Genomic DNA, 57,671 nt, shown 5'->3' on the forward strand with positions numbered 1-57,671 from the left:
GCGCCGATGAACAGGCCGATGAACACCTCGGCGTGGTGGATGCCCAGCGTGCCGAGCGCGTCCAGGGCCTCGGCCTCGTGGCCGTCCGGGTCGTGCTCGACGTTGAGGAAGCCGTTCCAGCTGACCAGTACGGCCGCCAGACCGACGAAGGAGTGCAGCAGCGCGATCAGTTCGGGCATGCCGGTCATCTCGACACCGCGGGCTCGCTGCAGACCGATCAGGGCGCCGGTCAGCATCGCGACGGCCATCAGACCGAGGCCGGCGGTGCTGACGTCGCCGTCCACCGCGAGCACGACCGTGGCGACGAGCGCGACGCCCATGCCGAGCATGCCGAACGCGTTGCCGAGCCGTGCCGACTCGTGCTTGGAGAGTCCTGCCAGCGCCAGGATGAACAGCAGCGCGGCAACAAGGTAGGCCGCCTGTGCGGCGAGGGTCGCAGACATGTCAGCTCCGGTTGAACATGGCGAGCATGCGACGCGTCACCGCGAAGCCGCCGAAGACATTGATACTGGCCAGAAGGATCGCCACCGACGACAGCACCGTGACCGCCGTACTCGCGTGGCCGATCTGCAGGAGCGCGCCGACGACGATGATCCCGGAGATCGCGTTCGTCACCGACATCAGCGGCGTGTGCAGGGCGTGGTGCACGTGCCCGATCACGTAGTAGCCGATCACGATCGCGAGGACGAAGACCGTCACGTGGGGCAGCAGCGCCGCGGGGGCGAACCCCGCGACGAGGAACAGCGCCAGCGCACCCAGGGCGACCCCGCCGAACTTCCCCCGCGCCGTCATCGGCGTCTTCTTCGGCGCGGGCGGCGTCGCGGCCGCCGCGGGCGCGGGGGCCGGGGCCGCGGAGACCTGGACCGGCGGAGGCGGCCACGCCGACTCGCCCGCGCGGACGACGGTGATCGAGCGCTGCACCGGGTCGTCCCAGTCGAGGACCAGGCGGCCGTCCTTCTCCGGCGTCATCAGCTTGAGGAGGTTCACCAGGTTCGTGCCGTAGAGCTGCGAGGCCTGCGCCGGCAGCCGGCCCGCCAGGTCCGTGTAGCCGATGATCGTCACGCCGTTCTCCGTGACGACCTTCTCGCCCTTGACGGTGCCGACGACGTTGCCGCCGTTGGCGGCCGCCATGTCGACGATCACCGAACCCGGCTTCATGCTCGCCACCATCTCGGCGGTGATCAGCGTCGGCGCCGGGCGCCCCGGGATGAGCGCGGTGGTGATGACGATGTCGGCCTCGCGGCACTGCGCGGCGTAGAGCTCGACCTCGCGCGCCTTGTAGTCGTCGCCCATCTCCTTCGCGTAGCCCGTCGCCGAGACCTCGACCTCGGGAGACTCGATCGACAGGTACTCGCCGCCCAGCGACCGGACCTGGTCGGCGACCTCCGGACGCGGGTCGGTCGCCCGCACGACCGCACCGAGGGACCCGGCCGTACCGATCGCCGCGAGGCCCGCGACACCGGCGCCCGCGACGAGGACCTTCGCCGGCGGCACCTTGCCCGCCGCCGTCACCTGGCCGGTGAAGAAGCGCCCGAACTCGTGCGCGGCCTCCACCACCGCCCGGTAGCCGGCGATGTTCGCCATCGACGACAGGACGTCCATCGACTGCGCCCGGCTGATGCGCGGCACGGCGTCCATCGACAGCGCGGTGAACGGCCGACGGCCCAGGTCCTCGACCATCGCGGGGTCGAAGGCCGGCGCGAACAGGGCGATCACCGTCGCCTCCGGCCGTACCCGGTCCAGCTGCGACGGGGTGGGGGCGTTGACCGCGAGCACCACGTCGGCGGCCGTAGCGTCGCCGACGGTGGCGCCGGCGGCCTCGTAGGCGCTGTCGGTGAAGCCCGCCGCGGCACCCGCGCCCGGGTCGACGACGACCTCGTACCCCAGTTTGCGGATCTGTTGGATCGTGGCCGGCGTGGCGGACACACGACTCTCACCCGCCCGCACTTCCTTGAGGACTCCGACGATCACGAGTGTTCTCCGTTTCGCTGCTGTGGCTGTCAACGGCGTGTTCTCAACAAGATCAGAAAAGCGCGCCCCTGATCCGGAGCACGCCGCTCAGCTTGGCGGCCGAGAGCTCAGCTTGAACAGCACCCACCGGTGAGGCACACGCAACACTCGACAAACCCGGACCCCGGTGCGTGGGTCCCACATGCCCCCAAAACGGTCGAGGCGCCGTTGGGGAAGCCCTCGTGGGGCGAGCCCCCCGTGCCCGCAGCGCGCCCGCACACCGATCATGCCCAGGTCCAGCCGCTCCTGAGAGAGGACATGAGGGACGGCGAACGACACGGCCGCCACGAGGCATCCAGCCCCCGAAGCGTTCGGAGTCGCGTCCCGGACGGCGTCGGTGGAGGGGCGGGCGTCGTCCGTCGAACGCAGCCCTTCCGCGCGCGCGAGGTTGCCGCCAAGGCGTAGCGGACGATGCCCCGACCGGTGATCTGGGTGCAGAGCGCGGGCGGGACGGCGCGGGGCCGCGACCGGCCCCCTGCTCCGGTCGCGGCTCCGCGGGGGTGAAGGTCGGGTCATCGAGAGATCAACAGCATCCAGTGGCGGCGACCGGTTCACCCGCCTCGTCGTCGACGGTGGCCCCCGTGCCTTCGCAGCAGGTACTGCCCTGTTGCCTGGCCAGGGTGCCGGTGTCGGCCTTGACCACGTACACCTCCCACGGTTCGCGGCCGGGGCCGTGGACCCACACCTTGTCCTGGAGGGCGTGACAACAGGTGGTGTCGCTCTCCTCCGTCGTCGGCAGACCGGCCTCAGTCAGGCGGGCGGTGGCGGCGTGGACCGCCTCGGTGGTGTCGACCTCCACGCCGAGGTGGTCCATGCGGGTGTCCTCGTTCGCGGCGCCTTCGACGAGGACGAGCTTGAGCGGCGGTTCCGCGACGGTGAAGTTGGCGTAGCCCTCACGGAGCTTGGCCGGCTCGGCGCCGAAGAGTTTCGTGTAGAAGGCGACGGACGCCGCCAGGTCGGGAACGCGCAGGGCGAGCTGTACGCGGGACATCGTGTCCTCCAGCCGCGGGTGGGTGGATGAGGCAGGGTCAGCAGCCGCCGGAGGCGGCCGGAACGCCGACGCCGACCTGGAGGGCGACCGGGGTCGCGCAGCAGCCGCCGCCTCCGGTCTCGGTGTCGGCGGACTGGTCGAAGAGGCCGGCGCCGCCGCACACCCCGGTCTCGGGGAGTACGAGCTCGACGCGCTCGGCGGACTCACGGTCACCGGCAAGGGCGGCGACCACGGAGCGAACCTGCTCGTAGCCGGTGAGGGCGAGGAAGGACGGCGCGCGGCCGTAGGACTTCATCCCCACCAGGTACACGCCCTCCTCCGGGTGCGACAGCTCCTTCACCCCGTGCGGGTAGACGGTTCCGCAGGAGTGCTGGTTCGGGTCGATGAGCGGAGCGAGTTCGACGGGGGCCTGGAGGCGGTCGTCGAGACCCAGGCGCAGTTCGTCGAGGAAGGTCAGGTCGGGGCGGAAGCCGGTCAGGACGATGATCTCGTCGACCGGGTCGAGCCGGTGGCCGTCCTCGGCGACCAGGATCAGGCGCTCGCCGTCGCGCTCGATCGCGTCCGTGCGGAAGCCGGTGACGGGCTTCGCGTACCCCTCGTCGACCGCGGCCTTCGCCGCGAGGCCGAGGGCGCCACGGGCGGGGAGCTGGTCGGCGCTGCCCCCACCGAACGTGTCGCCGGAGATGGCGCGCCGCAGGATCCAGGTCACACGGGTGTCCGCGCCGTCCTGGGACTTCGCGAGAGCGGCGAGCGAGGCGAGCGCGGTGAAGGCGGAGGCTCCGGAGCCGATGACGGCAGTGCGCTTGCCGGCATATCGGGCCCGCACGGCGGGGTCCTTGAGGTCGGGAACGCGGTAGGAGATCCTGTCGGCCGCCGCGCCCTCGCCGAGGGCCGGGAGGCCGTCGCCGCCGACCGGGCTCGGGGTGGACCACGTACCTGAGGCGTCGATGACGGCCCGGGCGAGGACACGCTCCTCGCGTCCGTCGCCGTAGCGGACGTGCACGGTGAAGGGCTGCTGCGCGCGGTCGGCGTCGACGACGCGGTCGCGTCCGGTGCGGGAGACGCCGGTGACCCGGGCGTCGAGCCGGATCCTGTCGCCGAGGACGTCCGCGAGCGGCTGAAGGTAGTCGGCCGCCCAGTCTCCGCCGGTCGGATACGTGTCCCCATCGGGCTTCACCCAGCCGGTCGCGGCCAGGAGCTTCTCGGCAACCGGGTCGGTGACCTCGCCCCACGCCGAGAAGAGCCGCACGTGGGACCACTCCCGTACAGCCGCTCCCGCCTGGGTGCCGGCCTCCAGGACCAGGGGCTCCAGCCCCCGGTCGACGAGGTGCGCGGCAGCGGCCAGACCGGCAGGTCCGGCTCCGATGACCGCGACGGGCAGCTGGTCGGTGACGTTCACGACTCTTCCCCTTTGATTCGACGTTTGTCGATCTCGTGTGCCTTCAGTATGGCACTTGATTAGACAAGCGTCAACATAGACATTTATCTAATCAAGGCGGGTATCACCCCCGGACCGGGCCTGCGCTCGCACGTCGGGTCCGCCGACCGCCCTCCCCGGCGACCGGACTCCTGGTTCGACATGTGTCAACATAGATACATGTCGAATGCGAAGTCGCTGCCGGTGCTGGAGCCCGAGATGGCGCCCTGCTGCCCGCCTCTGAACGAGCGGCCGCTGACCGCCGAGGAGGCCGAGCGGACCGCTCCCCTGTTCAAGGCGCTGGGCGATCCGGTCCGGCTGCGGCTCTTCTCCTCCGTCGCCTCGCACGAGGGCGGGGAGGCATGCGTCTGCGACATCTCCGACGTCGGCGTCTCCCAGCCCACGGTGTCCCACCACCTGAAGAAGCTGAAGGAAGCCGGGCTGCTCTCCTCGGAAAGGCGCGGCACCTGGGTCTACTACCGCGTCGAGCCCACTGTCCTCGCGGCCATGGGAGCCCTCCTCACCAAGGCAGCCTCGGCCTGACCTCGTTTCGCGGTCGCCGTGGTGCCGCGGGCGCCGTCACGTGACGTCGCTCGTGGGCGAACCGCGCGTCGCGCGGCCGACGCGCTGGGCACGTCGTGATCTTCCCCGAGTTCGACCGCCCGGGAGATTCGCTTGTCCGTTCACGCGCGGGGCCGTGCCACCGACCCCGTTCTCATGGAGCGATCCATTAGGCCGGCATCGGCGAGGGCAACGCCTTCTTCGAGACCGTCGCCTCCGCCTGCGGGGCGGCAGTTGGACGCGCCCAAGCACGCAGGCACGTTACGGCCGAACCGCGCCGCAGCCCGAGTCAGGGGCGGCGGCGCCGAACGTCGGGAGGGCCGGGTCGCCAGAGAGTGATCCTCCTTGCCGGCCTTCTCGGTGCCGGCGAGAAACGCGCCCCGCGAGGCCAGGACGCCCGGCGCAGGACGGTAGTGCACCCAGGTGTCGCGAGCGACACCGTCAGGTCACAGACACAGAGCTCTCCGGCCGGTGCCCGGTCGATGAGGTGGATGGTCCGCAGACGAGTCTGGTCAGCCATCGCCTTCAACTGGGCGGTAAGCGCCTTGACTTCGTCGCGGTCGATCAGCCGCGCCAGGCAGAGCAGGGCACACAGCGCTCCTCGTTCACGTCCTCGATCGGTATGCCCGCCGACGGAGTTGCCAGGCGGACACCATACGAGCAGACAAGATCGCACGGTGAATCCGGGTATCGGCATCCGGCAGGCGAGGGATGAAGGCGGGGCTCTCCGGCGGCTTCCGTGCCCTGGGTGGGGATGTGTCCGCGAGGCCCCCTGAGTCCGAGCGGGGCGAGGTGGGCGAGAGCGGGGCGGAAGCCGGTGCACCAGATGATCCCGTCGGCGTCGGCCCGCGTACCGTCGGCCCATTCGACGCCGGTCCTCGTCAGCCGCGTGAACATCGGCTGTGCCTTTGCGCTCCGGAGTTCCCGCCTCCGACGACGATGATCCGCATGCCGGCGAACTCACCCGGCGTGCGGTACTCGACGGTGTGGAGCTGCCGCCCCCGAAAGGCGTCGCGTCCCGGGACGGAGGGAAGGAACGGCCGTGACCACGTTCCGGTGGCGCTGACGACGGCGCGGGCGCGCCCCGTACCGGAGTCGGTCTCGACGTGAAGGCGCTCGCCGTCGCGGCGGACCGCCTGAACGCGAACGGGCCGGTGGACCGGAAGCTCGTACCGCTGCTCGTAGTCGGCCAGGTACTCGACGACGTGGGCTGTGTCGGGGTAGGTCTCCCCCTGTTGCGGCGGCATGGGGCGACCGGGCAGGGACGAGTACGCGGCCGGCGAGAAGAGGTGCAGCGAGTCCCACGTGGGCTGCCGGGCACCGCCCGGGGTGGGCTGAGCGTCCAGGACAGCTAAGTCGAGGCCGCCGAAGCGCCGCAGGTGATAACCGGCGGCAAGTCCCGCCTGACCGCCACCGATGACGACGACGTCAAGTGCCTTGCTCATCTCCTCGACTTCCCTTCATCCGGCCGCGCCTCGCCCGGTCGGAGGGGTGAGCCGCACAGTAGCGATACGGCGGGGCTACCGCTGGGCGTGGGCGAACTTCTTCCGCCAGGCCAGCGACACGTACACGAGCGCGACCAGGACCGGGACCTCGATGAGGGGGCCGACGACTCCGGAGAGGGCCTGTCCGCTGGTGACGCCGAAGGTGGCGATGGCGACGGCGATGGCGAGTTCGAAGTTGTTGCCGGCGGCGGTGAAGGCGAGCGTTGCGGTGCGGTCGTAGTTCAGGCCGATGGCCTTGCCGAGGGCGAAGGTGCCGAACCACATGACCGCGAAGTAGACGAGGAGCGGCAGCGCGATTCTCGCGACGTCCGACGGCTGGGAGGTGATGGTCTTCCCCTGGAGGGCGAAGAGGATGACGATCGTGAAGAGCAGTCCGTAGAGCGCCCACGGTCCGGTCTTCGGCAGGAACTTCGCCTCGTACGACTCCCTGCCCATCCGCTGTTCACCGATCCGGCGGGTGAGGAATCCGGCCACCAGCGGAACGCCGAGGAAGATGACGACGTTCAGGGCGATCTCCCCCATCGAGACGTCGAGCCTCTTGCCCTCGCCGAGGCCCAGCCAGCCGGGCAGCAGGTCGAGGTAGAACCAGCCCAGGACCCCGAAGGCGACGACCTGGAAGACCGAGTTCAGCGCGACGAGGACGGCGGCCGCCTCGCGGTCGCCACAGGCCAGGTCGTTCCAGATGATCACCATGGCGATGCAGCGCGCCAGGCCCACGACGATCAGGCCGGTGCGGTACTCCGGAAGGTCCGGCAGGAAGATCCAGGCGAGGGCGAACATGAGCGCCGGACCGAGGATCCAGTTGATGACGAGCGACGAGACCATGAGCTTCCGGTCGCCGGTGACGGCGTCGAGCCTGTCGTACCGGACCTTGGCGAGGACCGGGTACATCATGATCAGCAGGCCGACGGCGATGGGCAGCGAGATGCCACCGATCTCGACCTTGGCCAGCGTGTCGTTCAGGCCGGGGATCAGCCGCCCGAGCCCGAGGCCGAGGCCCATGGCAAGGAGGATCCAGACGGCGAGGAAGCGGTCGAGCGTCGACAGCCTCGCGACGACCGAGGAGTCCGCCGCCGGCGCGGGCGCTTGGGTGGGGGTCACGGGCAGGCCCTCTTGTTCTCGGCAGCTGAACGGGCGGACTCGGCCAGGTCGGCGAACTGGGCCGCGAGCTGGGCGATGACGTCCGGCTTCAAGCGGTAGTACGTGAAGCGACCGCATGGCTCGGTCTCCACCACACCGGCCTCGCGCAGCACGCGGAGGTGGTTGGAGAGGTTGGTCTGCTTGGCGCCCGTCTCCTCGACGAGGTGGGTGGTGCAGAGGGTTTCGCGGGCGAGCAGGGTCACGACCTGGAGCCTGAGGGGATCGGCCAGAACCCGGATCAGATCAGTGTCGACTGACGTCATCATGGACTGATATTTTCACATCACTCGCCGCTGATACCAGCCGGGTCTGACCTCTTGCCCGCAAGGAAGAACCGATGACCACCGCTCCGCTCGCCTCCGTGCTCTTCGTCTGCGTCCACAACGCCGGTCGCTCCCAGATGGCCGCCGGATTCCTCCGCCGGCTGGCAGGCGACCGCGTCGAGGTCCGCTCCGCGGGTTCGGTTCCGGGCGACCAGGTCAACCCGGCGGCGGCCGAGGCGATGAGGGAGGTCGGGGTGGACATCTCTGACCAGAGGCCGAAGGTGCTGACCACCGAGGCCGTCCAGGCGTCGGACTACGTCATCACCATGGGCTGCGGCGACGCCTGTCCGGTCTTCCCCGGCAAGAACTACCTGGACTGGGCCCTGGAGGACCCGGCCGGCCAGGGCGTCGAGGCCGTCCGGCCGATCCGTGACGAGATCAAGGTCCTGGTCGAGGGCCTCATCGCCGAGATCGACGCGAAGCGGGCGGCGCGACTCCCTTGACCGAACCGAATGCGGGGACCGGGGCGTCGTCCCGAGGCCATCGTCACAGGCTCCGGCCCCGCCGAATGCACCGCCGCCCCCCGCACCGCCCGCGCCCAGCTCAAGCCGCTGCCCTTCAGCAGCTCGATGTTCGCCGGCGGCTCTGCGGGCGGCGATCGGGCACGAAACCGCCGAGCCTCAGCGGCGCCCCGGGGGTGAGCGCGTTCGCGTGTCGTCGGCTGGAGGACTCGTGTCGTCATCCGCGGCCAGCCGGGGGAAGAGGTGCTCCAGAAGGGCGTCCGTGGCGAAGAGGAACGCCACCATGAGGGCGGGCACGAGCAGAGCGAGCAGGACCACGGGACCTCCCTGGGGCGGCCGGCCTGTGGGGCCGATGGTGCTGTTTCTCAGGATGGGACCGAATGGCGTAGTGCGCATGTCGCCGCGTCCCGTCGGCACGGTTTCCCGCCCCGTACTGCGCAGGTGGGTAGGCTCGCAGGCGGCGCCAGCCACGCCGCGCCTCAGTGCGGGCGGACGGTGTGCCCCGAGCCCCGAGCCGACGGGGAGCCTGCCCTGCCCGCCGCGTGCCCGGGCCGCCAGCGCGATGTCACCGGCCGACCCGGCCGGTACCGCACCAGGCTGACCACCATTCGGCGTCCGTGAAGGCAAGGGGCATGCGTCGCCTTACAACCAGCGCGTACGCCCGCCGAACGAGTGAAAATCGGCGGTGCATCGGATCGGGTGGGACAGGTCGATCACGGTCGGGGGACGCTGGTGCGCATCCGCCCCGCCCGATGCCCCGCTGCCGGCTGCAACGGGGTTCGGGAGGGTCGGAAAAGCTCCCCTTTTTCTGCCACTCCCGCAGAAGCGGCCGATTCCCGGGACGCTGCACGCCGTGCCGCCGAACCCGGCCATCGACTTCGCCTCTCTGGGGCTGGAGCCGGCCACCGAGCGACGGTCGCTGCACGCGAGCGGCCGGGGCGTCATCAAGAAGGACGCCACCCCGTCGGCGGCTTCGACGTGCGCCCAGGGCGAGTTGCAGCGAATACCGCGTTCCAACTGTTCACCGCGGGGAGCAACGTAGAGTCACGATCATGGAGACATTGACCGGAACCCCACCGATCAGGCACCGGCGAACCCCCACGCCGCCGATGACATGCCGGCCACTCAGCCGGTCGGCTGGTGCGGTCTGACCCAGGCCGCCGTCACCGGGTATCTGCGTGGGGCCATGGCCAGTTCGACGTCACGCAGCCGCAGTACCGGATACTCAACCGCGTGAACGGCGGCCCTGCGGCGCCGAGTCGCGAGGAGGTCGTCGCGCAGCTGACACACCTTGCCGACGGACCGCACGAAATCGCCAGGGGCATCGACCAGTTGCTCCATCGCGAATGGCTCCGACTCGATGACGGGCAGCGACTGCACCTGACAGATGCAGGGGACATCGCCAGAGCGAGGATCCGTGAGCTGGCTACTGAGATACGCGCCGCGGTCCACCGGGGTATCAGCGACGCAGCATAGGTGGCCGCGCTCAAGGTGCTGCGCGAGATGGCGGCCAACGTGGAGGGCGACGATATTCCGTCCTGATCTTGCGATCTCCTCACGGAGCCGACCAGGAACGATGCGGCCATCGCGTGATCATCGGTTGGCATACGGCCTGTATGGGCCACCGCGCGGCCACCTCCACCGCCTCCGCGAAGCCCTCCACAAGCTCCGCTCCCCCGCACCACCCGCCACCCGCCACCCGCCACCAGTGCCACGGCGAACCGGCCCCAGTCCGGGCGCGCGACCACACTGCGACCACCACGCCCCGGGACGCACCAAAGGCCGTCCTCTCGTGGATGAGAGAACGGCCTCCGACCTGTGTTTCCGCACAGTCGGGACGACAGGATTTGAACCTGCGACCCCTTGACCCCCAGTCAAGTGCGCTACCAAGCTGCGCCACGTCCCGATGCCCGTCTCCGCGGGGTTTCTCCCGCGTCGGCGTGCAGGGAAAACATTACCTCACTCCGCAGGGCGGGATGACGCACGGGCTGTCACCGCGTCGGGGTGAGGAGGTCGGCGCCGCAGGTGGCGGCCAGGGCGGTGGCCTCGGCGAGGGCGGCGGTGGAGCCGGTGGCGTGCGCGAGGTCGAGGCGGGCGCGGGCTTCCTCGTAGCGGGACGGCGACGCGGCGAGGTGCTCGACGGCCCGCTCCAGGAGGCGGCGGGACTCGGGTGGGTCGGCGAAGAGGGCCAGGCAGCGGAGGGCTTCGCCGAGGGCGGTGTGCGTGCCGAGGCGTTCCGCGTGGCCGAGGGCCTCGTGGGCGATCCGGGCCCCGCGGTCCGGGTCGGTGGGCGCGAGGGCGCGGGCGAGGTCGAGCGGCCAGGGCGCCCAGACGATGTGGTGGCGGCCCCGGACGGCCAGCGCCTCGGCGGCGCCCTCCAGGGTGGACACGGCCTCGTCGACGCGTCCTTCGGCGAGCAGTAGCCGGCCGAGGACGCTGGGGCCGTCCGGCAGGACGATGGCGCCGGGCCAGGGCGGGCCGAAGGCGTACCGGTCGGCGACCTTGCGCGCCTCGGCGGTACGGCCCCGGGCGACGAGGGTGTCGACGAGGAGGCAGGCGGTGTCCCAGTGGACGGGAAGGCCGTCGCCGACGCGGTCGGCCAGCCGGAGTCCCTCCTCCAGGTGCTGCTGGGCGCGCGGCAGGTTGCCGCGGCGGCGGTGGACCAGGCCCAGGAGGGTGTGGGCGAAGGCGAGGTGGGCGCCGCTCCAGCCGGAGATCTCGAAGGCGCGGACGGCCTCGGTGAAGAGGGCCTCGGCCCGGTCGGGACGGTCGGCGAAGGCGTACGCGATGCCGGTGAGGGCCGGGATCTCGAACCCCCAGACGGGGTCGGTCCAGCCGAGGCCGCGGGCGGGCGCGCCGTCGACGAGGGCGAGGTCGCAGAGCCGTACGACCTCGGCGGCGGGTTCGCCGCGCATCATCGCGTCGAAGCCGCGGATGGTGATGAGGGCCCGTTCGGAGTTGTCGGCTCCGGTGAAGCCCGCGGTGAGCTCGGCGAGGCGGCGGGATCGGTCCGGGCCGTCCGCCTCGGCCGCCTGGAACCCCTCGTACATGAAGTGCGCGGCCTGGAGCCGTCGTCGGCCGGTGCCGGGCGGCGTCCGGGCGTGTTCGACGGCGGCGGCGCGCGCGGCCTCCTGGAGCTGGTTGTTGTGGGCGAGGGCCTGGGCGAGCCGGTAGGTGGCGTCGATGCGCAGTTCGTCGTCGAGGCCGGGCAGGTCGAGCGCGGAGCGCAGATGGCGGACGGTGGCGGCGGGCGCGGTCAGCAGGGAGGCGCAGCCGAGTTCGTACAGGACCCTGGCGTACGTGTCGGGGCCGGGCGGTTCGGCGAGCGCCCGCTCCAGGCAGCGGCGGGCCGCGTCGGGGGCTCCGACGGCGAGGTGTTCGACGGCGGCGGCCCGCAGCCGGCTCACCACGTCCTGGTCGTCGTCCGGGTGGACTTCGAGGAGGTGGCGGGAGACGGCGGCAGGTCCGTGGCCGGCCTCGGTGAGCGCCCAGGCCGCGAGTCCGTGCAGGGCGGTCCGTACCGCCGCGGGCACGGAGCCGTACACGGCGGTCGCGATGAGGGGGTGGGTGAACTCCAGCGGGGGGACGGGCGCGAGGGCGAGACCGTTCCGGCCGGTCGGCGCAGGCGACACGATCCTGGCGGCCCGGAGGCGTTCGGTGTCCTCGGCGACCTGCTGCGCGCTCGTGCCGGTGAGGGCCGCGAGGAGTTCGGGCGTGCTGTCCGCGCCGAGGATCGCCGTCGCCCAGGCGAGGCGGGTCGGACCGGTGCCGAGCTCCTCCAGGCGGGCGACGAGTCCGCCGCCGCGGGCCGCGGCGCCGAGGTCGCGGAGGAGGCCCGCGGAGCCGGCGACGGGTTCGAGCATCCGGTCGCGGGCGTTGGCGAGCAGCTCGACCGTCTCGTACGGGTTGCCGGAGGTCACCGTCCACAGTTCCTGGCAGAACGGCTCGTCCGCGTGCTCGCCGAGCGCGTCCCGGGCGAGGGCGGCGGTGGCGCCGGAGGTGAGGGCGTTCAGGCCCAGGGTGAGGACGGCGCGGCCGGCGAGCGCGGCGAGCGTCGCGTGCGCGCCGGGTCCCTGCGGCACCCGGACGAACGGGCGGTGGGCGAGGACGACGAGGACGGGCAGCCGGCCGTCGGGACGGGTCCGGGTGAAGGCGTCGAGCCAGGCCAGGGATTCGGCGTCGGCCCAGTGGACGTCGTCCACGAGGAGGACCGGGGGCCGGTCCCGGAGCCGGTCCGCGAGACGGTCCAGGAGCCGGGCGAGGCCCAGCAGCACGCCCTGCGGGTCGGCGGGCGCGTCCGAGGACGGCGGGGCGATGCCCAGCGCCGGGGCGAGCAGGTCGAAATGGTCGTCGAAGAGGTCGCGCACCTCGTCGGCGTCGAAGCCGTCCAGGGCGGGCTGGAGGAGCTGGCGGGTGAGGTGGAAGGGGACGGAGGTGAGGGTCTCGCCGCCCCGGGCGGTCAGGACGGTGCATCGGTCCCGGGCGGTGCGGTGTATCTCGGCGAGGAGGGCGGTCTTGCCTATGCCGGGCTCGCCCCGGTAGACGAGGATGCCGCCGCGGGCGGGGCCGCCCGCCGTCGCCCCGGCGACGAGTTCGTCGACGGCGTGCGCGGCCGCGGCGAGCTCCGAGCCGCGCTCGAGGAGGCCGCCACGCTCCGCGTCGGAGGCTGCCCGCGCGAACGGCGTTGCGGGCGGCGACTGTTCGGGATCGGTCGGCACCGGTGACTCACTCCCCACACGAACTGTTGGTATGACGCGTCCGGCACCACCCGCGCGGACCGGAACAGCGCCGGACCGTCGAGCCTAGCGCTCGTGATCGTCCGTGGGGCGACAATGGACGGGTGAACCGGACAACGGGTGACCAAGACGACGAGCGTGCTGACGGGCGCGGCAGGGATCGCGACGAGGAGGGGCGTGCCCGCAACGCCCGTCCGCGCGACGGTCTCGGTCGTCCGCTGCCGTACGGGGCGGAGGGCGTGCCCCGGCAGCCCGAGGGGGTCGTCCGCGGGCCCGAGGAGACCGTGCGCGAGGCGCAGCGGCTGCTCGACGCCGGGATGCCCTTCCACGCGCACGAGGTCTTCGAGGACGCCTGGAAGTCCGGCCCGGAGGCGGAGCGGGACCTCTGGCGGGGGCTCGCGCAGCTCGCCGTCGGTCTGACGCACGCGGCCCGTGGCAACACGGCGGGCGGGGCCAGGCTGCTGCGCCGGGGCGCGGACCGCCTCGCCGGCGGGAGCCCGGTCCCCGACGCGTACGGGATCGATGTCGGCGGACTCGTCGCCTGGGCGCGGGAGTTGGCCGAGCGGACGGAGGGCGGGGCCGAGGTGGACGCCGCCGCGCAGGCGCCCCGGCTACGCCCCTAGGGGCTGTCTGACCATTGGCGTCGGATCAGGCCGGGCCGTGCGGTGCGTGCGATCGGGGCGCCCTAGTAGCGGAGCTACGTGGCGTTTCGGCGTGCCGGAGGGGCTACGGGGGGGGTGCGTGCCGGGCGGGCCGGACCCGACGGGAATCGTCAGACAGCCCCTAGGGCACGGCGCAGTACGGAGGTGTGGCCGGCCGATGGGTCCTTCGCGGCCGTCAGGAGGGTGACGGTCTCCCGGGCCGCGAGGTCCCGGAGCCGGCCGAGCGCCGCGGCGGCGTCCGGGGCGTCGAGCTCGGCCTCGTAGCGGCGGCAGAACTCCTCGTACGTGCCCTCGGGGCCGTGGTACCACTGGCGGAGTTCCGTGGAGGGGGTGAGCGCCTTGGGCCACTCGTCGATGCGGGCGTCCGTCTTCTTGAGGCCGCGCGGCCAGAGCCGGTCGACGAGGACGCGGACGCCGTCGTCGGGTGACGGCTCCTCGTAGACGCGGCGGACACGGACGGCGGGGGTGCGTGCGGCCATGCCTCCAGGGTGCGGGACGGGGGCGCGCCGGACCTCCTACGACGCGCGGAGCGGGGACGGGAGCCATGACGCGGCGCGGGGGCGGGGCTCACGAGGGGACCCTCGGAGCGGCGTGCGAGGCGGCTCAGCCCTCGACGCCCAGGGCCGGGAGGAGGACCGCGTCGACGAAGGTGCGTATGGCCGAGGCGTCCGCGAAGCGCTCCTCGAAGAGCCGCTCGACGCGGAGCATGCCCATGAAACCGGGGGCGACGAATCCGATCGCCGGGTTGTCGGCGTCGACCTCGCCGCGCTCGACCGCGCGGGCCACCACGGCGTCGATGGCCGCGACCTCGGGGGCGATGACGGTCTCCCGCAGGGCCGCGCGCAGGTCGGGGTGCTGGATGTAGGCCTGGGCGACGGCCTCCATGAGTTCGGCGTCCCGCTCGCGGCGGGAGGCGGCGACCCGGGCGGCCTCGCGCAGGTCGCCGGCGAGGGTGCCGGTGTCGATCCCCGTGAAGACGGTGCAGCGGCGCTGTGCGAGGGCGGCGGTCACGAGCTGCGCTTTGGTGCCCCACTGCCGGTAGAGCGTGGCCTTGCCGCACTTGGTGCGGGCGGCGACGCCCTCCATGGTCACCGAGTCGTAGCCGCCTTCGCGGAGGAGGCGGAGCACCGCGTCGTAGAGCTCCGTCTCACGCTCCGGCGTGATCTTGCTGCGACGGGCTGCCGCGGTCGCGGCCTGTGTGGACATCGATCCCTCCCGGACACCTCTGTCTCTGCACATACGAGAGTAGGGGGTGCACAATCGAGACGCAAACGTATCGAGACGCTTGCGTCTCGCTGAAATCGGATCTAGGCTCACTCCGTTTGCTGGCGATTTGACGGATTAGAGGGCCGCGCGATGGCTGTCGGGATACCCGGGACACGAGAACGACGTCCCGCAGGACCGGGGGCGCCCGCCACCCCCGGCCCCGCCGGACACGACGGGACCGACGCCCCGGAGGCCGGGCCCGGGTCCGGGCGGCCTCCGCTCCTGCGCGAGTTCCTCCTCGTCACCGCGCTCTTCCTCGTCTACAAGTTCGGCCGGCTCTTCGCCAACGGGCACGAGACCCGCGCCTTCCGGAACGCCGACCGCGTCTGGGACGCCGAGCGCGCGATCCACCTGCCGGGCGAGGGAACGATCCAGCACCTGCTCCTGCACGGCGAACCGCTGGTACAGGCGGCCAACACGTACTACGCGGCCGTGCACTTCCCGGCCACCCTCGCCTTCCTGGTCTGGCTGTACTGGCGCCGGCCCGCGCACTACCTGTGGTCGCGTCGGGTGCTGGCCCTCGTCACCGGCGCCGCGCTGGCGCTGCACCTGCTGATGCCGCTCGCCCCGCCCCGGATGCTCGCCGCCTCCGGGCTCGTCGACACGGCACGCGTCTACGGCCCCTCGGTCTACGGGGCGACGCCGGAGACGGACTCGATGGCCAACCAGTTCGCGGCCATGCCGTCACTCCACTTCGGCTGGGCCCTGATGGTCGCGATCGGCCTGATCGCCGCCACCCGCTCCCGGTGGCGGGTGCTCTGGCTGCTGCACCCGCTGCTCACCCTGCTCGTCATCGTCGGCACCGCCAACCACTACTGGTTCGACGCGCTCGCCGCCGCCGCCCTCCTCGGCCTCGCGCTGCTCGCCGTCCGCGCCCCCGGCCGCCGGACGGCGCCCCCACCCGTACCGCGCCCGCTCGGCGCGGCGCCCCTCACGGTCGGAGCCCTGCGATGAACCCCGCCGCCGGCACCGCGCTCGCGGTGCTCCTCTCCCTCGTCTCCGCCGCCGGGTACGCGCTCGCCGCCGTCGCCCAGGCCCGGCTCGCCGCCGCCTCCCCCGCCACCCCCGACGGGCGCGGCGCGCTGCGCGCCCTCCTCGCCCGCGGGCAGTGGTGGTGGGCGGTCGGGCTCAACGCGGCCGGAGCCCTCGCCCACGTGGCCGCCCTTCACTACGGGCCGCTGACGCTGGTGCAGCCGCTCGGCGCGCTGACGCTGGTGGCGGCGCTGCCGCTGGGGGCGTACTGCGCGCGCCGCCGGGTGACCCGTACGGAATGGCGCGGAGCGCTGTGGACCCTGGGCGGGCTGGTCGGGCTCGTGGCCGTGACCGGGCCCGCGGCCCCCGGCGAGGCGCTCAGCCTGCGCGAGTCGCTGGCCGTCGCCGCGGCGACGGCGCTCCTGATCGCGGCCCTCGCCTCGGGCCGCCGCCACGGGAACGGCGGGCGGGCCGGACGCGGACTCGGGCACGCCACGGCGTCCGGGATCGCCTCCGGCGTCGCCTCGGCGCTCACCCAGACACTGACGGCGGCCCTCGCGCTCGACCTGCCCGGCACCGAACCGACCTGGTGGCAGACCGCGCTGCTCGCGGTGCTGATATCCGGCTTCGCCACCGGCGGCCTGCTGCTGTCCCAGGCCGCCTATCGGGGCGGGCTCGCGGCGCCGCTCGCCGTCGTCAACCTCTCCAACCCGGCGGCCGCCGCGGTGATCGGCGTGGCCCTGCTCGGCGAGACGTTCCGGGCGGGCGCCTGGGGCTGGCTGGTAGCGGCCGGCGCCTCGCTGGTCGCGGCACGGGGCGTAATCCTGCTGACGAAGGGCGGGCCGGCGGCGCCGGAGGCCGTACCGGCGACAAAGGCCGCAACGGCTCCGGTGTCGGCGGTGGAGTCCGGGGCTTCGAGCTTGGTGCCGACGACGCCTCCCGCGCCGGCTGGGCAGGCGGGGGCGCTGCTCGCGGGCATACCGGCGCCTTCGCCCCGCGCGACCGATCTGGGCGCTCCGCAGGGTGAGCCGGTGCCGACGCCGGTCGCGGGGTGAGGACGAGCCTCTTAGAATTCGTCACCTTGACGACAACCCCGAGACCCCCTATCGTCAACATGACGACAAGGGGGTTTCCATGGCCGACATCACCCGGCGGGCCGGCTGGCGCCATCTGCGCTCCGCGCCCACCGCCCACATCCGCCACCAGCGCCGCGGCCGACTCGTCCACGACGGCGAAGGGCTGAGCTTCTGGTTCCGGCCGCTCACCGCCGCGCTCTCCGAGGTGCCGGTGAACGACCGCGAACTCGCGATGGCCTTCCACGCCCGCACCGCCGACTTCCAGGACGTGAGCGTGCAGTCCACCGTCACGTACCGGATCGGCGATCCGGGCGCGGCGGCCACCCGGCTGGACTTCTCCATCGACCCCGACACGGGCGCGTGGCGCGGCGCCCCGCTGGAGCAGCTCGCCACCCTCCTCACCGAGACCGCCCAGCAGCACGCCCTCGACGTACTGGCCCGCACGACGCTCGCCGCCGCGCTCGTCGACGGCGTGGCGGCGGTACGGGACCGCATCGCGGCCGGACTCGCCGCCGAGCCCCGCCTTCCGGACACCGGCATCGAGGTCGTCGCGGTCCGGGTGGTCGCGATCCGCCCCGAGCCGGAGGTCGAGCGCGCCCTGCGGACCCCCGCCCGCGAGCAGATCCAGCAGGAGGCCGACCGGGCCACGTACGAGCGGCGCGCGGTCGCCGTCGAGCGGGAACGCGCCATCGCCGAGAACGAGCTCGCCAGCAAGATCGAGCTCGCCCGGCAGGAGGAGCGGCTCGTCGAGCAGCGCGGCACCAACGCCCGCCGGGAGGCCGAGGAGAACGCTGCCGCCGACGCGGTACGGGCCGAGGCCGAGGCCGTACGGAAGGTACGGCTCGCCCGTGCCGAGGCGGAGGCGGCGCGGGAGGTCGGCGAGGCCCGCGCCGGAGCGCAGTCCGCTTGGCTGCGGGCACACGCGGAGGCCGACCCGGCGACCCTGCACGCCCTGGCCGTGACCCGCGCGGCGGAGAACCTGCCGCGCATCGAGCACCTCACGCTCTCCCCCGACGTGCTGACCGGGCTGCTCGCCAGGCTGGGCGGCGAGGGAGGGGCGCGGCCGTGAGTCTCGCGCCGCGCGCGGTGCTCGTGCACCGGACCACGGAGTACGAGGAGTTGCTCGCCCGGCACGGTACGCACGGGCAGGCCTCGTTCTTCCTCTCCGCGCGCGGCCGCTCGGTCGACGAGGTGCGCGAGCGGCACGAGCGCGCCAGGCGGGCGCTCTCCGAGGTGGCGGGAGCGGTGCCGCTGACGTGGCGCCAGACCCGGGTGGAGCGCGCCGATCTGGACCGCTTCCTGTTCGGACCCGAGGACGTCGTGGTCGTGGTCGGGCAGGACGGGCTGGTCGCCAACGCGGCGAAGTACCTCACGGGGCAGCCCGTCGTCGGCATCGACGCCGACCCCGGGCGCAACCCGGGCGTCCTGGTCCGGCACCGGCCGGACCGGGCGCGGCGGCTGCTCCCGTACGCGGCGGGGGCGGGGGCGGCGGTCGACGAGCTGACGATGGTCGAGGCGGTCACCGACGACGCGCAGCGGCTCCTCGCCCTGAACGAGATCTACGTCGGTCCCCCCGGCCACCAGACCGCTCGCTACACCCTCGGGCTCGACGGCACGGAGGCCCCGCCGGAGCCCCAGGCCTCCTCGGGCGTCCTGGTCGGCACCGGCACGGGCGCCACGGGCTGGCTCCGGTCCCTGTGGGAGCAGCGCGCCAGTACGCTCGCCCTGCCAGGACCGGCGGACGCGCGGCTCGCCTGGTTCGTCCGCGAGGCCTGGCCGTCGCCGACGACCGGCACGAGCCGGGTGGAGGGGCTCCTCGACGCGGGCGCCGCCCTGAGCCTCACGGTCGAATCGGACCGCCTGATCGCCTTCGGCGACGGCGTCGAGTCGGACGCCCTGGAACTGACCTGGGGCCAGACGGTCCATCTCACCACGTCCTCCACCCGCCTCCGCCTGGTCCACTGAGCGGGGACGAGCAGGCCGGCACCCCCGTCCACCGCGCGGCTGGAATCGTTCGGTCGGGCGGGCCCGGGGGACGCCGCGCCGTTATGCTCGGCGCGCTCTGCCCGGGCGCCTGGCGACCGGGCTCCGCCCGCCCCCGGCCGTCGAAGGGCAGCCCATGATCTCCGTCTCGTCCGCCACGCCGCAGGAGTGGGCGCTCGTGCGTTCCTGGGCCGCCGAGGAGGGCTGGAACCCCGGACTCTCCGACGTTCCCTCGTTCTTCGCCCAGGATCCCGCCGGCTTCTTCCTCGGACGGGTCGACGGGGAGCCGGTCTCCGCCATCTCGGTCGTGAACTACGACGACTCGTACGCCTTCCTCGGCTTCTACCTCGTCCGCCCCGAACTCCGCGGCCTCGGGCACGGACTGGCCACCTGGCGGGCCGCGCTCGCCCACGCGGGCGGCCGGGCCGTCGGGCTCGACGGGGTGCCGGCGCAGCAGGACAACTACCGGCGCTCCGGATTCGCCACGGCGTACCGCACCGCGCGGTACGTGGGCGAGGTCCCGGCCCCGGACCGCCCCGTCGCCGGCGTGGTGGCCGCCGAGCGGGTCGATCCGGCCGTCCTCGCCGCGTACGACGCCGTCTGCCACCACGCCGACCGGCCCCGGTTCCTGCACACCTGGCTGACCACTCCCGGCCATCGGGCGCTGGCCCGCGTCGTCGACGGGCGATTGACCGGATACGGGATGGTTCGTCCCGCGGAGGACGAGGCGCGGGTGGGGCCGCTGTTCGCGGACACCCCGGCGGACGCGGCGGCCCTGCTCGACGCACTCGCCGCCGCGGCACGGGAGTTCGGCGCGGCCCGGATCGCGGTCGACATGCCGGAGGCGAACCCGGCGGCGGCGAGGCTGGCCCAGGAGCGCGGTCTGGAGCCGACGTTCGAGACGGCCCGGATGTACACGGGCCCGGTGCGCCCGGTCGCGCGGGACCGCGTCTTCGGCGTCACCACGCTCGAACTCGGCTGAGATCTCGGCGTCACCACGCCCGAAAGCGGCTGAATCGTCGGCGTCCCAAAGGGCTCGAACCCGGCTGAATCGTCGGCGTCACCACGCTCGAAACCGGCTGAAGCACCGGCGCCCCACGCTCGAACCCGGCTGACACCACCGCCCTCCGCGCCGTCGGCCGACGGCCTCCCCGCCCGCCCCGCGCCTTCGCTTCCGGTCCCCTCGCGCCCTCCCCTCACCGGACCCCCGCCGCCCGGTGAGGGGTGACAAGGGTTTTCCCCGTATCGGGTTCATCCCCCCGTTCCCTACTGTCCTCCGCACCGGCAGATATCATCCCCCGAGCGCACCCTGACAGGTGCATGCGGAGGGTGCTGTCCGCCGGTGACGGCCTTGACCCGGGCCGTCGCGCCGGTGGCGGCGCACGGGCCCCCCAAGCCCAGGGAACGGCGGATGCGACCCCACTTCGCCCCGCGCGTCCCGCGCCGCCGCCACTGCTCCGCAGTTACGTCGTACTCGAAAGGGCCACACCTTGAACGGTTCCAGGCGGAGAGTCATATCCGTGGTCGCGAGCGCCGCGATCCTCGGCGCCGCTGCCACGACCTCCGGTGCGTTCGCCGCCGCCCCGGTCGCTGCCACCCCGAAGCCGGCCCCGGCTTCGCAGACGATGCGGGCGCTCCCCAGCGCCCCCGTCGAGAAGGTGATCGTCACCTACAAGAGCCGGGCCGCCGAGGCCGGTTCCAACACCGCCGCGAAGAGCGACACCGCCGAGAAGGCCGCGAAGACGGGCGAGAAGCTCTCCTTCGAGCGCCGCCTCGCCGGCGGTGGCGCCCTCGTCGACCTGGGCGACAGCGCGACCAAGCAGGACGTGACGGAGGTCATGGACGCTTTCCGCGCCGACCCGTCCGTCGCCTCGGTCGAGCCCGACATCCGCGCCTACGCGATGGCGGTCACCCCGAACGACACCGACTACGCCAAGCAGTGGGACCTCTTCGAGCCCACCGGCGGCATGAACGTTCCCGCAGCCTGGGACAAGACGACGGGCTCCGGCGTCACCGTCGCCGTCATCGACACCGGCTACGCCGCCCACTCGGACCTGGCGACCAACATCGTCTCCGGCTACGACTTCATCTCGACCTCCGCCGACGCGCGCGACGGCAACGGCCGCGACGCGGACCCGAAGGACGAGGGCGACTGGAACGCCACCGCCGGCGAGTGCGGCACGGGCTCCACGGCCTCCAACTCCTCCTGGCACGGCACCCACGTGGCCGGCACCATCGCCGCCGTCACGAACAACACCAAGGGCATCGCGGGCATCGCGTACAACGCGAAGATCCAGCCCGTGCGGGTGCTCGGCAAGTGCGGCGGCTCGTCCTCCGACATCGCCGACGCCATCACCTGGGCCTCCGGCGGCACCGTGCCGGGCGTCCCGGCCAACCCGAACCCCGCCAAGGTCATCAACATGAGCCTGGGCGGCGCGAGCTCCACCTGCCCGAGCGTCTACCAGACCGCGATCAACGGCGCCGTCTCGCGCGGTACCACCGTCGTCGTCGCCGCGGGCAACAGCAACGCCAACGCCTCCGGCTTCACCCCCGCGAACTGCTCCAACGTCATCACCGTGGCGTCGACCAGCCGCGAGGGCAACCGGTCGTACTACTCCAACTACGGCAACATCGTGGACGTGGCCGCCCCCGGCGGCGAGACCCGTCGCTCGACGGACACGCCCGGCACCGTCACCACCCCCGAGAACGGCATCTACTCCACGCTGAACTCGGGCGCGACGACCCAGACGACCGAGACGTACAAGCCCTACCAGGGCACCTCGATGGCCGCGCCGCACATCGCCGGCCTGGCCGCCCTGCTGAAGTCGGCCAAGAGCACCCTCACGCCGGCCGAGATCGAGTCCGCGATCAAGAACAACGCCCGTCCGCTGCCCGGCACCTGCACCGGCGGCTGCGGCACCGGCATCGCCGACTCCGCGAAGTCCGTGGACGCGGTCCTCAACACGACCCCGCCGACCGGCACCGTCTTCACCAACGCGACGGACGTGCAGATCCCGGACAACACCACCGTGTCGTCCTCGATCGCCGTCACCGGCCGCACGGGCAACGCCCCCGCCGCCCTCAAGGTCGGCGTGGACATCAAGCACACCTGGCGCGGGGACCTGGTCGTCGACCTGGTCGCCCCCGACGGCACCGTGCGCAACCTGAAGGCCTCCTCGTCCTCGGACAGCGCCGACAACGTGATCGCCACCTACACGGTCGACGCGTCGAGCGAGGTCGCCAACGGCACCTGGAAGCTCCAGGTCCGCGATGTGGCCTCGGGTGACACCGGCTACATCGACTCGTGGAGCCTCACCTTCTGACGCACCACCGCACCACCCCTGAACCACCCCCCACATCAGCATCATTGCTGGTCAGCGACGCGCCCGTGGTCTACACCACTGGCGCGTCCTGGCGTTGTGGGAGCGCGCACGCGGCAAGCCCGCTGTCCGTATGCCGGACAGAGGGCCTGGACTGTGCCGGTGGGCTCCGTATTCTCTGCGCACGGGGTTCATGGGCCGGGCCCCGCGGGGCCGGAGGTGGTGGACAGTGACGACAGCTCCACAGAGCCCTGCCCCGGTGGGCCGGGAAGAGCTTCTGACCCGGCTCGAACGCGTCCTCCACATCCGGGGCCGCGCCCTGCTCACCGGACCCGCCGGCGTCGGAAAGACCGAGGTCGCGCTCGCCGAGGCCGCCCGCGCCGAGGCGCGCGGCGAGACCGTGCTGTGGCTCGCGACCCTGCCGTCCGACCGCGAGATACCCGGTGCGGCCGCCGCCGCGCTCGTGGCCTCGGTGGCGGCGACCGTGACCTGGCCGGGGCTCGGCACCAGCCGTCCCGAACCGCCCGCCGTGCCCGCCCACGCCCTCCCCGCCGCCGCCGAGCCGTACCTGCCGGGAGCGGCGGCCGGGGCCGACCCGGGCCCGCCCGGCTACGGCGCCCCCGGCGCCCTCACCTCCGGCATCCTGACCTCCGGGGTGCTCAACTCGGGGATCTTCTCGTCCGGGGTCTTCGACCAGCTGCCGGGCCCCCAGCGCACCGCCGTCGCCATGCTCTGCCGCGAGGCGCCGATCGACGCGGGCGGCTGGGACCCGATCGCGCTGCGCCTCGGCATCGCCCGGATCCTGCGCGCCCTGACCTGCGGCGGCCCGGTCCTGCTCGTCGTCGACGGGGTCCAGCACGTCGACGCGGACAGCGCGGACCTGCTCCGCTTCGCCCTCCACCTGGCCCCGCCCGCGCTGCGGGTGGTGGCGGTGGAGACCCCCGAGCCGTACGCCGAGGCCTACGAGCCGTACCGCGAGAGCCATCGCTCCGAGGACCCGCACGCCGCGCACCTCTGGGTGCCGTCGGAGGCGGACGTGCTGCGCGTCCCGCCGCTCCAGGCCGACGAGATCGCCGAACTCCTCATCCACCACCGGCTGCCCTCGCGGATGGCCGGCCGGATCCACCGCGCGAGCGGCGGCAATCCGCGGCTCGCGCTCGCCGTGGGCCGTTCGCTCGCCGACGCGCGGACCCCGGTGCACCACGCGGAGGCGCTGACGCTCTCCGGGCGCGCCCGCGACCTCGCCCGCCAGCTCCTGAGCGCCGCGCCCCCTGCCGTACGCGAGACGCTGCTGCTCGCCGCGCTCGCGCTGCGCCCCTCGGCCACGCTGATACGCCGCGCCGGGCGGCCCACCGCGGAGGCGGACCTCGCCGCGGCCGAGCGGGCCGACCTGGTGTCGCTCTCCGAGGACGGTTCGGTGACCTTCACCGCCGGGCTGCTGCCCTCCACGCTGGTGCACGACGCCTGCTGGGCCGAGCGGAGCGCCGGGCACGCGGCCCTCGCGGAGGTCGTGGACGACCCCGTCGAGGCGGTACGCCACCGGGCGCTCGCCACCGAGCGGCCGGACGAGGAGCTCGCCGCCGAGGTCGCGGCCGCCGCCGATCTGGCCCGGCGGCGCGGGAACAGCGCGCTCGCGGCCGAACTGGCCCTGCTCGCCGCCGAGTCGACGCCCGGCCGGCACGGGACGCGGCGGATCGCGCGGCTCGTCGACGCCGCCGAGGAAGCCGCCCGCGCCGCCCGCGCCGACCTCGCCATGCGGGCCGCCACCGATCTGCTCGCCCGGGACGCGGTGCCGTCCGACCGGGTCCGGGCCCGGCTCGCCGTACTCGACACGGCGGGCCAGGGACTCACGGGGCTCGACGAGATGTACGTCCACGCCATGGAGGACTCCGAGGGGGACACCGCCCTGCGGGCCGCCGTGCAGCTGCGTCTGGCCGTCAAGTACGTTCTCGCGGACGGCGATCCGGAGCGCTCGCGGTCGGCGGCGGTCGAATCGGCCGCACTGGCGGCCTCGATGGGCGATCCCCGGCTCGCGGCGCAGGCCCTCACCGTGCAGGCGCGGATGGAGCGGGCCCTCGGCTTCCCGGACGCCGAGGCCGTGCTCGCGCAGGCCCGCGCCCTGGAACTGGCCGAGCGTCCGCTCGGGATCCGCAACGCCGCCCAGATCCTGACGATTCGTCATGCCCTCTTCGACGACCGGCTCACGGACGCCCGGGACGAGCTGAACGCGCTGCTGCCCCTGGTGCAGCGGCGCGGCTCGGTGGAGGACACCATCGAGCTGTTCTCCACGCTCGCCGCGATCGAGTCCCGCAGGGGCGCCTGCGCGGCCGCCCTCGCGCACGCCGGGCAGTCCCTCGCGCTCACCCTGGAGGCGGGCCTCTCCCCCGGCCCGGCCTGGTACACGCTGGCGCTCGCGGAGACGGCCGGCGGCAGCTTCGCGCGGGCCGCGAGCTACGCCCGCCGCAGCGTCCAGGCCTCGGAGGAGGAGGGCGACCGCGTCTTCCTCTCCCGCAGCCGGTACGCGCTCGGCCGCGTCCAGCTCATCAACGGCGAGCCCGCCGCCGCCCTGGAGACCCTGCGGCGGGTCCAGGCCGACGAGCGGGCCCAGTCGACGGTGGACCCGTCGATGCTGCGCTGGCACGAGGAGCTGGCCGAGGCGCTGCTCGCCCAGGACGCGGGCGACGAGGCCCTGGCGCTCCTCGCGGAGGTACGGCCGGTGGCGGAGCGGCTGGGCCGGTCCACGGTCCTGCTGGGCTGCGACCGGGCGTACGCCCTGTGCCTGGCGGCGGAGGGGCGGACGGACGAGGCGGCCGAGCTGCTCACCCGTACGGCCGAGAGCTTCGGCCGGTCCGGGCTGCCGCTGGAGCGGGGCCGGGCGCTGATCGCCCTGGCCCGGGTCGAGCGGCGCCGCCGGCGCCGGTCGGCGGCGCAGTCCGCCCTGCACGAGGCGGCCTCGGTGTTCGAGCGGGCCGGGGCGGCTCCGTGGCTGGCGCTGGCGAGCGAGACGCCGGCGGGCGAGGCCACCGGTCCCGGCGGGGGCGGCGAGGAGTCGGTGCCCGCGCTGTCCTCGCTGACGGAGGCGGAGCTGCGCCTGGCCCGTCTGGTGGGCCAGGGCGCGAGCAACCAGGAGGCGGCGGCGAAGCTGTACCTGAGCGTGAAGACGGTGGAGGCACGGCTGACCCGCATCTACCAGAAACTCGACGTCCGTTCCCGCGCCCAGCTGGCGACCGCACTGCGCCCGTGAACGGGAGGGGGCGACCCCGATCGCGGTACGCCGCCCCCACCCCCCGGGCGCCCCCGCACCCGCACGACCGGCCCCACCGGAACCCCCCGCCGACCCGCCCACCCCGATGCCCCACCCACGGCAGCCCCGCGCCGAGGCCCCGACGCGCGGCGCCCGAGGGACAGGCCCTAGACCTCCGTCGCCGCGCCGAACCACTCGGTCAGCCGGTCGGCGAGGTCCTCCTGGTCCTCGCCGACCCAGACGACGTGCCCGTCCGGCCGCAACAGCACGGCGGGCGCGTCCAGTTCCTCGCTGACGTCGACGACGTGGTCGACGCGGTCCGCCCAGCCCTCCACCGAGAGCCGGCCGGTCTGGTCGAGCAGCAGGCCGCGGCCGGCGTGCGTCAGCTCGTAAAGGCGTCCCCGCTTCAGCGGCAGGTCGCGCAGGCGCCTGCCGAGGAGTTCATGGCCCTCGCCGAGCTCGTAGCGGACGTCGACGGCGGTGATCATGCCGGTCACGTACCGGTTCACCTCCTCGAAGTCCATCAGCTTCGAGAACAGCTCGCGCAGCGCGGTCGCCCCGGGGCCGGTGCCGAGCAGCGTCATCTGAGCGCGGGTGTTCTCCACCACGCGGGCGCCGACGGGGTGGCGTTCGGCCTCGTAGGTGTCGAGGAGCCCTTCCGGTGCCCAGCCGCGGACGGCGGCGGCCAGCTTCCAGCCGAGGTTGAACGCGTCCTGGATGCCGAGGTTGAGGCCCTGGCCGCCGGTCGGCGGGTGGATGTGCGCCGCGTCACCGGCCAGGAACACCCGGCCGACCCGGTAGCGCTCGGCCTGCCGGGTGGCGTCGCCGAAGCGGGACAGCCAGCGCGGGGTGTGCACGCCGAAGTCGGTGCCGGCGTAGGCCCGCAGCCGGTCCTTGAACTCGTCGAGGGTCGGCGGAGTCGTGCGGTCCTCGGCGACGCCGTCGGCGGGCACCACGATGCGGAAGAGCCCGTCCCCGAGGGGGGTGGCGCCGAACCGCAGCTGGGTCTTGCGGACCTCCGCGACGACGGCGGCGATCGTCTCCGGGTCCGCGGTCACCTCCATGTCGCCGAGAAGCGTCTCGACCGTGGCGGGCTCGCCGGGGAAACCGACGCCGAGGAGCTTGCGCACGGTGCTGCGGCCGCCGTCGCAGGCGGCGAGGTAGCGCGAGCTCAGCTCGGTGCCGTCCGCCAGCTCGACGGTCACCCCGCCCTCGTCCTGGCGGAGCCCGACCACTTCGCTGCCGCGCCGGATGTCGGTGCCCAGTTCGAGCGCGCGCTCGTGGAGCAGCCGCTCGGTGACCGGCTGCGGCGTGGCGAGGCCGTAGGGGTGGGCGGTGTCGAGCCGCTCGGGCCACGGCTTCATCACGCCGCCGAAGAGGCCGCCGGCCTGGAACCTCTCGCTGACCTCGGTGAACCGCTCCAGGAGGCCCCGCTGATCCATCATCTCGACGCTGCGCGCGTGCAGGCCCTGTCCGCGGGACTCCCGGGTCGGCTCGGCCAGCCTCTCGAGGACGACCACCTCCACGTCGTGCAGCCGCAGTTCGCTCGCCAGCATCAGGCCGGTCGGTCCGCCGCCGACCACGATCACATCAGTCATTTGCACGCCCCGTTTTTCCGCGGTTCCTTGCTTCGAACGGAGATTCTGCGCGACGAGGGGGGCCTTGCCGCAAGGCCCCCTGTGCGCTATACCTTGAGCATGGCAAGGAGAGATCGATTCTCCTTGCCTTTGTCGTTGTCCGGACCGTCGCGTGGGTGTCCGGACCGTCGCGCCCTCAGATCGTGAAGGGGCGCTGGTTCAGGAAGTCCGCGGCCGGGGTGCCGGTGAGGTGGAGGTTCGGGCTCTGGGTCGGCGGGAGCCGGCGCTGGATGGCCCGGTGGAAGGCGCGGTAGCCGCCCCTGAAGGCGCCCTCGTCCCAGACCTGCAGCAGGGCCTCGGTGAAGGCGCCGTTGGTGGCGCCGTCGGCGGCGACCTGATTGTCCTGACAGGCCGAGACGAGGAGCGCGTCGGGTTCCGTCCCGTCGGCGGGGGCGTCCTTCGCCAGGTTCCGCTGGAGCTCTTCGAGCCAGGCCCGGTCGCGCTCGTACAGCTGTCGCTGCCGGGGCTCCGGCAGGTACCGGCCCCTGGTCTGCGCCTGGGCGCCGCCGGGGAGTTCGATGCTGCTGCCGCTGTGGCAGCAGTCGAAGAGGGCGACGATCCGCACGTCGTCGGCGAAGGCGCGGAAGGCCTGGTGGACCTCGTCGTCGAGGAACTGACGGTCGTAGAGGACGAGGGTCTCGTCGAGTGCGTCGGGCTCGTCGTCGGAGCCGGTGACATCGGGCACCTGGCCGCCGTGGCCCGAGTAGGTGAAGAGCAGGACGTCGCCGGGGACGAGGCGGGCGGCGGCCCCCTGGAGTTCGGCGGTGACACGGTCGACCGTGCCGTCCTCGGTGAGGAGGGTCGTGGTCTCGAATCCGGCGGTACGGGCGATCCGCGCCATGTCGTGGGCGTCGTTCTCGCAGGCGATCAAGGTGCCGGCCCAGCCCTCGTACCGGGCGGGGTCGACCTGGTTCAGTCCGACGTGCAGGGAGATTCCGGTGGCCATGGGGTGCCTCCTCGTGCGGGGCGGAGGGATGGCGGGGCGGGGCGCCGGGGCGTCTGATCGAGTGGCCTGTGGTCCGGCGCCGAGCGCGACCCTCTCCACGCGGTACTTACATCGTATGAATCCTTCCGGTCCCCCGCTCCCCTCCGATCCGCCGCCCCCTCCCGCCCCGCCCGGCGCCGCCGGGACAGATGCCCGCCGTGCCACCCTCGCCGGCCGCGCCGGCTACGACGAGACCTTCCTCGGCCCCGTCGTACCGCTCGCGCTGCCGGTCCGGGAGTCGGTGGAGACGGTGATCCTGCCGTACACCCACTTCACGGTGGTGTTCCGGCCGGACCGCCGGCTCGCGGCCTCGACCGCGGTCTGCATCGAGGGGCGGGAGCTGGTGGAGGACATGCCCCGGGACGACGTGTGGGAGTTCGATCCCCGGTTGCCGGAGGAGCAGCAGGCAGGCGACGAGATCTACCGGAACAACAGCCTCGACCGGGGGCACCTGGTGCGCCGGCTCGATCCGGTCTGGGGCCCCGCGGCCGTGGCGTCCCTGGCCAATACGGACACCTTCCACTTCACCAACGCCGCTCCCCAGGCGGACGTCTTCAACCAGGGCAAACAGCTCTGGCAGGGCCTGGAGAACTACCTGCTCGACCATGCCGCCGAGTATGACCGGAAGCTGACGGTCCTGACGGGCCCGGTGCTCCAGGACTCCGACCCGCCGTACCGGGGAGTGCAGGTGCCGCTGCGGTTCTGGAAGGTCGCCGCGTTCATGCAGGACGGGGCGCTCGCCGCCGCCGCCTACGTCCTCGACCAGAGCCCCGACCTGAGCCGGGACGCCGAGCGGGCCCTGGCCGGGGCGAAGGCCGGTGCGCCGCCGCCGCTGGGCCCGTTCCGTACGTACCAGGTGCCCGTGTCCGACGTCGCCGAACTCACCGAGCTGGAGTTCGGGCCGCTGCCGGACGTGGACGTCATGCCGGTGTCCCGCGCCCCGGAGGAGCGCTGGCGGCGCCTGGAGTCGTACGAGGACATCGTGCTGCACCCCTGAGGCCGGTGCGGAGCAGCGATTGCGACCGTTCCCGGCCGGTGGAACGATGGGAGGGATCAGCCAGTTCGCCTGGCCTCGACCGGACACGGCCGGTCACGACTGATCTCGTCAGGTCCGGCGCCGGAGCGACCGGCGCTGCGCGAAGAGCGCCGGCAGGTGCGTATGCCGCTCACCGAGACGGAGTGGGGGCTCGTCGCCAGCTGGGTGCGGGACCACCTCCTCGACACCCCCCGACCCCTGGACCGGCTGCTGCGCGCGGGCCTGCCGGCCGACTTCGTGGAGGACCTGCCGCTCACCCCCGACCCCGGGCGGAACGCCCTGCTCGTGGTCTCCGCCGCCCGCCGGGACATCGCCCACCAGCGCCGGCTGCTCTCCGTGCTCGCCGGTCTCGACGCGCTGGCCGCCATCGACGACCCGCACGCCTTCGAACAGGGCGCCGAGGCGCGGAACCTGCTGACCCGGCTGCGGGAGGACGAGCGGCTGCGCCGTTCCCCCCGGGACCCCTTCCACAGCACGCTCCTCAAGCACGGCACGGAGGTGTTCCTGGACCGGGGCGAACTGCGCGAGACGCTCCGGGGTTTCCTGGCCGACCCGGAGCAGACGGTGCTCGTCGTCGACGGGCCCCCGGACAGCGGCCGCTCCTACACGTACGAGCTGATCCGCCACCTCGGCCAGCACTGCGACTTCCGTCCGGTCCGGGTCACCCTCTCCCGCACGACCACGGCGGCCCGCCTGATGGAGCGGCTGTCGGCCTTCGTGGCGGGCCCGGAGGCCGACCGCACACCGCTGGATCCCACGCGGCTGAACGATCCACTGCCCTCCCTCGAGGACGCCGCGCACCGGATCGTCGCCCGCGCGACCGCCGCCGAGGAGCGCTTCTGGCTGGTCCTCGACGACTGCGACCGGCTCGACCCGCATTCGGACGTGTGGGACTGCATCGGCGTCCTCGCGCGGGCGATCTACGAGCACACCCCGGTCCGCGCGGAGACCGTGCCCCGCCTCGTCCTGCTCGGTTACGCGTCGACGATGCGACAGCTGCCGTACGAGATCCGGAAGAACGAGTGCCGCGACACGACCCGTCTCGCCGACGAGAGCGATCTCCGGGCGTTCTTCGGGGAGTTCTTCGAGGACACCGCCCCCGAAGGGCAGCAGGACACCGTCAGCGAGCTCACCGAGACGGCCGTGGCCGAGGTGCTCCGGGCCGTCGAGTCCGCGGACTCCCCGGCCGGCGGCGACAGTTACATGCGCCGGCTGTGCACGGCCGTGGAGGATGTCGTACGGCTCCACCGGGCGCTCCCCCCGGCGTCTCCGCCGCCGGGCGAGGCCGGCCACGTCCTGCGCGACGCCCTGCGCACCAGCCTCGCCGCACCCGCCGCCACGCCGCCCGGTCTGCGCGCGGCCTACCGCGAGGCGGCCTGTCTGCTCCAGGAGTTCGACCCGGCGCGGCTACGGCTCCCCGGTGAGGAGCAGGCCACCGGGCGAGCCGTCCTGGAGCTCGTCGACGACTGCACCGCCCTGCCGGCACCCGGCGCCACCGTGTGGACGCTCAAGCCGGAGATCCGGGACGCGGCCCTGGCGGGCCTCGCGGGCCCCGGCGCCGCCCTGCGCGTCCTCCGCGCCAATCTCGGCCTGCGCCCCGGGCGGCCCGGCCCGGAACGCACGGCGCTCGCGCTGCTGACGGGCGCGGGACTGCCGCCGGCCGGGGCAGAGCCCACGGGGTCGGGGCCGGGTCGGCCCGCCAGGGACGAGGTCGAGGTGCTCTCGGACGCGCTCCAGGCCACGCTCTGGCTGAGCCGGGTCCCGGGCGTGACCGGGCTGCCCGACGTCGACGACGTGCAGCAGCGCCTGGAGCGGGCCCGGCTGCTCCAGCCCCTGCGCCGGCTGGTCCAGGGGACCTTCCACGGCCGCACCGCCGAACTCGACGCCCTGCACGCCTATCTGGCGCTGCCCGAGGAGCCGGCGGAGCCGCCCGTCCTCCTGCACGGCGTCGGCGGCATCGGCAAGAGCACCCTGCTCGCCAAGTTCGTCGTCGACGCGCTCGCCGCCGCGGGCCCCGCCGGATTCCCCTTCGCCTACATCGACTTCGCACGCCCGACGCTCTCCATCCACGAACCCGCCACCGTGATCGCAGAGATGGCCCGGCAGTTCGGCATCCACCATCCGTCCCACCGCACCGCCTTCGAGGAGCTCGCCGACGAGTGCGAGCGGACGGCGGCGCTCCAGCGCGGCGAACGCAACGAGCTCGACGAGCTCTACCAGCTGGCCGGCACCCGGGCGACGATCGGCCGCGACTACTCGTCCGACTTCCACGCCCGGGCCAGCGCCCGCGAACAGGAGCTCGCCCACCGGGCCGCGTCCCTGGTCGCCGAGGCCGTACGGCCGGCGCCGGGGGACCCGCCGCCGCCGCTGGTCGTGATCATCGACTCGTTCGAGGAGGCCCAGTACCGGGGCTCCCCCGTCATCGCCCGCATGTGGGCGGTCTGGACGGCCCTGCGCGCGGCCTACTCACGTCTCCGCTTCATCGTCTCCGGGCGCGCGCCGATCGACCATCCCGCCCGGGTCCTGACCCTGCGCACGATGGAGCTGACCGAACTGGACCACGAGGCCTCCGTGGACCTCCTGATCTCCTCCGGGGTGGCCGACGAGCCGCTCGCCGAGGACCTCGCCGACCGGATCGGCGGCCATCCGCTGAGCCTCAAGCTCGCGGCCCGGACGGCGGTCGCCCTGGGCGCCGACTCCCCCTCGCTCGGCGAGCTGCTGCGCGGACTGCCCTCCCGGCGCCGCTACTTCGACCGGCAGGTCGACCAGATGCTCATCCAGGGCACGCTGTACGACCGACTCCTCAAACACATCGCGGAGGACGACGTCCGGGCGCTCGTCCAGGCGGGTCTGGCCCTCCGCTTCATCACCCCCGACCTGATCCGGGAGGTCCTCGCGGAGCCGGCGGGGCTGCGCGTCGACAGCCCGGGAGAGGCCCGGCGGCTCTACGGGCTGCTCACCTCCCGGGTCGACCTCATGGAGTCGGCCGGACCGGGGGCCATCCGGCACCGGACCGATCTGCGGGCGATCATGCTGCGCCTCTCGGACAGCGCGCGGACCGATCTTATGCGCGCCGTGGACCGCAGGGCCGTCGCCTACTACGCGGTCCGCGAGGGGCCGAGGGAGCGTGCCGAGGAGATCTACCACCGGCTCCGGCTCGGCGAGAACCCCCGTACCGTGGAGGCCCGTTGGGAACCGGGGGTCGCGCCCTACCTGGGCGGGGCGACGCACCTGGAGATGGCGCACCGCGCGGCCGCCTTCCTCCTCGGCCGGATCGGCGGCCACGTGCCCGACCAGATCATGACCGAGGCCGACCAGGAGGACTGGGAGCGGATCGCGGCGCGCGAGGTCGAGGACCTGCTCACCCAGGGGTACGTGGAGGCCGCGGGACAGCGACTGTCCGAGCGGCGGCCGTGGACGCCGTGCAGCAGGCTGCATGTGCTGCTCGCCGAGACCCTCGCCCGGTCCGGGCGGACGGCGGAGGCCCGCGCGGGCGCCCAGCGCGCCGTGGACGGGGCGGAGGAGGCCGGCTGCGCGGAGACCCAGCTCGCCCTGCTCCAGCTGTCGGCCCGGCTCGCCCAGGACTCGGGCGACTTCGCGGAGGCCGACCGGGACCTCCAGGAGGCGGAGGAGATCGCCGCGGGCCTCGGACTGCGGTACGAGTCGCTGGGGGTCCTGGTCGCCCGGTCGCGTCTCGCGGCGCTCGCGGACGTCGACGTCGCCCCGGCGGAGGAGCGGCTCGCCCGGACGCTGCGCGGGATGCCGGACGCGGACCTGGCACGGCAGCCGTCCCTGGCCCGTACGGCGGCGGCCACGGCCTGCCGTGCGGACCCCCGGCTCCTGGAGCACACGCTGCGGCTCGTGGGCCTCCCTGCGGACGAGGAGGCGGTGGTGACCGAGCTGGCCCGCTGGATCGACACCACCCTCGCCGAGGAGCCGGGGCTCCGCGCGCCGCTGACCCGCATCCTGGAGTCCGCCGCCGGGTCCGGGGACGAGACGGGGCCCCGTCTCCTCGGCGAGGGCCGTCCGGACCTGGAGCGGATCGAGCGGAACCTGCGGGAGGCGCGGCGGCGCGGGACCCTGGACAGCGTGGCCCGGGAGGCGCTCACGCTCCGGGACGGCAGCGGGGCACTGCTGCTCGGGGTGGCCTCCGCGATGGACGCGGGGCCGGCCGGCCACGGAACCGCCCCCGCCGGCCAGGGCCCGGAGCAGGGGCCCCGGAGCGGCCTGTGGACCCGGCCGCCGCCGAACGCCGCGGGGGCCGCGCTCCGGAAGGTGCCGTTCCTGCCGCAGGAGGAACTGGTCCGGGTCCGCAACGCCGCCATGGAGGCGGGGCTCGCCGACAGGGCCCTGCGCCCCGCCCTGCTCAAGGGCATCCCCGGCTACTTCACGGCCACCCTGGAACCCCTGGACGACCCCAGGGAGCAGACCCACGCCGACCTGAACGCGATGAACCAGGTCGAGCGCCTCCTCGACGGGCTGGTGCCGCTGGAGATCTGGCTGCACAACGCGATCGAGCAGACCCACGAGCGGGGCCCGCGCGCGGTGCTCCAGGGCGCCCTGGACGCCGTGGCCCGCGCCATCACGGGCGAGGCGGAGCTCCCGGCGGAGATGATGCCCGGGGAGATGAAGGAGGAGATCGTCCTCCAGGACGACACCGTGCCGTACGAGTTCCTGCACGGTGGCATCCGGGCCGGGGCGTCCGTGGCGCTGCTGCGGATCCCGCCGTACGAGTCGGGGGCGCCGCTGCTGCCCTCGTACCCGCACGGCGGCACCGGCTGGATGATCGCCCCCGGTCTGCTGATCACCAACCACCATGTGGTGATGGCCCGTTCGTGGGAGTCGGGCGTCCGGCCGTACGTGAGCGACGAGGACCTGCGGCTCCAGGCCCGGATGTCTCGCTCCCGCTTCGACTTCGTGGAGAACGCGGCGGCCGCGGCGGAGGCGACGGCGGGGGAGCTGGCGGCGTGGGACGCGGCGCTCGACTACGCGATCGTGCGGCTCTCCACCGAGCAGCAGGAGCGGCCGACGCTCCGTGTGTCGACCCGGCCGCTGCTCGTCCGGGAGCGGCAGCGCGTCCCGGTCAACATCATCCAGCACCCCGGCGGGCTGCCCAAGCGGGTCGCGCTGCGCAACAACCTGGTCTACCGGGCGGACGAACACGACATCCTGTACTTCACGGACACCCGCGGCGGTTCCTCCGGCTCGCCGGTCTGTCTGGACGACTGGACGGTCGTGGGGCTGCACCGGGGGACGCGGAAGGTGGACGAGGTCGAGTTCCAGGGCGTCCGGACCCGGTTCGTGAACGTGGGCACCCAGATGAGCGGCATCCTGGCCCATCTCAGGGAGTTCAGGCCGGAGTTGTACGAGGAGATCATGGCGTCCCAGTCCGGGCGGCAGGCCCGGGGGGCGGCGAACGCGAAGCCGAGGTGAGCGACCATGCCGAACGGACCACGGAGCGTGTCGCCGGTGGCGACCGGTGCCGAGCGGATCTTCGGTGATCTGCGGGAGGTCGCCGCGCGGGTGCGCGCGGAACTCGAGGCGGAGATCGCCGAGTCCGCGCTCGAGCTTCCGGCCGGCGTGGCACCCGCGGCCGAGATCTCCCGCTTCGCCCGGGAGGAGCGGGCCCGCGTCCTGGAGGCCGGGGTCAGCGGCCTGGAGAAGCTGGCCGGCCACCGCGAGGACGAGCTCGACGGGGACGAGACCTTCGGTGTGGAGGCGATCGTCCTCCTGGAGGGCCGGCCCGCGATCCTGGTCCAGCGCCAGGACTTCGCCCCGCAGCGGGACGAGTGGGCGGTCCTGGAGCCGCAGCGGCCCGCGATCCGGGAGTCCCTCGCGCGGGTCGGCCGGGTCGAGGTCACCGGGCACCCCAGCCTGGACTGGATCGGCACGGCGTTCATGGTGGGCCCGCGCACGGTGATGACGAACCGTCATGTGGCGGCGGAGTTCAGCCGTCTCGAGGGCGAGCGCTGGGCGCTGGAGTTCGGCATGTCGGCCCGGGTCGACCCGGCGGAGGAGCTGCCCGTCGAGGGCGAGCCGCCCGGGCCCTCGGTGCCGTACGAGATCACGGACGTCATCGGCATCCACCCCGACATCGACATGGCCCTGCTGAAGGTCGAGCCCGCGACGGACGACGGCCTGCCGACGCCCCTGGCGGTGGCGGCGGACGCGCCGGCGAGTCTGCCGGGCCGCCCGGTGTACGTGATCGGCTATCCGGCCTGGGACGGGCGGCGCAACGAACCCGAGTCGATGCGCCGGATCTTCATGGACGTCTACAACGTGAAGCGGCTCCAGCCGGGCGCCACCACCGAGTTCACCCCGGGCGGCCTGGTGATGAAGCACGACTGCTCGACGCTCGGCGGCAACAGCGGCTCCCCGGTGTTCGACCTCACCGACCACCGGGTCCTCGGGCTGCACTTCGGGGGGCGGTACCGCACGGGCAACTTCGCCGTCCCGCTCTGGGAGCTGGTGGACGATCCCCTGCTCGCCAAGGCGGAGGTCAACTGGGTCTGATCCGCGGTTAGTCGGCGAGGGCGATGGCGTACGCGCCGCGCGCGGTGGTTCCGTCGGGGAGCTGCCACTCGGCCGTGACGCGGCCTCGGGCCGGTCCGCCGTCCGCGCCGGGGCGCAGGACGCGCCGCACCCGGAGCGTGAGCGGTGCGGCGGCGTCGGTCTCGCGTACCACCACGTCGGTGTGGTCGGGGCCTTCCACGACCCGTACCAGCTCCGCTTCGGTGCCGGCGGGCGTGAGGGTGGCGGAGACGGTGGGGTCGGGCGTGGCGTCGACCGACTGGTCCTGCGCCTCGGCCCGTCCGGCGAGCAGGGCGTACAACTGGGCGACGAGCACCGGGTCGTGGGCGCCGTCGTAGATCCAGCGGGTGCCGAGGACGCCGTGTTCGGAGGTGCCGATGAGGGCGTGCTCGGCGCCCTTCAGGGGTGCGCCCCGGTAGGTCAGCGGGACGAGGTAGGTGACCGAGTCCGGCCCGGCGCCGTCGGTGACCGCCATGAACTCGATGCCCACCTCACCGGCGGGGTCGTCGAGCCGGAAGCCCCCGGCCTTGGCGGGGCGCGGGCCGCCGTCCCCACCGGTGTACCAGGTGCGGGTGGGAAGCCACTCGGCGAGCAGCTCCAGTTTCGTGGGCTGCATCGTGGTGTGGTGGATGACGGCCATCGTGCGCATCTCCCTGTCGACCTGGGCTCGGAGAACAGCAAGGTTACCGACGGGCTCGGCCGTCGTGCGAGGGTGTCCCCGCGGATCTAGCCTGGAGGCGGAGTGTTGTCCCCGGCCGGCAGGAGGGCCGCCGTGAGGTACTCGCACACCCGGATCCGGCGCGTCTGCACGACCTTCGCGGCCCTGGGCGTCCTCGTCGCCCCGGTGGGCGCGGGTACGGCCCTGGCGGCCGAACCGTCCGGCCCCGCCGCCCTCGCCGCGGCGGCCCCCTCCCCCTCCCCCTCGGCGGACGCGGACTTCCCGGAGCTGACCCCGGCCGTCGCCGCCCGCCTGGACCGGGCGGTCCAGGACGTGATGAGGGAGACGGGCGTCCCGGGCGTCACGGTCGGGCTCTCGGCGCCCGGCAAGGGCACGTACATCCGCTCCTTCGGCGTCGCCGACAAGGCCACGGGACAGCCCATGAACCCCGGCCTCTCCATGCGGATCGGCAGCGAGACGAAGACGTTCACCGTGACCGCCCTGCTCGAACTGGTCGACCAGGGCAAGGTGAGCATGGACGACCCGATCTCGAAGTACGTCGACGGCGTGCCGAACGGCGAGGAGATCACTCTGCGCAACCTCGCGTCCATGCGCAGCGGGCTGTTCAACTACTCGGCGGACGAAGGCTTCTACCAGGCGTTCACGTCGAATCCCGACCGTCCCTTCACCCCGCGGGAGCTGCTCGCCTACTCCTTCAAGCATCCGGTCCAGTTCCGGCCTGGCGCCGAGTTCGACTACTGCAACACGAACCTGATCCTGCTCGGACTCGTGGTGGAGAAGGTCAGCGGGACGCCGCTGAACGAGTTCCTCCAGAAGAACGTCATCGAGCCGGCGGGTCTGCGCCACACGGTCTTCCCCACGGACGCCGCGTTCCCCAGCCCGCACGCCCACGGCTACACCGAGCAGACCGCCTCGGGAAAGCCGGCGGACGCCACCGACTGGAACCCGTCCTGGGCCTGGGCCGCCGGCGCGATGATCTCCGACCTCCAGGACCTGCGCACCTGGGCCCGGGTGGTCGCGACGGGCACCCTGCTGACCCCGGAGACCCAGGCCGAGCGGCTCAGGACGTATCCGACGGGCATCCCCGGCGCCGGCTACGGCCTCGGCATCTTCGACGTCCAGGGGTGGATCGGCCACAACGGCTCCCTGCCGGGGTACGAATCGCTCACCATCTACCTGCCGGAGGGCGAGGCGACCCTGGTCGTCGTCCTCAACACGGACGTTCTGCACGACGGCAACGAACCCAGCACGCTCTTCGGCCAGGCCGTCACCCGCGTCGTGACCCCGGACCACGTCTTCGACATCCCGGTGACGCAGTCCAGGCCGAGTCCCAGCGGGAGCTGACGCGCCCGCCCGCCCGACAAGGAAGCAGCAATGACCTCTGGACCCGAGCCCATCAGCGCCGTCGCCCGCGAGGACCTCGAGCGCGAGCTCGCCGAACTGCGCACCGAGCGCGAGGCCGTCGCCGTCACCCTGCGGGGCGGCGGTGGTGACGAGGTCGGCGACCGGGCCGACCAGGCCGACGAGTTGCAGCGCGCCGACGACCTCGACCGCCTCGACTCCCGGATCGACGAGATCGAGGGGCGGCTCCAGGAAGGGGCCGCCGCGGGCGCCCCGTCCGGTGACACGGTCGGTGTGGGCAGCAGCGTGACCGTGCGGTTCTCGGACGGCGACGAGGCGAGTGTCCGGATCGGCGAGCTCGCGAACGCTCTCGACGCGAGCCTGGTCACCGCCGACAGCCCGCTCGGCCGGGCCCTGCTCGGCCATCGCGCCGGCGACACCGTCACGTACGAGACACCCGAGGGCCGGGCGACCGCGGTCGTCGTCTCGCTCGGCTGACCGGCGCCGCGCGGGAGGCGCGCGTCAGCCCGTGACGATCCCGGTGACGAGGTTGATGGTGGTGGCCAGGATGCTCGCCCCGAAGACGTACGACAGCAGACAGTGCCGCAGGACGATCGACCGGACCGTGGGGCTGGAGACGTTCGTGTCGGAGACCTGATAGGTCATGCCCAGGTTGAAGCTGAAGTAGAGGAAGTCGCTGTACTTCGGAGGGGCCGGGGAGTTGAAGTCGATCCCGCCGCCCGGTGTCAGGGCGTAGTAGAGGTACGCGTACCGGGTGGCGTACATGAGGTGGAGCGCCGCCCAGGCCATGAAGACGCCGCAGAGCGCCGTCGCGGCGGCGGCGTGACTCAGGTCGGTGCGGCCGACCAGGAGCAGGACGACGATGCCGATGAGCCCGCCCAGGGAGGTCGCGACGACGACGAACTCCTCGACGACGGGCCGGAACTCCTCGCGGCGGACGTTCCGGTGGGTCGTGGTGGCGTCCATGGGCCACAGGACGAGCCAGCCGGTGACGACGAAGAGGGTCTCGGCCCCGGCGATGCCGGCGAGGACGCCCAGCGGCGTGTGGGTCAGGGCGGCGACGACCGCGCCGACCGCCGCGCCGGCGAGCGCCGACACGGCGAGCCGGGGCACGGCGCCGGACAGCCGCCGGTCCACGGCTCAGGGTTCCAGGACGACGACGGCCTCGTCCGTGTAGGCCAGGAAGGTCAGGGTCTCCTGGAGGTACAGCGCCACGCTGCTCGCGTCGTGCGAGGTGTAGCCGATCGCCACGTCCTGTCCGATGCGCAGTTCGAAGTCGCCGCCCCGGGTGGAGAGGACGAAACCGCCGTCGAGGGCGGGCGCCCAGATCGGGGAGCCGTCGAGCATCCGGGCGAGGTGGGCCGCGACCGGGTAACCGTGGTCGGACGTCTCGCTGACCGCGAGGTACTGGTCGGCGCCGAGCAGCAGCGCGTACGGCCCGTCGACGCCGGCGAGCCGCAGGGAGGTGAGGGCCCTGCTGACCGCGTCGGGATAGTCGCGCGGTTCGGTCGGCAGCCGCAGCACCGGGTTCGAGCTCCGGCCACGCAGCCCGTCGACACCCGCCGCCCCGTACCCCTCGAAGACCATGCGGTCCTCGATGAACGCGAGGGAACGGGCCGCGTCCTTGACGGGCTGCCAGTCGGAGTCCTTCGAGCCGCGCTCGACGTCGTCCACGGCGGCCCGGTCGACGGTGAACGGAACGCGGAGTTCGACGAGGGGCCGCGCCTGGCGCAGCCGCGCCGTCACCCCGGGCGCGGGCGCCGCGAGGTCGGAGAGGTGGCCGGTGCCGACGGCGGAGAACTCCGGGCCTGCCGGATCGGGGACGTCGACGACGCGGCGGCCCGCGACGTTGCGGCGGAAGGTGCGGCGGGCCTCCTCCTCGATCTCGGCCCACGCGGCCGCCGTGATCGGGGCGAGCTCGCGGTGGAGGTTGCTGGTGGACTCGGGGCTCGTCATGGGGCTCAGGCTCCTTTCAGGCTGCCGATGCCCAGGGACTCCCCGGGAGCTGCGGCGGCCGCGGGGGCGGGGAGGTCGTCGAGCAGGTCGGCGCTCGGCACGAAGAAGAGGCCGCCGGTCACGGCCCGGGAGAAGTCGAGGATGCGGTCCGTGGTGCCCGGGGGATCCCCGAGGAACATGTTGCGGAGCATCCGCTCGGTCACGGCGGGCGTCCGCGCGTAGCCGATGAAGTAGGTGCCGAACTCGCCGGTGCCGACCTGGCCGAACGGCATGTTGGCGCGGAAGATCTGCTGCTGGACGCCGTTCTCGTCGGTGATGGTGTTCAGGGTGACGTGCGAGTCGGCGGGCTTGGCGTCGTCGGACAGTTCGATGTTGGAGCCCTTGGCGCGCCCGATGACGTGCTCCTGCTGCTCGACGGTGAGGGTGTCCCAGGCCGCCATGTCGTGCACGTACTTCTGGACGATCACATAGCTGCCGCCGCGGAAGTCCGGGTCCTCGTCGCCGATGTGGACCGCGTCGGCGGCCGTCGTCCCCTCGGGGTTCTCGCTGCCGTCGACGAAGCCGAGCAGGTCGCGGTCGTCGAAGTACGCGAAGCCGTGGACCTCGTCGACGACGGTCACCGCGGCGCCGAGGGCGGCCACGATGTGTCGGGCCAGTTCGAAGCAGAGGTCCAGGCGCCGGGCCCGCAGATGGAAGAGCAGGTCGCCGGGGGTGGCCGGCGCGCGGTGACGGGGACCTCGCAGGGCCGGGAAGGGGTGCAGCTCGCGGGGGCGGGGACCGCCGACGAGCCGGTCCCACCCCTCGGAGCCGATGCCGGCGACGCAGGTGAGGTACGAGTCGGGGGCGCGGAACGCCACCGAACGGGTCAGCCCCGTGATGTCCCGGAGCGCCTCCCGGACCGCGGTCTCGCCGCCCGGGTTGACGGTGGCCACCAGGAAGACGGCAGCCTGCGAGGGCGGGGCGACGACGGGCTGGGGTACGACCATGGCGCTCCCACGAGAGATCATCGAATGCGGATAGTAAGGGCAGAATGAGACAAAAAGGACAGCGCCAGCCTAGGTGCGCGGGATCCGGTACGCAGCCCGGCGGGGGTCCTGCTTGTGCGCGGTGGCCGGTCAGGCCACCGCGGCGCCGCTCCCCACGTCCTCGTGCTTGCGGACCGTGCAGCGCAGTGAGTCGTCCACGACGTCCGCGACGATCGTGTCGCCGGGGTCGGCCTCGCCGCCGAGCAGCAGGGAGGCGAGGCGGTTGTCGAGTTCCGTCTGGATCGTGCGGCGCAGCGGCCGGGCGCCGAACGCCGGCTGGTAGCCGTGGGCGACGAGCAGCTTCTTCGCCGCCTCGGTGACCTCCAGGGTCATGCCCTGGGCGTGCACCCGGTGCTTGCTCCGGTCGAGGAGGTGGTCGACGATCTCCGACAGGTCCCCCTCGGTGAGGCTGTGGAAGACGATGATGTCGTCGATGCGGTTGAGGAACTCAGGCAGGAAGCGCCCCCGCAGGTCCTCCATCAGCTCGTCCTTCAGCTCGGCCGCGTCGCCCTCGTGGGCGAGGATGCGGTGGGCGCCGATGTTGGACGTCATGATGACGACGCAGTGCCGGAAGTCGACCGTGCGGCCCTGCCCGTCCGTGAGGCGCCCGTCGTCGAGGATCTGGAGCAGCGTGTTGAAGACGTCCGGGTGCCCCTTCTCGATCTCGTCGAAGAGGACGACGCTGTACGGGTGGCGCCGGACCTTCTCGGTGAGCTGGCCGGCCTCCTCGTAACCGACGTATCCGGGAGGCGCGCCGACGAGCCGGGCGACGGTGTGCTTCTCCTGGAACTCGCTCATGTCGAACCGGATCATGCGGTCCTCGGAGCCGAACAGCAGCTCGGCGAGGGTCTTGGCGAGTTCGGTCTTGCCGACGCCCGTGGGTCCGAGGAAGAGGAAGGAGCCCACGGGCCGGTTCGGGTCGCCCATGCCCGCCCGGTTGCGGCGCACGGCCTCGGAGACCGCGGTGACCGCCTCGTCCTGGCCGACGATCCGGGCGTGCATCTCCTCCTCCAGCTTCAGGAGCTTCTCCTTCTCGCTGGCGGTGAGCTGTGAGACGGGGATGCCGGTACGGCGGGAGACGATGTCGGCGATGTCGGAGGCCGTGACCGAGACGACGCCCTCGCGGCGCTCCTCGATCCCGGCCAGCTCACCCTCGACCTCGGCGATCTGCCGCTTCAGCTCGGAGGCCTTCTCGAACTCCTCGCCGGCGACGGCCTGGTCCTTCTCGCGACGCAGCCTGGCGAGCTTGTCCTCGCGGCTGACGACCTCGGTGGAGCGGCCGCCGCTGCGGAGCCGTACCCTCGCACCGGCCTGGTCCATGAGGTCGATGGCCTTGTCGGGCAGGAAGCGGTCGCTGATGTAGCGGTCGGAGAGTTCCGCCGCCGCCGTGAGGGCGCCGTCGGCGAAACGGACCTGGTGGTGGGCCTCGTACGCGTCGCGGAGTCCTTCGAGGATCTGCACGGTCTCCTCGACGGTCGGTTCCGGGATCAGGACGGGTTGGAAGCGGCGCTCGAGGGCGGCGTCCTTCTCGATGTGCCTGCGGTACTCGTCGATGGTGGTCGCACCCACCACGTGCAGTTCGCCGCGCGCGAGGGCGGGTTTGAGCATGTTGCCGGCGTCCATCGAGCCCTCGCCGGTGGCGCCCGCGCCGACGACGGTGTGCAGTTCGTCGATGAAGAGGATGATGTCGCCGCCGGCCTCCTGGACGTCCTCGATGACCTTCTTGAGGCGTTCCTCGAACTGTCCCCGGTACTGCGCTCCGGCGACCATGCCGGACAGGTCGAGGGAGACGACCCGCTTGCCCTTCAGGGTGTCGGGGACCTCGTCCGCGACGATGCGCTGGGCGAGACCCTCCACGATGGCGGTCTTGCCGACGCCGGGCTCGCCGATGAGGACGGGGTTGTTCTTGGAGCGGCGGGAGAGGATCTCGATCGTCTGCTCGATCTCCTCGGCCCGGCCGACCACGGGATCGAGCCTGCCCGCCCTGGCCTCCTCGGTCAGGTCCCGGCCGTACTCGTCGAGGGTCGTGGCCGGCTCCTTCGCGGCGGCGGATGCGCCCCGCGGCTCCGGGCGGGCCGTCTGGTCGGTGAGGCCGCGCAGCTTCTTCACGTCCAGGTCCTCGGCCCGCAGGAAGCGGGAGGCGCCGGAGTCGGCGTCGCCGAGGAGGGCGCTAAGGATGTGCTCGGGGCCGATGTACGAGACGCCGGCCGCCTGCGAGTAGGCGTGGGCGGTGGCGAGGGTCCGCTTGGCCGCCGGGGTGAGTCCGGGCTCAGCGGACGGCTCGGCGGACTCCTGGGGAAGCACCTCGGCGAGTTGCTCGGCGAGCTTGTCGGGGTTCACGCCGCCCTGCGAGAGCAGCCGGCGACCCGGCTCGACCTGGGTCGCCGCCCACAGGAGGTGTTCCGTGTCGAGGTCGGAGCTGCCGTCCTCCACGGCCTTGCGCGCGGCCGTGTTCAGCAGTTCGTGGGAGGACTCGGTCAGCAGCCGCCCGATGGGCACGCGCTGGACCGCCGGGGGCGAGGAGGCCGGCGACATGCCGAAGAAGCGGTCGAACAGGTCGCTGAACGGATCCGACGAACCGAAGGGTGAACCGAACGCCATCGACATGGCAGCTCCTGAAAGCGCGAAAAGGGTCGCCCTCACTCAAACCCGGCACCAGCCGCTCCGCAATCGGAGCAGAACCGGCGCCGCACCTGACAGGCCGCTCCCGAACCGGGGCCCGCGCCGCCGGCGCGGAGGGGCCCGACGCGCCCGCTGCGGACGCAGGGCCCCAAGCGCACCGGCGCCCGACACGCCTGCCCGACGCGCCCGACGCCGTACGCCCCCGTCGCGCCTGCCCCAGACACCCACCCCGTACGGCAGCCCCGTAGGGCCCCCCGCACGGCAGCCCGACACGCCCGCCCCGTACGAGCGCCCGAAATGCCCGGATCGCGGCCTCGCCCGCCGACGATGGCCCCATGACCTCCGCGAACGACCCGATCCCCCCGGACGACCCGAGCGACCCGCACGACCCGAACGCCCCGAACGCCCCGGCGCCCGGCCCCCAGGTCCGTGCCACCACGCTCGTACGCCACCCCAGGCTGTGGCTCGTCCCGACCCTCCTGTGCGCCCTGGTCTCGCTGCTGCTGTCGCTCCTCTACATGGGCGGCATCCTCAGCCCGAGCGACCACCTGGACCGGCTGCCCATCGCCCTGGTGGACGGGGACGAGGGTCGTCCGCTGCCGGGACAGCGGGAGAACCTGGGGAAGCAGATCACCGACGCGATCGTCTCGACCGGCGCCTCCAAGGCCACCGTCGACTGGCGCCGCCTCGACCGCGCGGCGGCCCAGGACGCGATGTCCTCGGGCAAGGTCTTCGGCGCCCTGGTCGTCCCTGCGGACTTCACCGCGTCCGTCGCGGCCCTCACCACGGACCGGGCGACGGCCCGCCCGACCCTCACCGTGCTCACCAATCCCGGCCTCGGCAGCCTGGGATCGTCACTGGCGTCCCAGATCAACCAGAACGCGGCACACCAGGCGTCTCTGACCATCGGCAAGCAGCTCTCGGCCACCACCGCCGTACCGACCACCCGTGCGCTCCTGGCCGACCCCGTCGCGGTCACCACCCGCGTCGGCCATCCGATCGGCCGGCACAGCGGTCTGGGTCTGACCGCCTTCTACTACACGCTGCTGCTCGTCCTGGGCGGCTTCATCGGCGGGAACCTCGTCAACAGCGGCGTCGACACCGCCCTCGGCTACACCGACAGCGAAATCGGACCGTGGCACACCCGCCGCCCTACCGTCCCCATCAGCCGCACCCAGACGCTCGTCCTGAAGATGCTGATGACCGCCGGGATCTCGCTCCTGACCACCACGCTGGTCATGGTCGCCACCATCACGATTCTGGACATGGACGCCGCCCATCTGCCGATGCTGTGGCTCTTCTCCTACTGCGCGACCGTCGCCGTCGGCCTGGGCGTCCAGGCCATCAACGCCGCCTTCGGCGGCATCGGCCAGCTCGTGTCCATGTTCGTCTTCATCGCGCTCGCCCTCCCCTCCTCCGGAGCGACCGTCCCCCTGGAGGCGACCCCCGGGTTCTACCGCTTCCTGGGCGTCTTCGAGCCGATGCACCAGCTCAGCTCGGGCATCCGGTCCATCCTGTACTTCGACGCCCGAGGCGACGCGGGCCTCGCCCGCGGCTGGATCATGATCGCGGTCGGCGTGGTGGCGGCCCTGGCGTTCGGCTTCGCCATGACCCACTACTACGACCGCAGGGGGCTGCGCCGTCTCACGCCGCAGCCCGAGTGAGTCCCGGAGACAGCCGGAGGCGGGATCGAATGTCTCCGGTACGGCCTCCGGCAAGCGGGGTGCCCCGGCCTACTCGTCCTCGTCCCACGGCGGTTCGAACTCGTCCGGGTCGAACGGCGGCTCCTCGTCGTACGCCGGCGGGACGTCCGGCTCCGGCTTCCGCACCGGCTCCGCCTTCCGCTCCGGCGGCGCGGCGGCCGGAGCGGCGGGCACGGATGCGACGTCCCCGTCCCCGGCCGCCGTGCCCGCCCCGGTGCCACCGGACTGGGCAAGGGTGTCGAGGACGCCCTCGGCGTACTTGGTGAGCTTGGCCTCTCCGACGCCGCCGATGGTGCCGAGCTCCTCGACGGTGGCGGGCAGGCGCGTCGCGATCTCGCGGAGGGTCGCGTCGTGGAAGACGACATACGCCGGCACGCCCTGCTCGCGCGCCGTCGCGGCCCGCCAGGCCCGGAGGGCCTCGAAGACGGGCACGGCGGCCGCGGGCAGATCGACCGGGACGCGCGGGCCCTTGCCGGAGCGGGCCCCGGACTCCTTGCGGGTGGGAGCGGCGGCCGCCTTCTCCTTCCGCATCGGGACCTTGCGGCGCCCGCCGAGCACCTCGCCGCTCTCCTCCGTGAGCACCAGCGTCCCGTAGTCGCCCTCCACGGCGAGCAGCCGCTGCGCGAGGAGCTGGCGGACGACCCCGCGCCACTCGGCGGTGCCCAGTTCCGCACCGACGCCGAACACCGAGAGCTGGTCGTGGTCGAACTGGATGACCTTGGCCGTCCGCTTGCCCTGGAGGATGTCGATGATCTGGCCGGCGCCGAACTTCTGGCGCCGTTCCTTGGCCAGCCGCCACACCGTGGACAGCAGTTTCTGCGCGGCGACGGTGCCGTCCCAGGACTCGGCCGGCGTCAGGCAGGTGTCGCAGTTGCCGCACGGCTTGCCGGACTGCCCGAAGTACTCCAGGAGGCGCACGCGGCGGCAGTCGACCGTCTCGCAGAGGGCGAGCATGGCGTCCAGGTGCATGGCCAGGGAGCGGCGGTGCGTCTCGTCGCCCTCGGAGCCGTCGATGAGCTTGCGCTGCTGGACGACGTCCTGGAGGCCGTACGCCAGCCAGGCGGTGGCCGGCTCGCCGTCGCGGCCCGCGCGGCCGGTCTCCTGGTAGTAGCCCTCGACCGACTTGGGCAGGTCGAGGTGGGCCACGAAACGGACGTCGGGCTTGTCGATGCCCATGCCGAAGGCGATGGTCGCCACCACGACGACGCCGTCCTCCCGCAGGAAGCGGGACTGGTTCGCCGCCCGCGTGCGGGCGTCCATGCCGGCGTGGTACGGGACGGCGTCGATGCCCTGCTCCACGAGGAGGGCCGCCGTCTTCTCCACCGAGGCGCGGGAGAGGCAGTAGACGACGCCCGCGTCCCCGTCGTGCTCGGTCCTGATCAGCTCGAGGAGCTGCTTGACCGGGTTGTTCTTCGGGACGATGCGGTACTGGATGTTCGGCCGGTCGAAGCCCGCGACGAAGTGCCGGGCGTCCTCGAGGGCCAGCCGCTTCGCGATCTCGGCGTGGGTGGCCTCGGTGGCCGTCGCCGTCAGCGCGATGCGCGGCACCTTCGGCCACCGCTCGTGCAGCATGGAGAGGGCGAGGTAGTCGGGCCGGAAGTCGTGACCCCACTGGGCGACGCAGTGCGCCTCGTCGATCGCGAAGAGCGACACCGTGCCCCGGTCGAGCAGACGCTGGGTTCCCTCGGTGCGGAGCCGCTCGGGGGCCAGGTAGAGCAGGTCCAGCTCGTCCGCGAGGAACGCCTGCTCGACGGCCTGCCGCTCGTACGGATCCTGCGTCGAGTTCAGGAAGCCGGCCCGCACCCCCAGCGCCCTGAGGGCGTCCACCTGGTCCTGCATCAGGGCGATGAGGGGCGAGATCACGACGCCCGTTCCCGCTCTGACCAGGGCCGGGATCTGGTAGCAGAGCGATTTCCCGCCGCCCGTCGGCATCAGGACGAGCGCGTCGCCGCCGCCGACGACCTGCTCGATGATCTCCTGCTGCTCCCCGCGGAAGGAGCTGTAGCCGAAGACGCGGTGGAGGACCCGAGCGGCGTCGGAGACCTCGGCGGCGGCGTCGGGAGCGGCAGGAGCGTCAGCAATGTCAGGGGCGTCGGAAAGGGCCATTCGTGAAGCGTAGCCGTCCGCGCCGACACTCCGGCCCGCCCCTGATCAACCTGTGGAAAACCCTCCGCGGCCGGTCTCAGCTCACCGGCGCCCCCGCCGGGGTGTCGTCGAGGAAGCCGCCCGACTGGTGCTGCCACAGCTTCGCGTAGGCGCCCTCGGCGGTGAGCAGCTCCTGGTGCGTGCCCTGCTCGACGATCCGGCCGCGGTCGAGGACGACGAGCCGGTCCATGGTGGCCACCGTGCTCAGCCGGTGGGCCACGACGAGCGCGGTCCTTCCTTCCATGAGCCGCCACAGGGCGTCCTGGACGAGCATCTCGCTCTCGGAGTCCAGGGCGCTGGTCGCCTCGTCGAGCAGCAGGATCGGGGCGTCGCGCAGGATGGCGCGGGCGAGGGCGACCCGCTGGCGCTGGCCGCCGGACAGCTTCACGCCCCGCTCGCCGACCATGGTGTCGAAGCCTTCGGGGAGCGCGTCGGCGAACTCCGTGACGTGCGCCGCCTCGGCCGCGCGCCGGATCTCGGCGTCGGAGGCGTCCGGCCGGGCGAAGGCGATGTTCTCCCGCAGGGTGCGGTGGAACATGGCGGGGTCCTGCGGCACGTACGCGATCTTGCCGCGCAGTTCGGTCTGCCGGAGCCGGCTGATGTCCTGGCCGCCGATCGTGATCCGGCCGCCGTCGATGTCCGTCATCCGCAGCAGCAGCCGGGTGAGCGTGGTCTTGCCGCCGCCGGAGCGGCCCACGAAGCCGATCTTCGCGCCGCTGGGCACGTCCAGGTCGAGACCCTCGAAGAGCGGCTTCGCGCCCGCGTGGGCGAAGGTCACCTTCTCGAAGCGGACGTCCGCGCCCTCGGGCCTGAGGGGTTCCGGGGACTCCGGGTCGAGGACGGTCGGCTTGTCGAGGAGGAGCTCGGTGAACTGCGCGGCCTCGGTCATCGAGCTTTCCAGGCGCCGGTAGATCTGGTTGAACTCGAACATGATGCGGGTGGCGTTGGCGTAGTACGTGAAGGCGACGATGACGGCCTCGACGCCGTGCTCTCCCCCGCCGAGGGTGACGGCGAGGACGAGTCCGAGGACGTTCGTCAGGACGGACATGGGCGCGACGAGCGTGTCGATGCGCAGGTTGCCGTAGTCCCAGGAGCGCAGGGTGAGCCGCCGCGACTCCGCGACCCGGGAGCGGTGCTCGGCGGCCTCGCGCCTCTCGGCGCCGAAGGACCGGACTGTGTCCATGTTCGTCAGGCTGTCGGCGACGTGGCCGGAGACCCGGGCGATCGCCTGTTCGCGCTGGGCGACGAGTTCCTGCCGGCGCCGGATCAGCGGCGCGACGCCCACGCCCGTGACCGCGATGAGGACCAGGAGTCCGACCACGAGCAGCGGGTCGTACTGCCAGAGCACCACCGACGCGAACACGAGCGGTACGAAGCTGCCCATGACCGAGAAGGTCAGGGTGTCGACGCACTCCTCGAAGCGGGAGGCGAAGCTCAGGACGCGTTTGGTGAGCGAGCCGGCGAAGTTGTCGTGGAAGAACGCGGCGTCCTTCGCGAACAGTTCGTCCATGCCGATGACGTACAGGTTCTCGATGCCGCGCGCGTCGAGACGGTTGAGGCAGTGCAGGCCGACGCGCCAGAGGGCCTCGCCGAGCAGCAGGACGCCGGCGAAGACGAGGACGTACGGAAGCAGAGCGCCGAGCCCGTCGCCGGCGCCGTCTCCGGCGATACGGCCCACGAGCTTGGCGACGATCAGGGGGGCGATGTAGTTGATGCCGATGTTGCCGAATGCCGGCAGGAGCAGGGCGGGAGCGGCCAGCCGTCGGAGGCGGACCAGTTCCCGTCCGTAGAAGCGGACGGCGAGAAGTACCGAACCTTTGTTCGGCAAACCTTCGCGCGATTCAGGTGATCCCATACCCAACCCTGTGTTGTCGTACCGAAGGTGAGCGAAAGGGAGTCTCCCGCGCGGGCGGTCTCGCGGTCCAAGGGTTTTCCGGCCGAGCGGCCGGCACGCTGACGTCAGGTCAGGAAGTCTTCACGGCAGTCGGGTTGACGGCCCCGAAGACTACGGGGCCCGGTGGACGTCACCGGTGGCCCCTCTTCCCCGACAGGCGCCCAGGCACACGAAAACACCACGTGGTGACCGGGAGGAATCCCCACCACCACGTGGTGTGTGTCGTGTGTCCGAGGGGGGACTTGAACCCCCACGCCCGATAAAGGGCACTAGCACCTCAAGCTAGCGCGTCTGCCATTCCGCCACCCGGACCGGTAGCCTGCCGCGATCCCGCATCTCTGCTCGGCCGCGGCGACGAAGAACAATCTACCAGGCCTCCGGGGTGCTCTTCACCCACGTTTCCGGTGGTCAGCGGGGGTGGGGAGCAGACATCACGGCGAGACCGTGGCGGCCGGTGGGGTCCAGCGGTGGGTGCGGGGTGGGGTGGGCGGGAGGCCGTAGTCCTGCTTGAGGTGGTCGGGGATGGCGTAGTGCATGACGCGTCCGCGGGTGAGGGAGGACAGCTCCAGGACGGTGGTGAGGTGGCCGAGCCGGTCCAGGGCCCACGCGCCGAGCGGCGAGCGGTCCTCGATCGTCTCCAGGACGCCGAGGAGAGGGGGGACGGCCTTCACGACCGTGTCCCAGGGGGTGCGGGGAACCTCCAGCCAGTCGCCGCAGGTGTCGCCGACGAGGTGGCGGATGAGCGCGGAGACGATCGGGTCGAAGAAGGTGCCGGGGACGACCTCCTCGTAGAGGTCGATGAGCTGCCGGGTGAGGTGGACGCCCTCGGGGGACGGGCCCATGTGGCGGATCATGTAGAGGTCGAGGAAGCGGCGGGCCTCGTCGAGGGTCTTGGGGACGGCGTCCTGGTCGACGCCCAGCATGGCGCCGACCACGCGCCAGGCGTAGTAGTAGGCGTCGGCGCCCTCGGAGGACATGTGGATGCCGAGGCGGTGCAGGCTGTCGAGGACGAGCATCGAGAAGAACATCTGGCCGCCGATCAGGTCCTCCTGGCAGATCGGCACCCCCTCCGCCTCGACGTCCCAGCGGTTCTCGCGCCTCAGGTGGTGCCGGATGGAGGCGTGGAGCAGGCGGACCTTCTGCGTGGCCGGAATGAAGCGGCTGCCGGCCTCGAAGGCGTCGGGCCGCATCAGGTGCACCGTGAACTGGCCGGTCTCCGCCATCCGCTTGGAGGGGTACTTCAGACCGTGCGTCGCCGAGAGCAGCCTCGCCACGTGCGGGACGAGGTAGCAGGCGGGCATGGAGGCGAAGGAGAGGGCGGTGGAGATGTGCACGTTGTTGTCGAGGAAGAACAGCCGGGCCTTCTCCATCTCCCCCCAGTCCACCCAGGACGGCGGGGCGCTCGTGGCGTGCAGATACTCCCGGGCGACGTCGGGCAGCCCCTCCGGCAGGGGCGAGCCCGCGGTGGAGACGTACCGCATCAGGGTGTTGAACGTGCCCACCTCCCCACGTGCGAAGAGCGCGGCGACCGTGGCGTCGGCGAGTTCGTCGCCGGTGTGCCGCAGGGCGTCCATCGACGCCTCGGTGATGCTCATGGGCAAGGCTCCTTGTGTCGCTTCACGAACGGCGGACCGCCGCCGAGTGGGCCAGGGCGGTGAGCGCGGCGGCGGGGGCCGCGGGCAGGTTCAGCCCGTCGAGGGCGCGGAGGGCCTCGTCGACCCGCTCGGTGATCATGGCCTCGACGCGGTCGGGCGCCCTCAGGCGCCGCATCACCTCGCGTACGGCCTCCAGGGCGTCCCCGTCGGGCTCGCGCCGGCCGAGCAGCTCGCGCAGCCGCCCGCGTTCCTCGTCACCGGCGAGCCGCCAGGTCTCGGCGAGCAGGGCCGTGGGCCGGCAGCCCCGTACGTCGTCGGTGTCGGCCTTGCCGGTGGCCTCCGGGTCGCCGAACAGACCCAGCAGATCGTCCCTCAGCTGGAACGCCTCGCCCAGCGGCACTCCGTACGCCGAATATCCGGCGCGCAGCCGCCCGCCCGCCCCGGCCAGGGCGCCGCCGATCAGCAGGGGCTGTTCGACGGTGTACTTGGCGGTCTTGTAGCGGATCACCTTCAGCGAGGCCGTGGTGTCCGGGGCGGCGCCCGTGTGCAGGATCTCCAGGCACTCCCCGGCGACGAGGTCCCGGGCGAGGGCCGCCCAGAGCGGACGGGCCCGGCCGAGGTAGGCGGCGGGCAGGCCGCTGGTGACGAAGAGCTGGCCGGCGAGCGACATGAGCAGGTCGCCGACCAGCATCGCGAGCGACCGGGCCCCCGCGGCCGGCCGCGGATGGTGTCCCACCGCGCCGCGCAGGGCCCTGTGCGCGGTGGGCCGGCCGTGCCGCAGTGGACTGTCGTCGATCAGGTCGTCGTGCACGACGGCGGCCGCGTGCACGAGCTCCATGGAGGCCGCCGCCCGCACCAGCGCGTCGCTGTCCGGCTGCCCCACCGCGCGCCAGCCCCAGTAGCAGAACGCCGCCCGCAGCCGCTTGCCGTCGGCGACGGCCGCCTCCAGCTGCTCCGCCACCGGGCCGAGGGCCGCGTCGACCGCCGTGAGTTCCTCGGCCTCGTGGGCGACGTGACACCGCAGCAGCGCGTCCACCCGCGCCTTGAACGCGCCCGGCTCCCACCGCTCAGCCGCCATCGCCGGCCCGCCGCGCGATCACGTGCCGGGCGAGCACCTCCAGGTGGGCCGGGGGCGGGGACGCGTACCGGTCGATCACGAGGCGGCCGCGCGCCTCCAGGTCCCGCTCGGCCTCGGCCGCCAGCTCAACGGCGTCCGATCTGCGCAGCAGCCCCCGTACGAGCCCGAGGCCGGACCCCAGCGTGCTGACCGCCAGATCCGCGAGGCCCGCCGCGAGCAGCACGGCCCGCTCGTCCAGTCCTCCGCGGGATCCTGATCCTCGCGTCACACCCACTCCCCCGGTCGCCGGTCGTCACTCACCCCAGCGTCGCGCCGGTCCGGCGACCGGCGCGGCGGAACTCACCAACGAGTGAGCGAATCGCTGAGACGTACGACTCCGGCGGGAGGGGGCCGCACGGGCCACGCGGTCGCCTCCCGGTCCCGCCGCACCCCGGGGCGGGCCGGACGGCTCCCGGTCCCGCCGCACCCCGGGGCGGGCCGGACCGCTCCCGGGCCTCCGGTGAGTAACCCCGCGCACCCCGGGTAGCCGCCGCAGCGACATCGCCGAGCTCCGGGGCGAGGGAGTGCCCGTCGTCCCGGACGGACGGGAAGGTGGCCGCCATGAAGGCCGTCACGTGGCAGGGCCGGCGGAAGGTCTCGGTGGAGCGCGTACCGGACCCCGTCATCCAGGAGCCGACGGACGTGATCGTACGGATCACCTCGAGCGGGCTGTGCGGTTCCGATCTGCATCTGTACGAGGTGCTCGGGCCGTTCCTCGACGCCGGCGACGTCCTCGGGCACGAGCCGATGGGCGTGGTGGAGGAGGTGGGCGCGGAGGTGCGGCGGCTCCGGCCGGGCTCTCGTGTCGTGGTGCCGTTCAACGTGTCCTGCGGCAGCTGTCCGATGTGCTCGCGGGGGCTGCACTCGCAGTGCGAGACCACGCAGGTGCACGCGTACGGCATGGGCGCCGCCCTGTTCGGCTACACGAAGCTGTACGGGCAGGTGCCGGGCGCCCAGGCCGAGTACCTGCGCGTGCCGTTCGGGGACACCCTGCCGATCCCGGTGCCGGAGGGGCCGCCGGACGACCGCTTCGTCTACCTCTCGGACGTGCTGCCGACGGCCTGGCAGGCCGTCGAGTACGCGGAGGTGCCGCCGGGCGGCTCGGTCGCGGTGCTCGGCCTGGGCCCGATCGGGGACATGGCCGCCCGGATCGCCCTGCTGCGGGGCGCCGGCCTCGTCGTCGGCATCGACCCCGTGGCCGAGCGCCGGCAGCGCACGGCGGCCCGTGGGGCGCACACCCTGGACCCGTCCGACGCCGGAACCGAGCTGATCGACCAGGTGAGGGACCTCACCGACGGGCGGGGTCCCGACGCGGTCATCGACGCGGTCGGCATGGAGGCGCACGGCGCCCCGGTCGCCAAGGGCCTGCACTCGATGGTCGCCCTTCTCCCGGACGGGCTCGCCCGCCAGCTGATGCGCCGCTTCGGGGTCGACCGTCTGTCCGCGCTGCACCTGGCGGTCGAGCTGGTGAGCCGGGGCGGGACGGTGTCGCTCTCCGGGGTCTACGGGGGCGCGGCGGACCCGATGCCGCTGCTCGTGATGTTCGACAAGCAGCTCCGGCTGCACATGGGCCAGGCCAACGTCCTGCGCTGGGTCGACGACCTGCTCCCGCTGCTCACCGACGACGATCCGCTGGGCGTCGACGGCTTCGCCACGCACCGGCTGCCGCTGGACGCGGCGCCCGACGCGTACGAGATGTTCCAGACCAAGCGCGACGGCGCCGTGAAGATCCTCTTCACGCCGGAGGCGCGCCTCCCGGGCGACGGAAGGAGCGTGGGGGCCGCGTCGGCAGCCGCCTGATCCCGCGCGAGGACCACAGGGCCGCTTCGGACCCCTCCGAGGCGGCCCTGTCGTGTCCGTCCTCAACCGGGCATGCGGTCTTGCCAGTTGGGGTCCCCCCTCAAAAGAATGTGCATGACAACCGAAGGATCTTCGGTCGCGCATTCATCAGAGGGGAACCCCCACATGAAGAAGCCTCTCGTCGGCGCCCTGCTCGCCCTGCTCCTGACAGGCGCCGCAGCGGCCCCGGCCGTGGCCTCCGCACCCTCGGAAACGGTCACGCGAGCCCGGACGCCTCAGGCCCAGGCCGTCACCGCCGTCGACTTCGCGGGAACGGTCGCGCTCAGCAACTGTTCCGGCTCCGTCGTCCGCACCCCCGGCTCCCAGCCGAACGACCCCGCGCTCGTCCTCTCCAACGGGCACTGCCTGGAGACCGGCTTCCCGGGAGCGGGCGAGGTCCTCAAGGACCAGCGGTCCAGCCGCTCGTTCTCGCTGCTCAACTCGGCCGGAACCAAGGTCGCGACGCTGCGGGCGAGCAAGATCTCGTACGCCACGATGACCGACACGGACATCTCGATCTACCAGCTGACCAAGACGTACGCGCAGATACAGAGCCTGTACGGCATCAGCGCCCTGACCCTCGACGACGCCCATCCGACCCAGGGTTCGTCGATCAAGGTCGTCTCCGGCTACTGGAAGCGGACCTACAGCTGCGCCATCGACGGCTTCGTCTACCGCATGAAGGAGGGCGAGTGGACCTGGAAGGACTCGGTCCGCTACACCTCCGCGTGCAACACGATCGGCGGCACGTCCGGCTCGCCCGTGATCGACACGACCACCGGAAAGGTCGTCGCCGTCAACAACACGGGCAACGAGAGCGGTGAGAGCTGCACCGTGAACAACCCGTGCGAGATCGACCAGAACGGCACCGTGACCGTCCGCCAGGGCATCAACTACGCCCAGGAGACGTACACGATCGTCCCCTGCGTCGGTCCCGGGAACGTGATCGACCTGAACCGCGCCGGCTGCCTCCTGCCCAAGCCGTAACGCCCCTGCCGTCTTCGCCGGTCGTCCGGATCGATCCGGACGACCGGCGAAGACGCTGCCCGCGGGTCAGGGCCTCATCTCGTACGCCCCCGACAGCGCCTCGACGCGCTGCCAGACGCGCCCCGAGCGCGCCTCGTCGACGACGGGGCGCCGGACGGCGCCGAGGGCCCAGAGCTGCTGCTGCTCGGTCGCGGAGTCCTTCCCGTGCAGCTCGACCGCGTGCGCGGAGAAGTCACGGACCAGGACGGCGAACAGCTCGTCGAGGACGTCCTCGTCGAGCCCGGTCAGGGCGGCCTGCTCCAGGACCAGCTGCCCGTGGACGACGAGCGCGAAGAGCTGGCCGACGGCGAGGAGCAGGTCGAGGTCGCGGCTCTGCTCCTCGTCGGGGGCGGCCTTCAGCACGAACTCGCAGAGGGCGTCGGCCTGTTCGCGGAACCGCGCGACGTTCGGCACGTGGGCGTACGCCTCGTAGGCCGGGCGCCAGTCGTGGAAGCGGACCGAGCCGAGACCCCGGGCCGGGCCCTGGCGGAAGAGGAAGGTGTCGTCGGCCGCGTCCAGACGGGTCGGGACGGGCTCGTACGAGACGGGGTCGAGGAGGTGGTTGCGCATGAATTTCAGGATCAGCGCCAGGTTGACGTGGACCGTGCCCTCCAGCTTGGGCAGGCCGCGGATCTCCACGGCCGCCTCGGCGAAGTAGTTGTCCTTCTCGAAGCCCTTGGCGGCGATCACGTCCCACATCAGGTCGATGACCTTCTCGCCCTCCGTGGTCACCTTCATCTTCGTCATCGGGTTGAAGAGGAGGTAGCGGCGGTCGTCGGGGCCCGCGGTGCGGAAGTAGTCGACGGCGCGGTCGCTGAACAGCTTCATGCCGACGAGCCGGACGTACGCGTCGGTCAACTCGCGCCGTACGTGCGGGAAGGCGGTGACCGGACGGCCGTAGAGGACGCGGTTCTGCGCGTGCGTGACCGCCTCGTACATCGCGTGCTCGCAGATGCCGATCGAGGCGGTGCACAGGTTGAACTTGCCGACGTTGACGGTGTTGAGGGCGGCGTCGAACGCGGCGCGACCGGTGTGCAGCACGTCCTCGGCGGCGACCGGGTACGCCTCCAGGCGGAACTCGCTGACGTACTTCGAGGAGTCGACGACGTTCTTGACGAGGTGGTACGCCGGGTGGCGGCTGTCCGCGGCGAAGAAGACGTAGCCGTCGGGGCCCTCGACGTCGGTGCGGCGGCCGAAGACGGAGACGAGCCCGGCGGCGTTGCCGTTGCCGATGTAGTACTTGGAGCCGGTGGCCCGGAAGCCGCCCGAGCCGTCGGGCTCCAGGAGCATGTCGGTGGAGTAGATGTCGGCGCCGTGCGACTTCTCGGAGAGGCCGAAGGCGAACACCTCGCCCTGGGTGAGGAGTTCCGCGGCACGGGCGCGCGCGGCGTCGTTGTCGCTCTGCCAGACCGGGCCGAGGCCGAGGATGGTGACCTGCCAGGCGTACCAGTAGTCGAGGCCGTAGAAACCGAGGATCTCGTTGAGCGCGGCGATGCGGGCGGTGTCCCAGCGCTTGTCGCCCTCCTGCTCACCGGCGGCGGACGACGGCGTCAGGAAGGTCGCGAAGAGCCCTTCCTCCGCGGCGAAGGCGAGGAAGTCGCCGAGCCAGGCCCGGGTCCGGTAGTCCTCGATGATCCGGCGCTTTCCGCGCGCCTCGAACCAGTCCACCGTGGCGCGCAGCAGCCGGCGGGTCTCCGGGTCGAAGTGAGCGGGATCGTAGGTGTGCGGGTTGAACAGCAGCGCGTCGGCCATGACGTCCGCCTTTCCGGCTCGGGATGAGGGTGGTGGTACGGGAGGGTGGTTCAGTGGCCGGTGTCGAACCGGCCGAGGGTGGCGAGGACGTCGTCGAGCCAGGCGATCATCATCCGCTCGTACGCGATGCCGCCGCGCAGCACGACGTGCTGGAGTTCCCGTTCGGCGTCGAGCGGTCCGGCGTCGGGCCGTCCGCCTCCGGACGGCTCCCCGAAGTCGCGCGTCTCGCCCGCGAGGTAGTGCTCCAGGCGATCGGTGTGCGCCCGCCTGTGCCGCTCGACCTCGCCGATCAGGGCGGCCGGATCGTCGAAGGCGGCTCCCCGGATCTTCACCGCCAGGTCGTGCCGCACGCTCTCGGGCTCGATCGGCGCGTGCAGCCAGGCGGAGAGCGCGTCCCGGCCGGGGCCGGCGACGGAGTACTCCTTCTTGTCCGGGCGGCCCTGCTGCGGCACGTCGCGGACGTCGACCCAGCCGTCGCTCTCCATGCGCTTGAGCACGCGGTAGATCTGCTGGTGGGTGGCGGTCCAGAAGTATCCGATGGACCGCTCGAAGCGCCGGGCCAGCTCGTAGCCGGATCCGGGCTTCTCGAGCAGGGACACGAGGATCGCGTGGTCGAGCGCCATGCGCCCGATCCTGCTATGCAACGAGTTGCATAGCAAGGTGGTGCGGGTCGGGTGAGACGCGGCTCACCTCGGAGCGAGGGCGTTGTCAGTGGTGGGCGATAGCTTCGAGGACGTTCGGAAGGTTGCTCGGGAGGGGGAATCCGTGGGTGTCGAGCGTGCGTTGAAGGTCGTTCTCGTCGACGTCAACGACGAGGTGGTGGCGGCCTGGCGGTCCGCGTTCGCGGACACGCCCGGGGTGGAGATCCGGCGGGGTTCCGTGCTCGACGTGGACGCCGACGCGTGGGTGTCCCCCACGAACGCGCGGGGCCGGATGGACGGAGGGGTCGACGCCGTCGTCAAGCGCCACCTCGGGGCCGGTGTCCAGGTGCGGGTGCAGCGGGCGATACGCGAGCGGTTCGGCGGCAGCCTGCCGGTGGGCAGCGCCGTGTGCGTGCCTTCCGGCGCGGCGGTGCCGCGCTATCTGATCTCGACGCCGAC

Annotated in this window: 43 protein-coding genes, 2 tRNA genes and 2 pseudogenes (2 of these 47 only partly in view); 19 read left to right on the forward strand and 28 right to left on the reverse strand. The window is 72.8% G+C overall.

Annotated elements, in window-relative coordinates:
• From pntB to ACZ51I_RS08965, 4 genes are all read right to left on the reverse strand, one after another.
• Window positions 1–443: the 5' end (the start) of a Re/Si-specific NAD(P)(+) transhydrogenase subunit beta gene (gene pntB, locus ACZ51I_RS08950; protein ID WP_468872928.1), read on the reverse strand. Its footprint begins 976 nt before the window's first position; the window shows 443 of its 1,419 coding nt (coding positions 1–443); its start codon is at window positions 441–443; its stop codon lies off the left edge, out of view.
• A 1-nt stretch (window position 444) separates the two neighbouring features.
• Window positions 445–1,971 (reverse strand): Re/Si-specific NAD(P)(+) transhydrogenase subunit alpha, encoded by a 1,527-nt coding sequence (locus ACZ51I_RS08955; RefSeq protein ID WP_468872931.1) that lies wholly within the window; start codon window positions 1,969–1,971, stop codon window positions 445–447.
• Between the two features lie 562 nt (window positions 1,972–2,533).
• Window positions 2,534–3,001 carry an ArsI/CadI family heavy metal resistance metalloenzyme gene (locus ACZ51I_RS08960; RefSeq protein WP_468872934.1) on the reverse strand — a complete coding sequence of 156 codons (468 nt, stop codon included), beginning with the start codon at window positions 2,999–3,001 and terminating at the stop codon, window positions 2,534–2,536.
• A gap of 37 nt (window positions 3,002–3,038) precedes the next feature.
• A complete protein-coding gene (locus ACZ51I_RS08965) occupies window positions 3,039–4,400 on the reverse strand; it encodes an NAD(P)-binding domain-containing protein (RefSeq protein ID WP_468872937.1) in 1,362 nt (453 codons plus the stop codon).
• 198 nt (window positions 4,401–4,598) lie between these two features.
• Here ACZ51I_RS08965 and ACZ51I_RS08970 point away from each other — a divergent pair, with 198 nt between their 5' ends.
• Entirely contained in the window at window positions 4,599–4,961 is a 363-nt protein-coding gene (locus tag ACZ51I_RS08970) for an ArsR/SmtB family transcription factor (RefSeq protein WP_468872940.1), read from the forward strand.
• A 729-nt stretch (window positions 4,962–5,690) separates the two neighbouring features.
• Here ACZ51I_RS08970 and ACZ51I_RS08975 read toward each other — a convergent pair.
• The 3 genes and pseudogenes from ACZ51I_RS08975 to ACZ51I_RS08985 all read right to left on the reverse strand — a co-directional run.
• Window positions 5,691–6,424: pseudogene (locus tag ACZ51I_RS08975) on the reverse strand (FAD-dependent oxidoreductase); the annotation flags it as partial.
• A gap of 75 nt (window positions 6,425–6,499) precedes the next feature.
• Window positions 6,500–7,585, reverse strand: a complete 1,086-nt coding sequence (gene arsB, locus ACZ51I_RS08980; protein WP_468872943.1) for an ACR3 family arsenite efflux transporter — start codon at window positions 7,583–7,585, stop codon at window positions 6,500–6,502.
• Window positions 7,582–7,890: an ArsR/SmtB family transcription factor gene (locus ACZ51I_RS08985; RefSeq protein WP_468872945.1), complete on the reverse strand. Its 309-nt coding sequence runs from the start codon at window positions 7,888–7,890 to the stop codon at window positions 7,582–7,584. The genes arsB and ACZ51I_RS08985 overlap by 4 nt, the downstream gene beginning before the upstream one ends.
• Window positions 7,891–7,961: 71 nt before the next feature.
• On the opposite strand from ACZ51I_RS08985, the gene ACZ51I_RS08990 reads away from it, so the two are divergent.
• A complete protein-coding gene (locus tag ACZ51I_RS08990; RefSeq protein WP_468872947.1) occupies window positions 7,962–8,390 on the forward strand; it encodes an arsenate reductase ArsC in 429 nt (142 codons plus the stop codon).
• Window positions 8,391–8,567: 177 nt separating this feature from the next.
• On the opposite strand, the gene ACZ51I_RS08995 is transcribed toward ACZ51I_RS08990, so the two are convergent.
• From ACZ51I_RS08995 to ACZ51I_RS09010, 4 genes and pseudogenes are all read right to left on the reverse strand, one after another.
• The gene (locus tag ACZ51I_RS08995) at window positions 8,568–8,726 is read right to left on the reverse strand and encodes a hypothetical protein (protein WP_468872949.1); all 159 of its coding nucleotides are present in this window, start codon (window positions 8,724–8,726) and stop codon (window positions 8,568–8,570) included.
• Window positions 8,727–9,533: 807 nt separating this feature from the next.
• Window positions 9,534–9,788 carry a hypothetical protein gene (locus tag ACZ51I_RS09000; protein ID WP_468872951.1) on the reverse strand — a complete coding sequence of 85 codons (255 nt, stop codon included), beginning with the start codon at window positions 9,786–9,788 and terminating at the stop codon, window positions 9,534–9,536.
• A 452-nt stretch (window positions 9,789–10,240) separates the two neighbouring features.
• Window positions 10,241–10,314 (reverse strand) — tRNA-Pro (locus ACZ51I_RS09005).
• A 53-nt stretch (window positions 10,315–10,367) separates the two neighbouring features.
• A pseudogene (locus tag ACZ51I_RS09010) lies at window positions 10,368–13,126 on the reverse strand (ATP-binding protein).
• A 122-nt stretch (window positions 13,127–13,248) separates the two neighbouring features.
• Here ACZ51I_RS09010 and ACZ51I_RS09015 point away from each other — a divergent pair.
• On the forward strand, window positions 13,249–13,767 hold the full coding sequence (locus tag ACZ51I_RS09015) for a DUF309 domain-containing protein (RefSeq protein ID WP_468872953.1): 519 nt from the start codon (window positions 13,249–13,251) through the stop codon (window positions 13,765–13,767).
• 149 nt (window positions 13,768–13,916) lie between these two features.
• Here the strand turns inward: ACZ51I_RS09015 and ACZ51I_RS09020 are convergent, their stop codons facing one another.
• Together ACZ51I_RS09020 and ACZ51I_RS09025 are read right to left on the reverse strand one after the other, a co-directional pair.
• Window positions 13,917–14,285, reverse strand: a complete 369-nt coding sequence (locus ACZ51I_RS09020) for a DUF488 domain-containing protein (protein ID WP_468872955.1) — start codon at window positions 14,283–14,285, stop codon at window positions 13,917–13,919.
• Between the two features lie 124 nt (window positions 14,286–14,409).
• Window positions 14,410–15,012 carry a TetR/AcrR family transcriptional regulator gene (locus ACZ51I_RS09025; RefSeq protein ID WP_468872958.1) on the reverse strand — a complete coding sequence of 201 codons (603 nt, stop codon included), beginning with the start codon at window positions 15,010–15,012 and terminating at the stop codon, window positions 14,410–14,412.
• 150 nt (window positions 15,013–15,162) lie between these two features.
• Here ACZ51I_RS09025 and ACZ51I_RS09030 point away from each other — a divergent pair, with 150 nt between their 5' ends.
• The 7 genes from ACZ51I_RS09030 to ACZ51I_RS09060 all read left to right on the forward strand — a co-directional run bounded on the left by ACZ51I_RS09030 (window position 15,163) and on the right by ACZ51I_RS09060 (window position 25,667).
• Window positions 15,163–16,026, forward strand: coding sequence for a phosphatase PAP2 family protein (locus ACZ51I_RS09030; protein WP_468872961.1), 864 nt, complete (start codon window positions 15,163–15,165; stop codon window positions 16,024–16,026).
• The gene (locus tag ACZ51I_RS09035; protein ID WP_468872964.1) at window positions 16,023–17,099 is read left to right on the forward strand and encodes a DMT family transporter; all 1,077 of its coding nucleotides are present in this window, start codon (window positions 16,023–16,025) and stop codon (window positions 17,097–17,099) included. The genes ACZ51I_RS09030 and ACZ51I_RS09035 overlap by 4 nt, the downstream gene beginning before the upstream one ends.
• 79 nt (window positions 17,100–17,178) lie before the next feature.
• Entirely contained in the window at window positions 17,179–18,189 is a 1,011-nt protein-coding gene (locus ACZ51I_RS09040; protein WP_468872966.1) for an SPFH domain-containing protein, read from the forward strand.
• Window positions 18,186–19,085 carry an NAD(+)/NADH kinase gene (locus ACZ51I_RS09045; protein WP_468872969.1) on the forward strand — a complete coding sequence of 300 codons (900 nt, stop codon included), beginning with the start codon at window positions 18,186–18,188 and terminating at the stop codon, window positions 19,083–19,085. Before ACZ51I_RS09040 ends, ACZ51I_RS09045 begins: the two co-directional genes overlap by 4 nt.
• A 154-nt stretch (window positions 19,086–19,239) precedes the next feature.
• Window positions 19,240–20,085, forward strand: coding sequence for a GNAT family N-acetyltransferase (locus tag ACZ51I_RS09050; protein ID WP_468872971.1), 846 nt, complete (start codon window positions 19,240–19,242; stop codon window positions 20,083–20,085).
• 538 nt (window positions 20,086–20,623) lie between these two features.
• The gene (locus tag ACZ51I_RS09055) at window positions 20,624–22,426 is read left to right on the forward strand and encodes a S8 family serine peptidase (RefSeq protein WP_468872973.1); all 1,803 of its coding nucleotides are present in this window, start codon (window positions 20,624–20,626) and stop codon (window positions 22,424–22,426) included.
• Between the two features lie 190 nt (window positions 22,427–22,616).
• Window positions 22,617–25,667 (forward strand): helix-turn-helix transcriptional regulator, encoded by a 3,051-nt coding sequence (locus tag ACZ51I_RS09060; protein WP_468872975.1) that lies wholly within the window; start codon window positions 22,617–22,619, stop codon window positions 25,665–25,667.
• Between the two features lie 167 nt (window positions 25,668–25,834).
• On the opposite strand, the gene rox is transcribed toward ACZ51I_RS09060, so the two are convergent.
• Complete coding sequence (gene rox / locus ACZ51I_RS09065) at window positions 25,835–27,265, reverse strand: rifampin monooxygenase (RefSeq protein WP_468872977.1); 1,431 nt, start codon at window positions 27,263–27,265, stop codon at window positions 25,835–25,837.
• A 175-nt stretch (window positions 27,266–27,440) separates the two neighbouring features.
• Entirely contained in the window at window positions 27,441–28,250 is an 810-nt protein-coding gene (locus ACZ51I_RS09070; RefSeq protein WP_468872979.1) for a caspase family protein, read from the reverse strand.
• A gap of 115 nt (window positions 28,251–28,365) precedes the next feature.
• On the opposite strand from ACZ51I_RS09070, the gene ACZ51I_RS09075 reads away from it, so the two are divergent.
• The 3 genes from ACZ51I_RS09075 (at window position 28,366) to ACZ51I_RS09085 (ending at window position 35,838) form a co-directional block, all read left to right on the forward strand.
• Window positions 28,366–29,286 (forward strand): DNA/RNA non-specific endonuclease, encoded by a 921-nt coding sequence (locus ACZ51I_RS09075; protein ID WP_468872981.1) that lies wholly within the window; start codon window positions 28,366–28,368, stop codon window positions 29,284–29,286.
• Between the two features lie 162 nt (window positions 29,287–29,448).
• On the forward strand, window positions 29,449–34,758 hold the full coding sequence (locus ACZ51I_RS09080) for a trypsin-like peptidase domain-containing protein (protein WP_468872983.1): 5,310 nt from the start codon (window positions 29,449–29,451) through the stop codon (window positions 34,756–34,758).
• A 6-nt stretch (window positions 34,759–34,764) separates the two neighbouring features.
• On the forward strand, window positions 34,765–35,838 hold the full coding sequence (locus tag ACZ51I_RS09085) for a trypsin-like serine peptidase (protein ID WP_468872986.1): 1,074 nt from the start codon (window positions 34,765–34,767) through the stop codon (window positions 35,836–35,838).
• Window positions 35,839–35,845: 7 nt separating this feature from the next.
• Here the strand turns inward: ACZ51I_RS09085 and ACZ51I_RS09090 are convergent, their stop codons facing one another.
• Window positions 35,846–36,496: a maltokinase N-terminal cap-like domain-containing protein gene (locus ACZ51I_RS09090; RefSeq protein WP_468872988.1), complete on the reverse strand. Its 651-nt coding sequence runs from the start codon at window positions 36,494–36,496 to the stop codon at window positions 35,846–35,848.
• A 132-nt stretch (window positions 36,497–36,628) separates the two neighbouring features.
• Here ACZ51I_RS09090 and ACZ51I_RS09095 point away from each other — a divergent pair, with 132 nt between their 5' ends.
• Together ACZ51I_RS09095 and ACZ51I_RS09100 are read left to right on the forward strand one after the other, a co-directional pair.
• Window positions 36,629–37,879, forward strand: a complete 1,251-nt coding sequence (locus ACZ51I_RS09095) for a serine hydrolase domain-containing protein (protein WP_468872991.1) — start codon at window positions 36,629–36,631, stop codon at window positions 37,877–37,879.
• Between the two features lie 30 nt (window positions 37,880–37,909).
• Window positions 37,910–38,374, forward strand: a complete 465-nt coding sequence (locus tag ACZ51I_RS09100) for a GreA/GreB family elongation factor (protein ID WP_468872993.1) — start codon at window positions 37,910–37,912, stop codon at window positions 38,372–38,374.
• Between the two features lie 24 nt (window positions 38,375–38,398).
• Here the strand turns inward: ACZ51I_RS09100 and ACZ51I_RS09105 are convergent, their stop codons facing one another.
• The 4 genes from ACZ51I_RS09105 to ACZ51I_RS09120 all read right to left on the reverse strand — a co-directional run bounded on the left by ACZ51I_RS09105 (window position 38,399) and on the right by ACZ51I_RS09120 (window position 43,485).
• Entirely contained in the window at window positions 38,399–39,034 is a 636-nt protein-coding gene (locus ACZ51I_RS09105) for a DUF1345 domain-containing protein (RefSeq protein WP_468872995.1), read from the reverse strand.
• A gap of 3 nt (window positions 39,035–39,037) precedes the next feature.
• Window positions 39,038–39,853 carry a family 1 encapsulin nanocompartment shell protein gene (locus ACZ51I_RS09110; RefSeq protein WP_468872998.1) on the reverse strand — a complete coding sequence of 272 codons (816 nt, stop codon included), beginning with the start codon at window positions 39,851–39,853 and terminating at the stop codon, window positions 39,038–39,040.
• A 5-nt stretch (window positions 39,854–39,858) separates the two neighbouring features.
• Complete coding sequence (locus tag ACZ51I_RS09115; protein ID WP_468873811.1) at window positions 39,859–40,839, reverse strand: Dyp-type peroxidase; 981 nt, start codon at window positions 40,837–40,839, stop codon at window positions 39,859–39,861.
• A 129-nt stretch (window positions 40,840–40,968) separates the two neighbouring features.
• A complete protein-coding gene (locus ACZ51I_RS09120; protein WP_468873001.1) occupies window positions 40,969–43,485 on the reverse strand; it encodes an ATP-dependent Clp protease ATP-binding subunit in 2,517 nt (838 codons plus the stop codon).
• A gap of 350 nt (window positions 43,486–43,835) precedes the next feature.
• Between ACZ51I_RS09120 and ACZ51I_RS09125 the strand changes: the two genes are divergently transcribed.
• Window positions 43,836–45,164, forward strand: coding sequence for a YhgE/Pip domain-containing protein (locus tag ACZ51I_RS09125; RefSeq protein WP_468873003.1), 1,329 nt, complete (start codon window positions 43,836–43,838; stop codon window positions 45,162–45,164).
• Window positions 45,165–45,233: 69 nt separating this feature from the next.
• Here the strand turns inward: ACZ51I_RS09125 and recQ are convergent, their stop codons facing one another.
• From recQ to ACZ51I_RS09155, 6 genes are all read right to left on the reverse strand, one after another.
• The gene (gene recQ, locus ACZ51I_RS09130) at window positions 45,234–47,309 is read right to left on the reverse strand and encodes a DNA helicase RecQ (RefSeq protein WP_468873006.1); all 2,076 of its coding nucleotides are present in this window, start codon (window positions 47,307–47,309) and stop codon (window positions 45,234–45,236) included.
• A 76-nt stretch (window positions 47,310–47,385) separates the two neighbouring features.
• The gene (locus ACZ51I_RS09135; RefSeq protein ID WP_468873008.1) at window positions 47,386–49,203 is read right to left on the reverse strand and encodes an ABC transporter ATP-binding protein; all 1,818 of its coding nucleotides are present in this window, start codon (window positions 49,201–49,203) and stop codon (window positions 47,386–47,388) included.
• Window positions 49,204–49,469: 266 nt separating this feature from the next.
• A tRNA-Leu gene (locus tag ACZ51I_RS09140) sits at window positions 49,470–49,554 on the reverse strand.
• Between the two features lie 119 nt (window positions 49,555–49,673).
• On the reverse strand, window positions 49,674–50,837 hold the full coding sequence (locus tag ACZ51I_RS09145) for an oxygenase MpaB family protein (protein WP_468873010.1): 1,164 nt from the start codon (window positions 50,835–50,837) through the stop codon (window positions 49,674–49,676).
• A gap of 22 nt (window positions 50,838–50,859) precedes the next feature.
• Complete coding sequence (locus ACZ51I_RS09150; RefSeq protein WP_468873012.1) at window positions 50,860–51,915, reverse strand: polyprenyl synthetase family protein; 1,056 nt, start codon at window positions 51,913–51,915, stop codon at window positions 50,860–50,862.
• The gene (locus ACZ51I_RS09155; protein WP_468873014.1) at window positions 51,905–52,183 is read right to left on the reverse strand and encodes a polyprenyl synthetase; all 279 of its coding nucleotides are present in this window, start codon (window positions 52,181–52,183) and stop codon (window positions 51,905–51,907) included. Before ACZ51I_RS09155 ends, ACZ51I_RS09150 begins: the two co-directional genes overlap by 11 nt.
• 332 nt (window positions 52,184–52,515) lie before the next feature.
• Between ACZ51I_RS09155 and ACZ51I_RS09160 the strand changes: the two genes are divergently transcribed.
• Together ACZ51I_RS09160 and ACZ51I_RS09165 are read left to right on the forward strand one after the other, a co-directional pair.
• Window positions 52,516–53,754, forward strand: coding sequence for an alcohol dehydrogenase catalytic domain-containing protein (locus tag ACZ51I_RS09160; RefSeq protein WP_468873016.1), 1,239 nt, complete (start codon window positions 52,516–52,518; stop codon window positions 53,752–53,754).
• Window positions 53,755–53,919: 165 nt separating this feature from the next.
• Window positions 53,920–54,780 (forward strand): S1 family peptidase, encoded by an 861-nt coding sequence (locus ACZ51I_RS09165; protein ID WP_468873018.1) that lies wholly within the window; start codon window positions 53,920–53,922, stop codon window positions 54,778–54,780.
• 66 nt (window positions 54,781–54,846) lie between these two features.
• On the opposite strand, the gene ACZ51I_RS09170 is transcribed toward ACZ51I_RS09165, so the two are convergent.
• Window positions 54,847–56,571, reverse strand: coding sequence for an acyl-CoA dehydrogenase family protein (locus tag ACZ51I_RS09170; protein ID WP_468873020.1), 1,725 nt, complete (start codon window positions 56,569–56,571; stop codon window positions 54,847–54,849).
• Between the two features lie 50 nt (window positions 56,572–56,621).
• On the reverse strand, window positions 56,622–57,194 hold the full coding sequence (locus ACZ51I_RS09175; RefSeq protein WP_468873022.1) for a PadR family transcriptional regulator: 573 nt from the start codon (window positions 57,192–57,194) through the stop codon (window positions 56,622–56,624).
• Between the two features lie 142 nt (window positions 57,195–57,336).
• Here ACZ51I_RS09175 and ACZ51I_RS09180 point away from each other — a divergent pair, with 142 nt between their 5' ends.
• Window positions 57,337–57,671, forward strand: partial view of an ADP-ribosyltransferase domain-containing protein gene (locus ACZ51I_RS09180; protein ID WP_468873024.1) — the 5' portion only. The gene runs 1,921 nt beyond the window's last position; only the first 335 of its 2,256 coding nucleotides appear in the window; it begins with the start codon at window positions 57,337–57,339; its stop codon lies beyond the right edge, outside the window.

This window comes from Streptomyces sp. NPDC034084, assembly GCF_055575535.1.

Excerpts from the sequence above, each read along its gene's own strand:
- ACZ51I_RS09175 (WP_468873022.1), bottom strand. The coding sequence starts at position 57,194 with ATGGCGCTCGACCACGCGATCCTCGTGTCCCTGCTCGAGAAGCCCGGA.
- ACZ51I_RS09125 (WP_468873003.1), top strand. The coding sequence starts at position 43,836 with ATGACCTCCGCGAACGACCCGATCCCCCCGGACGACCCGAGCGACCCG.
- ACZ51I_RS09030 (WP_468872961.1), top strand. The coding sequence starts at position 15,163 with ATGGCTGTCGGGATACCCGGGACACGAGAACGACGTCCCGCAGGACCG.
- ACZ51I_RS09170 (WP_468873020.1), bottom strand. The coding sequence starts at position 56,571 with ATGGCCGACGCGCTGCTGTTCAACCCGCACACCTACGATCCCGCTCAC.
- ACZ51I_RS08985 (WP_468872945.1), bottom strand. The coding sequence starts at position 7,890 with ATGATGACGTCAGTCGACACTGATCTGATCCGGGTTCTGGCCGATCCC.
- ACZ51I_RS09075 (WP_468872981.1), top strand. The coding sequence starts at position 28,366 with ATGAATCCTTCCGGTCCCCCGCTCCCCTCCGATCCGCCGCCCCCTCCC.
- ACZ51I_RS09115 (WP_468873811.1), bottom strand. The coding sequence starts at position 40,839 with ATGGTCGTACCCCAGCCCGTCGTCGCCCCGCCCTCGCAGGCTGCCGTC.
- ACZ51I_RS09120 (WP_468873001.1), bottom strand. The coding sequence starts at position 43,485 with ATGTCGATGGCGTTCGGTTCACCCTTCGGTTCGTCGGATCCGTTCAGC.
- ACZ51I_RS08990 (WP_468872947.1), top strand. The coding sequence starts at position 7,962 with ATGACCACCGCTCCGCTCGCCTCCGTGCTCTTCGTCTGCGTCCACAAC.
- ACZ51I_RS08970 (WP_468872940.1), top strand. The coding sequence starts at position 4,599 with ATGTCGAATGCGAAGTCGCTGCCGGTGCTGGAGCCCGAGATGGCGCCC.
- ACZ51I_RS09165 (WP_468873018.1), top strand. The coding sequence starts at position 53,920 with ATGAAGAAGCCTCTCGTCGGCGCCCTGCTCGCCCTGCTCCTGACAGGC.
- ACZ51I_RS09060 (WP_468872975.1), top strand. The coding sequence starts at position 22,617 with ATGGGCCGGGCCCCGCGGGGCCGGAGGTGGTGGACAGTGACGACAGCT.
- ACZ51I_RS09050 (WP_468872971.1), top strand. The coding sequence starts at position 19,240 with ATGATCTCCGTCTCGTCCGCCACGCCGCAGGAGTGGGCGCTCGTGCGT.
- recQ (WP_468873006.1), bottom strand. The coding sequence starts at position 47,309 with ATGGCCCTTTCCGACGCCCCTGACATTGCTGACGCTCCTGCCGCTCCC.
- ACZ51I_RS09035 (WP_468872964.1), top strand. The coding sequence starts at position 16,023 with ATGAACCCCGCCGCCGGCACCGCGCTCGCGGTGCTCCTCTCCCTCGTC.
- ACZ51I_RS09100 (WP_468872993.1), top strand. The coding sequence starts at position 37,910 with ATGACCTCTGGACCCGAGCCCATCAGCGCCGTCGCCCGCGAGGACCTC.
- ACZ51I_RS09090 (WP_468872988.1), bottom strand. The coding sequence starts at position 36,496 with ATGGCCGTCATCCACCACACCACGATGCAGCCCACGAAACTGGAGCTG.
- ACZ51I_RS09110 (WP_468872998.1), bottom strand. The coding sequence starts at position 39,853 with ATGACGAGCCCCGAGTCCACCAGCAACCTCCACCGCGAGCTCGCCCCG.
- ACZ51I_RS09025 (WP_468872958.1), bottom strand. The coding sequence starts at position 15,012 with ATGTCCACACAGGCCGCGACCGCGGCAGCCCGTCGCAGCAAGATCACG.
- ACZ51I_RS08960 (WP_468872934.1), bottom strand. The coding sequence starts at position 3,001 with ATGTCCCGCGTACAGCTCGCCCTGCGCGTTCCCGACCTGGCGGCGTCC.
- ACZ51I_RS09080 (WP_468872983.1), top strand. The coding sequence starts at position 29,449 with ATGCCGCTCACCGAGACGGAGTGGGGGCTCGTCGCCAGCTGGGTGCGG.
- ACZ51I_RS09160 (WP_468873016.1), top strand. The coding sequence starts at position 52,516 with ATGAAGGCCGTCACGTGGCAGGGCCGGCGGAAGGTCTCGGTGGAGCGC.
- ACZ51I_RS09150 (WP_468873012.1), bottom strand. The coding sequence starts at position 51,915 with ATGGCGGCTGAGCGGTGGGAGCCGGGCGCGTTCAAGGCGCGGGTGGAC.
- ACZ51I_RS09085 (WP_468872986.1), top strand. The coding sequence starts at position 34,765 with ATGCCGAACGGACCACGGAGCGTGTCGCCGGTGGCGACCGGTGCCGAG.
- ACZ51I_RS09070 (WP_468872979.1), bottom strand. The coding sequence starts at position 28,250 with ATGGCCACCGGAATCTCCCTGCACGTCGGACTGAACCAGGTCGACCCC.
- ACZ51I_RS09135 (WP_468873008.1), bottom strand. The coding sequence starts at position 49,203 with ATGGGATCACCTGAATCGCGCGAAGGTTTGCCGAACAAAGGTTCGGTA.
- rox (WP_468872977.1), bottom strand. The coding sequence starts at position 27,265 with ATGACTGATGTGATCGTGGTCGGCGGCGGACCGACCGGCCTGATGCTG.
- ACZ51I_RS09040 (WP_468872966.1), top strand. The coding sequence starts at position 17,179 with ATGGCCGACATCACCCGGCGGGCCGGCTGGCGCCATCTGCGCTCCGCG.
- ACZ51I_RS09145 (WP_468873010.1), bottom strand. The coding sequence starts at position 50,837 with ATGAGCATCACCGAGGCGTCGATGGACGCCCTGCGGCACACCGGCGAC.
- ACZ51I_RS09020 (WP_468872955.1), bottom strand. The coding sequence starts at position 14,285 with ATGGCCGCACGCACCCCCGCCGTCCGTGTCCGCCGCGTCTACGAGGAG.